Source organism: Rhodococcus sp. 15-649-2-2, from assembly GCF_002258645.1.
Taxonomy (GTDB): domain Bacteria; phylum Actinomycetota; class Actinomycetes; order Mycobacteriales; family Mycobacteriaceae; genus Rhodococcoides.
Window position 1 is genome coordinate 1 of the sequence record NZ_NPFM01000002.1, and the last position, 57,671, is coordinate 57,671.

A 57,671-nucleotide genomic window follows, 5' to 3' on the forward strand; every position below is an offset into this window, starting at 1 on the left:
ACAACACCGAAAGGACAGCCCCTGACAAACCGGAAACATCAACACGGACCGGGGACTTTCACCTGGCCACCAGCGGGGACATCAACCTGGCCATTGACAATGTGCTGTGGTTGCTGAACCGTCCCGGGTTTCTTGCCGCTCCTACGCTTGCAACATCTCCGGGTGGAGTGCCGATTCTTGACTGTAGTAGACCTCCTCGAATTCGTCCGGTGTGAGGTAGTCGAGGGTGCTGTGGAGTCGGCGTTGGTTGAACCAGTCGACCCATCCCATCGTGGCGAACTCGACATCGTCGATGGTCTTCATCGGCCCGGTCAGGAATGGGCTTCTCTTCGATACCGCCTCGGTCTTGAATAACCCAATTGTGCTCTCCGCCAACGCATTGTCGTAGGCGTCTCCGACGCTTCCGATCGATGCTGCGATCCCCTCGAGCACAAGCGTTTCCGCGAACGCAATCGACGTGTATTGACTGCCGGCGTCGCTGTGATGAATGAGGCCGGGTCCGACGCGGTGTCCACCGTGATCTCGTCGCCACAGGGCCATCTTCAGTGCCGTGGTGACCATCGCTGTGTCTTTGACCGTCGAGGCGTGCCAACCGACGATCGCTCGGGAGAAGCAGTCGATGACGAACGCGACATAGACGAACCCCGCCCACGTTCTGGTGTACGTGAAGTCGGTGACCCACTTCCGATTCGGGGCCTCGGATGTGAAGTCACGGTCGAGCAGGTCAGGGGCCCGTGTGGAGTTCTTGCCGCCCTGGATCGTGGTGCGGTGCCGTTTGCCTCGGACGACGCCGGACATACCCTCGTCGCACATGAGGCGGTCGATTGTGCAGGCAGCTGCGTTGTGGCCCTTTCTGCGCAGGTGGCGGTACATCTTGCGGCGGCCGTAGAGCTCTTCCGGTTCGCCGACCGTGTCGCGGAGCGCGGCGGTGAGGTAGGCGTCGGAGATCGTGCGGGCGGACGGTGGTGCGGTCTTCCAGTTGCGGTACGTGCGTGGGGCGACCTGTACGCCGTGCTCGGTGAGCACGTGGCAGATCGACTCGACCCTGTAGTTCTGTGCACGCATCTGATCGATGAACTGGACTATCTGTGGCGGCGAGGGTCGAGCTCCCTCGCGAAGAAAATCGATGCCGACTTCAGAATCTCGTTGGCTTCCTTGAGATCTCGGTTCTCACGTTCGAGTTCCTTGATGCGCTTTTGCTCCTCGGTCGTGGCTCCGGGAGCTTGGTTGGCATCGATCTGAGCCTGGCGTGTCCAGAGGCGCAGTGACTCCGCGCCGACGCCCAGTTTCGGTCCGATCGCCTTGCAGGCGCCGTAGACGGAGTTGTACTCGTGGAGGTGGTCGAGGACCATCTTCACCGCACGCTCACGTTGCTCGGGCGGGTAACGCTTCGACATGTGCTTCATCCTTCACAAAGAACGAAGCGGCATCAAACCCGGGACGGTTCACGCTGACTGCATCGTGGGGTCGGGACTTTTTGGGCGTGTTTAGTCCGCTGGTGTACCCAGCATTTCCACGATTGACGTTGCTCGGGCCGTATCGGCGTATCGGGTGGGGATCAGCAAGCTTGGGGCGGGCTGAATCCAATGATGTTGCGCCAGTGAGAATTGCAAAAATGGTGTTATGGTCATTGATCACCGGGCAGCTCGCCCTACAGCTCCTCAGCCCGCCCTCACCAGACTGAACCTAGGAGCCGTCTGGCGAGGGCGGAGTTTGAGCAAACTATGCACCCTCTTCTGCTTACGCAGTGGTGCGCTGTTATTCGTTCAACACCTAGACGTGCGCCTGGTGCGGTTACGGTCTACTTGCTGTTTGTGTCGGCAGTGGATCGGTCGGACGAAAAGATCCTCCCGGTCGGTCCAGTCGGCTGCAGAGATGTGCGTAGGTCGGTGTTCTTGGTCTCCGGCGTCATAGCGATGCCAGCTGCACCGAGGGTGAGGATCAACAACATCGCGTAGAACGCAGGGGCAACCGGGCTGTCGAACGAGCCGACTAGGGCAGTGGCAACGAGCGGTGTGGTACCTCCGAAGATGGCAGCGGATAGGTTGAACGAGAACCCATGACCGGTGCCGCGCACTGCAGTCGGGAATAATTCTACGGCGGTGACAAAGTAACCGGAGGCAAAGATCGCGACTCCGATGGCTAAAAGGCTCTGTCCGACGATTGCACCCAACAGCGTTCCGGATGCGGCGAGCGAGAACGCCGGGTACGCGGTCACCGCTAGCCACGACGCGCCCCCGATGAGCAGTGGCTTTCGACCGATACGATCGCCCAGGGAGCCGAAGAATACTGCGATTACTGCCAAGACCAGGATTGCCGCGGCGTTGGAAAACAGAGCCGGCTTTTCGTCGAGACCACCTGTCTTCACGACGAAAGTAAACATGTAGCCGACGAGAAGGTAGGCTCCTACAGCCTGTGGAACTTGCAGAAGTATCACCCTCAGCATCGATTTCCTAGAAGCAGCTACTTCCCGAAGTGTGCTCCGCGCGTCACCTTGATTGGCAACTGCGGCAGTGTATTCCTCCGGATCATCGAGCGTGCGGCGTATCCAGAACCCTGCAACTGCGATGAGACCACCGAAGATAAACGGCACTCTCCAGCCCCAATCCAGATAAGCCTCGCTGCCCAGGGCGGCCTGGACGCCGAGGACAAACACTGCGGCGAGCGAAGTCGGGACGTAGATGAAGCACACGGCAAAACCGATCCAACGTCCGCGTTTGCCGTCAGGTGCGGATTCCACGATGAAACTGTAGCCGCCCGACGATTCGCCTCCCATCGAAAGTCCCTGCAGGAGCCTACACAAGACGAGGAGCACGGGTGCAGCGATGCCAATTGTTTCGTACGTAGGAAGCAAACCTGTGACGACCGTTCCTCCGCCCATCAGCAGAATGGTCAACGACAATATCTTCAGGCGTCCGACCCTGTCCGCCATAAAACCAAAGAGAACGCCGCCCACTGGTCGCGCAAAGAAGGCCAGTGCATAGATTGCGAAGGTTCCGAGCAAGGCGGCGGTAGGATTCTCTCGCGAGAAGAAGTGCAGCGCTAGCGCCGGTGCGGCGAGAGCGTAGATTGAGTAGTCGAAGACCTCACAGACATTGCCGATACACCCTCCGATCAAGCGGCGACGTGGATTTATTGTGTTCATTATCGGTCCCCTCCGAGAACAGTGGATTCGGCACCGACTCGTTCGGCGTCCAAATCCAGTCTGTCGAACACGAACACACCCTTTCCTGCGTTCTGCTTGTCGAATTCTTCGTAAGCTTCGACAGCCTCGCTCAGACGCCACCGATGACTGAATAATTCGTCAATTGGCAACTTCTCGCGCGCAACGAATTCGGCGCACTGTCGCTGTTGGACGATGGACATCGTCCACGACGTCATCACTGTCACTTGGGTTCGGTAGAAATCGGTCACGCGGAATCGTGCCTCGCCTGCACCCAAACCGATCAGACAGATTTTTCCCCATGGTCGCAGGGAGGCCATTCCAGCGGAGATCGCAGAGGAGTTTCCGGAGGTTTCCAGTACGAGCGGTACTCCCGCACCGTCGGTCAAGTTCCGAATCATGTCCGACGCGTTGCTTTTTGCCGGATCGACGGTGGCTACAGCACCGAACCGCTCGGCACTAATCCGGCGGGCCGGTTCTGGGTCGACGGCGATGACACGTGCACCCCTCGCTGTCGCGAGCATCGTCGCCGACAACCCCACCGGACCCTGCCCGAAGACCACCAGTGTCGATCCCCCGATGTCGCCAAGACGTTCCAGGCCACCCCACGCCGTGCCGGTGCCACATCCGATGGCCGCACCCGCCTCGAAGCTCAGCGAGTCGTGGAGAGGCACCAAGGTCGCTGCCGGAACCACAATATACGGAGCGTGCCCACCGTGCTCCTGAGTCCCGAACGCACGAAACGGAGCTTTTGTGCACATCTGCGGCCACCCGGACCTGCAGCTGTCGCACGTCGTGCAACCGATGTAGTGGTGCACCATAACGCGGTCGCCCGGCGCAGCGAGCTGGTTTCCCACTCCAGGCCCGACACTATGGACTACACCAGCAGGCTCGTGGCCTGCAATCGCTTGACCGACCCCGTCGACCCCGTCCTGGGCGGCACGGTAAACGTGAAGATCGCTTCCGCACATGCCGGACGCTCGTACGGCGACGACTACTTCGCCCGGTCCGGGCTCTCGAACCGGAAAATTGCGGATTTCCACCCTGCGGTTGCCTGTAAAGACGATGCCTTCCATGGCTTACTTCCTTCTGTCGTTTTCGGCAGCAACGGAATTCTGAGACTCAAATTGATCTCCGGCACAGCTGGTTTCGATAAATCCTGGTTGGCTGCGGGTCGATGTCCACCGGAACTTCACCATCGAAGGTGTGCTCTACGACACTAAGATGATTCAGGTGAATAAGTCAACGATTGACTAAAAGATTTTTCGACGTAAATTCAGAGTTCATTGCCGATTTGTTGCAGGCTATAACTGTTATTGGTTTCTGCGTCTTCGGCGAATCCGGTGGCCATCCGAAACGTAAGCCAACGGCAAGAGAACGCATCGCCGATACGCTCAGGCGCGTGCCCTATGGCTGTGGACTTCGAATCCGCGTCGGCCTCTCTACGACCCTGCAGCAGACGTAGCGGACAATAGGAATCCATGACAGGTTCTCCCGCACTATCCTCAGACGTCGGCCGACACAACTTGTCTCTGGTGATGGCCGCCGCCGTCGACAACGCGCCGTGCGCGCGTATGGAGCTGCGCGAGCGGACCGGCTTGGTCAGCGGGACTGTAACCACCATGGTGGAGGACTTGATTGCACGGGGATTACTGGTCGAGTCCGGCAACGTCCAAGGACGACGGGGGCGACCGCGGAGGCTGTTGATGCCTGCGCCGGAACGTGTCCGCACAGTGGCAGTCCAGCTATTTCCGAGATCGGTTTCTGGCGAAGTCCGAGACATGGCGGGTCAAGTTCTGTGGTCCGCGCGCAAAGCCCACACCACCGAACCAGGCGATGGATCGGGTTTCGTTACGGCGCTCAAGGACATGTTCGATTCTGCGATCGAACGCGCAAACCACGCCACCAATGCGTGGATCGCGAATCCCGTGGCTGTTCTGCCGGCGATCGTTGCGCACGACTCGAACATCGTGGCCGCCCTGCCATTGGGCCTACGCGCGTTCGACGTGCGAACACCGCTCCAAGAAGCTCTAGCGCAACCCCGGCGCGTCGAAGTAATTAACGAGGGGCGCCTGAGCGCCCTGGCCGAATACGCCACGTACCCGAGCGATACTCGGCCTCGCGCGATGGCTTATATCAGCGCACAACGCGAGGGAGTGGGCGGGGCCTTGGTGATCGAAGGCAATATCTACGGCGGGTCGCATGGACTGGCTGGACTCGTCGGACATGTGGGCGTCGACATGGCGGGTCCGCAGTGCAGCTGTGGGGCCCGAGGATGCCTAGGGTTATATCTCAGCCTCCACGCGCTCCTGGAACGCGCAGGCCTCGACAGTTCGCTCTCTGTTACGGAGCTGATCGATTTGTTGGAGGCCAACAACGCCGACGCGCATGCTGCGTTGGATCGTGGAGGCGAGGCGCTCGCATCTGCAGTCGGAACAATGAGCAACTACACCGATGTCGACGTCGTCGTACTCGGCGGCATCCTCCCTGCGTTGTTTCCATGGTTGGAGCCGTACCTCAACGGCCTCATCCGCTCACGATCCGAAAGGGTGCCACACTTCAATCCCCAGATCACCCTAGCCACCTACGGACTGGAATCGCCACTGACTGGCGCCTGGCATCACGCGCGCAGAACAGTGCTGGACAACCCGACCATCGTTCCATACCTATCGTGAGACCGGTATCGAGAATCCAGGGGGTAGAGCAAGCTCGCCCGCCGTCCTAGGGTGGCCCCCTCCATCGCGGCAGCCCATTCGCGACAAACTTGAGACGGACGCTGACCGATCCCAGTCCCATCGACATGGAATCGCAGAGTCGGACCAGTTGCTGTTCTGATGACAGCCTGAGCGCCTCGTCACAGAAATACACATCTCCAATCCGTTGTACGACTTCCGTCGCACCTGAGGCACACTGCGGGCTTGTCGGTGAACAAGAAGAAGGTTCACCCGCTCTGGAACGAGGAGAATCCGCAGGTTCAGATCTGCCATCCACGCAGACGCACCGGCATCAACTCCTGCCCGCAGATCGAAGCCGATAGACCGAAACCGGCGTGCGCTATGAACTTCCAGTTCGATTCGACTGTTGATGGTAAGGCGATCAAGATCGCGTCGATGATCGCCACGCACTTCCGCAATCCGTGTTGACCATTGTGGGGCGGTCGACGCGAAACGACTGACCGGCGAGCTCGACAAGCCATCCGCGCTGTGGGGCGGTCCGCCGCTGATGCGTGGAGCGGACAACGGTACGGAGTCTATTTCGCATGTGCTGCAACAGTTCTGCCGAGATGATGTCGACATCTCCTACATCCTTCCCTGGATGCGTCGAAAAAACTACCCACCGAGTCTGGAGGCACCTGCCTCTGAGGGATCAACAACCAACTACCGAAGAGTGCCTGAATCGCAATCACTTGACGAATCTGCTCAACGCGAGGGTGGTGATCGAGGACCTCGGAGACGACCGCCACCATCGACACGGTCGCTCAGATACTCGCGACGGCGGAATACGCTGCCCAATGCACCCACCGCCACCAACCGATCGAGGGGTTGGGAGATGGACTGAAATCAACCAGCCCGGGGTTCAAGAACGCGGTGGTCCGACTATCCGGGATCTGCCAAGCCTCAAACCTGGTCGCCAGGATTCCAGCAGTTCAGGTGTCCCGGCAGTACACCCCTCGCCAGTGACTCCCAGCCGGGCGAATTGTCTGGTTTCGTGAAGGACGAGCCCGACAAATTCGAGCCTTCCAACACCCTGGAAACTTCGTCGCTGGAAACAACCACCAGCTCGAGTAGTACGGAAGAAGTTGATCACCATGAACAGGTTCAAACTGTGGGTCCTCGCCGCAATAATCACCACAATGTCACTTTTGACTGCATGCAGCCAGACAGGCGGCGAATCACAAAACGGTTCCGAGGGAACCTCCTCCGAGGGGACAATCGATACAGCTGCGCCTGCCCTTGCCGACTACAACACGGACATAATTGAGAATAACCTCTGGCAACGCACGGAGCTCGCGGCGCGCGACCGTAGTCTGATAACGGTAGCGGCGATGGTCACGAAAAATCAAAGTGGTGAGTTGCCTGACGAGATCGCGAGAGCGATGGACAACGGCTTGGAACCGGCTTCGATATCAGAGACAATTACCCATCTTGCGTTCTACAGCTCCTGGCCGAATGGTCTTGCAGCAGCTCGCGTGGCCGGACCCGTGTTCGAGCAACGCGGAGTCGAAGCCGCAGATCTGCCTGGCGGCGATGTGACCTTACTCGAGCAGGATCAAGTGGCAGAAGCGCAACGAGCCGCGGGCGTCCAGCGTGATTATGGTCAAACAGCCCCCGGCGTGGTCGAATTCACGACGGACACTCTCTTCGGGGACTTATGGCTCCGACCGGATCTCACGCCACGAGACCGTAGCGTGGTGACTGTCGCGTCACTCGTGGCGGCCGGCCAGACAGCTCAGATTCCGTTTCACCTAGGCCGCGCCTTGGACAACGGTCTCACACCAGCTCAAGCGTCGGAAACACTCACCCACCTAGCGTTCTACGCCGGGTGGCCGAATGTGTTCTCTGCGATGCCCATCTTTCGAGATGTACTGGCTGCCCGCTAAAGACGACGCGGGACCCCATTCGTCAACGGCACAGCTCTATACAATTCACCGCCGTGGGCGGATAGGGTCTCCTGTCGAATGCTCGGCCAAGCAGTGGAACGATCCGAAAGGGCCAGGCGTCGCATCAATGAGACTGGTACGTGAACCGACTTAACGTCGATACTGATTAGATGCAGCAGTGAAGTTGGGCTTCGTGTTCCCTGCACCGTCGGACACAGAATCGACGACAGATCGGGAGGTGGCGGTGGCGAGAGCAACGTCTTTGGTCTCCGGCGTGTACCGCAGGACAATCATGCCGACGACTCCCGCGACGACCACCATTGCAGCAGGAGCAGACGGACTTACCGCGTCTATCAGGCTGCCAGCAATTATCGGTGTGAAGCCTCCGAACACTACTGTACCCATTCCGTAGGACAACCCATGCCCTGAGTACCTGCTCGACGTCCGGAAGAGTTCGAGCATCGTCACGATCGACCCGGAAACGAACAGGGACGTAGCAGAGGCGAGCAGCAAGCTGCCGCCGAACGCACCCCAGAACGTGGCGGTATTGACCAAGAACATCGCAGGGAACGCAATAACCGTCATGTAAGCCGCGCCTGCCCACATCAACGGCTTTCGGCCGACACGATCTGCCACCCGCCCCAAGACTGGAACCAGAATCGCAATGGAGGCCCCTGCGAGCGTGTTGGCCAGCAAGGCCGTGTTCGGATTCATGCCAAGGTTCGAGACCATATGGGTGTAGAGGTACGTGATCCCGAGGTAGTACGCGATCAGCGTGGGCGCAAGGAGCAGGAACACCCGCAGCAGGGCGGGCCATTCCTCGACAACTGCAGTCTTGAGCGGGTTCTTGCTCGCAGCTACGCGTTCCTTCTTAGCCTTGACGAACTCCTGAGGATCACTGAGTTGCAAGCGGATCCAGAGACCACCACAAGCCAGAAGTGCACCGAGGAAGAACGGTAGACGCCAACCCCAGTCGGTGTACGCGTCGTCACCGATCGCTCCACGCAAGCCGATGATCCCGAAGCCGAGCACCAGGCTCGGCAGAATGGTCACGGCGTAGATAATGCCAATCCATGATGCTCGCTTGTCCGACGGTGCCGATTCCAGTACGAAACTCAGTGCCCCGGAATGCTCTCCGCCAGTGGAAAATCCCTGGATCAACCGGAAGATCAAGAGAAGGACGGGGGCGGCAATTCCGATACTGGCATATGTCGGCAACAATCCAATTGCTCCGGTTGCCAAGCCCATCAACAAGATAACTGATGCCATGACGCGAATACGACCGTATTTATCGCCGAGATACCCGAACACGACTCCTCCCAATGGGCGGGCAATGAAGCCGACCGCGAAGATCGCGAGCGTCCCCAGCACTGCCGCAGAGGGATTGGACTTCGGAAAGAACAGCAGTGCGAGCGTCGGTGCTGTCACTGCGTAGGTCACGAAGTCGAACCATTCCACGAAAGTTCCGACTGCTCCGCCGAAGAGACGACGTCGGGCCGTGGGTTCTTCGATCAAAGCGACTGCGGGCGTAGATTCCTGAATCATGCAAATTCCTCGGTTCAGAGAAGCGCCGGGCAACTGCCGCAGCGGGGGAATTGATTCGTGGGACCTTCGATGCGATCATCACTAGCGTTGCCGACCGTGACAGGCGACACATTCGTTGATCACGAACTGGTTGCGGCCACCTCACGGAGGGCCCTCTTGTTCATCTTCGTGGCCGACCTCGGCCACTCTTCGGCGCTCAGAAAGAGCACCTGACGTGGGACTTTGAAGCTCGCAATCTGTCCCCTGCAGTAGGCAATGATGTCGTCGGCACTTGCAGTGGCACCTTCGCGCAATTCGACGAACGCGACGGGCACCTCGTCGAGTCGGCGGTCGCGCTTCGCGACTACCTGCGCAAGTACGACATCGGGGTGCGTACACAGATATGACTCGACCTCGATGGCGGGGACGTTCTCACCACCCACCTTGATCATGTCCTTCAGCCGGCCCTCGTAGCGAAGATGCCCACTACTCAACGTGCGAAACAGATCTCCGGTGTGCAGCCAACCTTCCTCGTCGATTGCGGCGGCGGTCTGCTCCGGGTCTCGGTAGTAGCGGGTCATCATTGCGTAGCCCTTCACGTAAAGCTCACCCAGCCCGCCGAGCGGCACAATATCCAACGTCACCGGGTCTACGATCTTGACCTCTACCCCATGTACAGGCATCCCGGAGGTGATCGCCCTCAATTCGACGTCGTCTGTAGGCTTGGACAACGAAAAGTGACCTGCCATCTCGGACATTCCAGATCCGTTGATGAGCAATGCTTTCGGGAAGCGTGATTGGACGAAGCGCATCTCGTCGGCACTGCCGACCGTGATCAACGACGTCGCATCCTCCAAGTCGACTTCCCGGAAGCCCTCTGCGTCCATCAACGTATCGAACGCCGACTGGAACATCGGCCACAGCGAGGTCGGACGCCACGTGCGCACCATGTCGAGCGCCCGCCCACCGTCGAGATACACGTCGGTCAGATACGTCGATCCCATTGCTACACAGGCAATCAGGCCTTGCAGTGCCGCGATATGAAACAGCGGTGCCGGTGACCAGAACACCCTGTTCTCACGCGGCTCAGGGAATGGGACGGCCTGCGCCGTGCGTCCGATGGGCCCTCGTGTCACGGCCTCATGCGACAACACGCAACCCTTGGGTGAAGCAGTGGTTCCCGAGGTGTAAATGATCACGGCGTCGTCGCGCAGTCGCACCCGTTGTCTTCGCACCTCGATGTCGGCCTTGGTCACCGAGCGAGCAAGTTCGTCCACCGCCGATGCACCGACGATCCCGGGTCCCCCTTCACCCTTCAACATAACGATTTTTCGAAGGTGTGGTGCTTCGTGGAGCGCCAGGCCCAACGAGTCGCTCGTCGCCACTCCTGGAAAAGCTGCAGTCAGTTCCGTTCGGAAGTCCGTGCGGGGTGCGAGTGCGTCCGTGGTGAGCACGACCGAAATCTCGGAATGGGCAATGATGTAACTCAGTTCGCGACTGCGAAGACGTGGGTTGAGCGGCACGAGTACTGCGCCTGCGAGCGCCGTACCGAACGCGGTCTCGACGAATTCGCGTGAGTTGGGCGCAAGCACGCCGACCTTGTCACCGGCCCGCAGCCCGAGGGCGATGAGCAGGCGGCCGATACGGACCGCGCCGGCCGTCATCTCCCGGTACGACAGAGTCTCGTTCGGCAGTACAAACGCGGGATGATCGGGAAAACGTTCGCCGGAACGGATGAGCACATCGCCGAGGGGCATGCATTCGCTGAACACGGACTGGTTGTACATGGACCTGATCCTTGCATTCGTAGATCGTCCCAAGTCGATTCTTTTTGGAGACGGGGCTTTACGGGCCGAGTCCGAATACTAGGCCGGTCCCGCACCGTCGTCAACGCTCCCGTTAACAGTCTATTGCTTTAACGAAATGGTTTTCAACGCATGTGTTGACGAGTTGTTAACGATCATGTTGACTGAGTGAGAAATCTCGATACGGAGGAACGATGACCAATACGACGACCAAGGTGCATCACAAGACCGACTCGCACGGCGCACCTGCTTTGACAGAAGAGGAGGTTCGCGAGGCGGTCGAAGGAGCCTCGGTGCCGGTGCTGCTGATGGTCCTCTACCAGGTGACCGGAGACGAGTCCTGGATCGGACCGCGATTCGCTCCCAGTCATTTCCGCGGAGTATCACCTCGCCCGACCGGCGATATTGCCGAGGCCGATCAACGCGTCGTCCGCGACGCAGCCGTCGACGCGATCGCGTCTTTGCTAGCGCACCGACGCCCGGTGCTGGATCTGCACAACGTTCGCGACATGGAGAAGGCCGCGAGCTTTTTCCTCGGTGAACCGATCGACCGGCGATACGCAGCGATTCTGACCGAGGAACTCCGTCGGCGCTCCGCCGACAGCGGCGACCTGGACGAATTGCCGGACGTCACCCCTCCTGCGGGGGCGTGCGCCATCGTCATCGGAATGGGGATCTCCGGGCTTGCCGCCATCCACTTACTGCAGCAACTCGGTATCGAGTTCACCGTGTTCGAGCGGGGTGCCGATGCCGGCGGCGTGTGGCATCAGAACCGCTACCCCGGCGCGGGTGTCGACACACCGAGCCACCTCTACTCGTTCTCGTTCGATTACCGAGACTGGGATAGACATTTCGAGCTCCGGGACGAGCTATACGAATACTTCAACGGCGTGCTCGACTCGTTGGATGCCCGTACCGGGGTCTCGTTCGAGACCGAGGTCGTGAGCGCCGTATACGACGACAACACCGCACTATGGACCGTCACCACCCGAAACCGAGACGGTGATCTGGACACCCATGTCGCGAACATGGTCATCAGTGGGGTGGGTTCGCTGAACCAGCCGAAACTACCGTCGATCGCGGGGCGAGAGAAGTTCGAGGGGCTTCAATTCCACTCGAACAGATGGCCGGATGGCCTTGATCTCACCGGCAAACGTGTAGCGATCGTCGGGGCAGGCGCGAGCAGCCAACAGATCTCACCATCGATCGCTCCGATCGTCGAACATCTGGCCATCGTGCAACGGTCACCGCAGTGGGTTGCACCCTTCGACCAGTTCCGCGAGGAAGTGCCTGCTGCCGAACGCACACTCCTGCAACATCTCCCGCTCTACAGGGCGTGGAACTGGATCGGGCTCTTCTATCAGCACGGTGACAAGATCATCGACGCACTCAGGGTGGATCCGTCATGGCCGCACCCCGAACGGTCGGTGAACCTGAGAAACGACCGACAGCGCGAATTCCTGACGGGATACATCGAGTCCGCCTTGGAAGGACGACCCGATTTGATCGAAAAAGCCGTCCCCGATTATCCGCCCTTCGGCAAGCGAATGCTCCTCGACAATGGGTGGTATCGAACTCTCAAGCGCGAGAACGTCGATCTTTTCGCGAGCGGCGTCTCGGATGTGACGCGGTCCGGACTCACATTGTCCACGGGTGAACAGCTCGACGTCGATGTCGTCATCTGGGCAACAGGATTCGAGGCTGCACGGTTCTTGAGTTCACTCGAGGTACGCGGCGAGGGAGGGCTCGACCTCAGCAAGGCCTGGGACGACGACGACCCCCGCGCCTACCTCGGCGTTTCCATTCCGCATTTCCCCAATTTCTTCATGCTCGGTGGACCGCATTCGCTACCGGGTAGCGGAAGCTTCATGTACTTCATGGAGCTTCAAGCTCGGTACCTCCGTGACCTTCTCGCCGAAATGTTCCGCAAGAACATCACTGCTATCAGCGCTACCGAAGACTCTACGAACCGATACAACGAACTCGTCGATACGATGCACTCCAAGACGGTGTGGACCCATCCGGGATTTGCGACTTACTACCGCAATTCCAAGGGCCGAGTCATTTTCGTCATGCCCTTCCTGAACGTCGAATACTGGGAGATGGTCAGACGCCCCGACCTCGGGGACTTCGACATCCTCGAAGACGCAGCGGTTCAGCAGGCACGGTAGCGCGGTCACCGTCGCATCGGATATTTCCCGAACCCACCAGCACCACAGAAAGGCGGCAATCATGCCCGACACACTTCATCTGAAGACACCCGCAAAGGTCGACACCGCGACCACCGGTGACCCCTCGGTCGCGGACACCGTATCCACGGTCATCGCCGACATCCGCGACCGCGGTGACGCTGCGGTCCGCGCATATTCCGAGAAATTCGACAGGTGGAGCCCGGAAAGCTTCAGACTGAGCGCAGAGAGGATCGACGAGATCATCTCGACAGTTCCTGCCGAGGTCATCGCCGACATCGAGACCGTTCAGCGTAACGTCCGAGTTTTCGCTCAGCATCAGCGCGATTCCTTGCACGACTTCGAGGTCGAGACCTCGCCGGGTGTCCATCTGGGACAACGCAATCTGCCGGTGTCCGCGGCCGGAGCATATGCACCGGGCGGTAGATACCCGTTGGTCGCTTCTGCGCACATGACTACCGTGACGGCGAAGGTCGCAGGCGTTCCACACGTCACGGCGTGCACCCCACCGATCCGAGGCGAAGTCCCTGCAGCAACCGTTGCCGCGTTCCATCTCGCAGGTGCGGATGACATCTACCTACTCGGTGGCGTGCAGGCGGTTGCTGCAATGGCACTCGGCACCGAAAGCATTCGGAAAGTCGACATGCTCGCCGGCCCCGGCAACGCCTTCGTTGCCGAGGCTAAACGCCAAATGTTCGGCCAGGTGGGAATCGACTTGTTCGCCGGGCCGACCGAGGTCTTGATCGTCGCCGACTCGAATGCGGACCCGTTCATTGTCGCAGTGGACCTTCTCAGTCAGGCCGAGCACGGCCCGGATTCGCCTGCCGTTTTGATCACAGATTCCGAAGCCCTCGCTCGCAGCGTTATCGAGCACATCGACGCGATCCTGCCGGACATGCCTACACGCGACTTCGCAGGTGTTGCATGGCGGGACCACGGACAGGTGATCGTCACCGCCGACATCGAAGCCGCTTACGCCCTCGCGGACACATTTGCGTCCGAGCATGTGCAGATCTTGACCGACACGCCGCGTCGAGCACTGGAATCGATGAGCAATTACGGTGCACTCTTCCTCGGCGAGAAGACATGTGTTTCATACGGAGACAAAGTGATCGGGACCAATCACACCTTGCCCACGCGCGGTGCAGCGCGTTACACGGGAGGGCTGTGGGTAGGAAAGTACCTAAAGACCGTGACCTATCAGGAGATCACCTCGGAGTCAGCGAGCACCGAACTCGGAACCCTCTGCGGAAGAGCTGCGCGGGTGGAGTACTTCGAGGGCCACGCCCGCTCGGGTGATGTGCGTGCAGCGAAGTACGGCGGCGCACCGCTGCCGTGGGCTCCAGCCACGCTCTCGGTCCGGCCGCGGTAGACACTGTGCTCACGTTCTCACTTTCAGGAAAGACTGCTCTGGTCACCGGAGCGAACAGGGGTCTGGGAAAGGCCATCGCAGGAGCGCTCACCGAACTCGGTGCGACGGTCTACGGGACATCGAGAACCGATGCCGGTGTTCGGAAAATCGAATCCGACCTCGGCACAGAGGGTTTCGTTCTCGACCTGGAGGACGTGCGCTCGATTGCGCCCTTCGTCGAGCGTTTCGGTGCACGTCTGCGCGGCACCTCCCTCGACATTCTGGTCAACAACGCGGGGGTCAATCACCCCGCACGGGCACTTGATGTGACGATCGAGCAGTGGAATTCCATTGTCGACACCAATCTGCGAGGTACGTTCTTCCTCACCCGAGCCGTCGCACAGCAATGGGTATCGGCCGGTACCTCTGGTGCTATTGTCAATATCGGGTCTCAAGCAGGCGCAGTGGGGATCGAGGAACGTGCGGTGTACTGCGCGACCAAGGGTGGCCTCGACCAACTCACGAAAGTTCTCGCAATCGAGTGGGCCCCACACAGCATCCGAGTCAACACCGTTGCCCCCACTTTCGTACGGACCGAGTTCACCGCTGACACCCTGTCGCGACCCGGGTGGGGCGAAACTTTACTCGCTCGGATCCCGTTGGGGCGCTTCGGGGAACCCGAGGATATCGTCGGTGCCGTCGCCTTTCTGGCCGGGGACGCAGCCGGTCTTATAACCGGCCATACTCTGCTGGTCGACGGCGGTTACACCGCATGGTGAAAGGTGAGGAACGCATGAACATGACCGGGGCGTCGTTGAACAGCGAATCCGTCGTCGTCATCACTGGTGCCGCGACCGGGATTGGGCGAGCGATGACGCTATCGTTCGTCGCTCGTGGAGCTCGAGTAATTGTCGCCGACATCGACGAAGCGGCTGCCGACGGACTCGTCACCGAAGTGTCCGAGCTCGGCGGAACAGCCTTCGCCGCAAGAGTCGACGTCAGCAATGCAGATTCGGTCGACCTTCTCGCAGATTCGGTCTTCTCTCGGCACGGTCGTGTCGATGTTCTGTGCAACAACGCTGGAGTGTCGATGCGGCCCCACCGCGCATCCTGGAACGCGTCGATCAGAGACTTTGCGTGGGCGATGGAGGTGAACTATTTCGGCCTCGTGCACGGGATAGTGAGCTTCGTGCCCAGAATGCGCGAGCAGCCCGGCCACAAACACCTGGTCAACACATCGTCTGTGACTGCGCTCGACATCGCTCCTGGGCACGCGCCCTACGCGGCCTCCAAAGCCGCAGTCACCGCACTGTCCGACGCATTGCGATACGAACTCGAGGACCATGGCGACGACTTCGGCGTTACCGTGCTGTATCCAGGCCTCGTCCCTACTTCGATCGCGACCAGTGAACGCCTCCGGCCCGCCTCCGATAGATCAGCGGTTCGCAATATCGTGGCCTATGAGCCCGAACGAGCCGCGACGCTCACGTACAACCTGCCCGTAGCAGCAGAGACACTCGGCGAACTCGCCGTCGAGGCCGTGTTGTCAGGCCAGAACGCAGTGCTCACCCACGGCTACCCCGACGCCGAGATCGAGGCGCGCTTGAAAGACCTCCGAAACGGAGCGTCGGACCGGACGCTTCAGTAACTCACTCGCCACCTCAGCAAGGAAGAACCCCGATGATCTCCACCCGATTCACGCAAGAGTTCGATATCGAACATCCGATAGTGTGCGGCGGGATGACCGGAGCGGGACGAGCTGTCTTGATCGCCGCCGTCGCCAATGCCGGTGCGCTGGGATTTCTTTCGGCACTGACGCAACCGACGCCCGCTGCCTTGGACGAAGAAATTCGACGAACGAAGGCCTTGACGGAAAGGCCGTTCGGCGTAAATCTGACAATACTCCCCACGATCGCACCCGTTCCTTACGACGAGTATCGCCAGGTCATCATCGACAACGGAATCTCGATTGTCGAAACAGCCGGCTCGAGCCCGAAGGACCACCTACCGTCACTCAAGTCCGCCGGTATCAAAGTAATTCACAAGACCGTCGCCGTGCGGCACTCGATCTCCGCGCAGAAACTCGGCGTCGACGCGTTATCCGTGGACGGGTTCGAGTGTGCAGGTCACCCCGGCGAGGACGACGTATCCAGTCTTGTACTCATTCCGGCCGTCGCGGCACGCACAGACCTACCGATCATCGCTTCGGGCGGATTCGCCACCGGCGCAGGCCTCGTCGCGGCTCTCGCGCTCGGCGCGGATGCAATCAATATGGGAACCCGCTTCGTCGCGACTGCGGAAGCTCCTGTGCATCGCAACGTCAAAGATCGGATCGTGGCCAATACCGAACGCGATACCAATCTGATATTTCGTAAATTCCGTAACACCGCGCGAGTTGCCAAGAACGCAGTATCTGACGAGATCCTCGACGTCGAGAAGCGAGAAGGAACGACATTCGAGGACATCGCAGCGCTGGCGTCGGGTGCTCGGGGGCGTCAGAACGTTCTCGCTGAAGGCCGGATGGATGACGGACTGTGGTGGGTCGGACAAAGCCAGGCGTTGGTCACCGACATTCTGACCTGCGCGGATGTCGTGAAGCAGATCATCAACGACGCCGAAGAATTGATCGACCGCCGATTGACGGGCCTCGTCGCTTACTAGCGTCGAGTAGGCGATGCACGCCCTACTCGACGCCGATGAAACTCGGAGATTCGGCACCGAGCCTCAGCGCGTGATCAATAGCTGCACGTCCTGCACCCATCCTGACAGCATTTCGTAGATGCATCCGCATCCCTGGTAGGTATCTATGTGCTGTCGCTGCATCCGACGCCATGCTGATGAGTTCTTTCGTGATGTTCGGAACCAACTGTGCCCGGAACGGTAGTCCGCAATAGGTAATGAATCCCTCGAACGCTTCGGGAGACATCCGGAGCAGGGACTCCAAGAAGCCTGGAATCTCCTCCTGCATGGTAGTCCAGTACTTCGTGCCACCGATATGTTTGTCCCACAAATGTTGCCGCTGCTCGTCCAGGGGTGGCCAACCACCCTCCGGGCACACCGCCGATGCCAGGGCACGAGAACTCTCGAAGAATGCATGGACTCCGACGCTGGATTGCAGCGTAACGATCTCGTGCAGCTGGTCGAATGTCGCTCCCGCCGCAACTGCACGTTCCGCCCATCTCCTGCTTCCGAGGGTGTCGAGGGACGAGGAGGTGGCGCGCAGTGCGAATTGGATCAACGCAACTTGGATTTCGGTCAGACCGTCCCCGTCGGGAACCCCTTTCAACAGCCGTGCCGCTTGCGTGTCGACCTGTTGCTGACTGACTGTCACGACTCTCCTCGTCGGTCGAAAAACGTTGTCGAGCCGAGCTTATCGACCTCACTGAAGTGTTGGCAACACAAGTGTTGACGGCGTGATACCGGCTGCCTAGTGTGACGAGTACAGAAGCGGCGTCTCGAACCGGACACGTCTCGAATCAAGGAGCCACATGCCCGAACATCCGGCAATGCCCGACTACGTCAACATCCGGGTCGAGCACGATTCACCTGTGTCCTGGATCGTGCTGAATCGACCGGACAAGGCCAATGCACTGTCCAACGAACTGCTCGACGAGTTCTCCGACGCACTTGCGCGGCTGAAACATTCGGGCGAACCGGTGATCGCCATCCGGGGAGAGGGTAAAGGCTTCAGCGCCGGATACGACCTTGGACAAGTCGCGCCGACCACGGCCGCGGACCCCGTGGCCGACCGCACCCGTTTGCAGAGGAATATCGATCGGTATCTCGCCATCTGGGACCACCCCAAGCCGGTTATCGCAGCAATTCACGGATACTGCGTCGCCGGAGCAACGCAGCTGGCCACCTTCACCGATATCACCATCGTTACCGAGAACGCGAAGATCGCCGAAGTCACCATTCCGATCGGGGCCGGTTACGTCTCGCCCGTCTGGGCAACTCTCGTCGGACCGAAACGGGCCAAGGAATTTGCGTTCGTTCCGGGCAACAGCATCGATGGACGAACCGCAGTCGAGTGGGGCTGGGCGAATCACGCCGTCCCGGAAAGCGAACTGATAGCACGCGTGGCCTCGCTCGCACGAAGAATCGCTCAGGTGCCGCCCAGCCTGTTGACCATCAAGAAGGTTTCGATCAATCGCGCGATGGAGGCGATGGGAACCCGTAATGCGCTGGGAGCCATAGCCGATGCGGACGCATTGGCCCACATGACCCCAGAGGTAGCAGCCTTACGTGCCCGCATCGCCGAAGAAGGCCTGAAGTCGGTGATCGAATCGTTCCGCGTCGCACCGACTTCCAATCTTTCAGCACCGACCCGGGCTATTCCTTTCACAGGCAACGGTACCGTTGACGAGCTGTCAACATGACCGTAGACTGACATGAACCGTGGAACCGGATCGACACCTGAGAATGAATGGAGCGTCATGACTTCGGTCAACGAAGACAACATTATGGAAGTCGTACAGCGTCTTGTCGACGAAAGGGATATCGAACGAGTTCTTTTCCAGTATGCGTTTCATCTCGACGCAGCCGACCCCCAGTCGATGCTCCCCCTCTTCGTCGAGGACCTGTACGTTGCTTACGGCCCCTCCCACGGTGCCACCGGCGCAGAAAGCTACCTCGATGTGCTTTCGAACGATAAGACTGGAATCGCCGCATTCTTCGCAGGCACGAGTCATCACGTCAGCAACATCGTGATCGACTTCGTGAACAAGGACACTGCGACAGTGCGGTCGGTTCTCTACGCGTGGCACAAGTACTACCGAGATCGTCCGGACGGGATCGTGTACGCCCAGTACCACGACGAGTTCACCCGGACCGACGAGGGCTGGAAGATCTCACGTCGCGAACAGAAGACTGCCGGAACCGAGGATTACCACGCGAAGGCCCACGCGCTCGTCCCGACACCACGTACACAGAAGACGAGCTGACCGTGTCCGACGAACTTCTTTACGAGGTCCGGGACCACGTCGCCTACCTCACCTTGAACCGTCCGAAGGTCCTCAACGCAATCTCGGCCGAAGTCGACGAGGAGTTGGCAAATAGATGGGACGAGATCGAGGACGACCCAGATATCTGGGCTGCCGTGCTCGGAGCAACCGGCGAACGAGCATTTTGCGCAGGTGCCGACATCAGCGGCGGTACCACTGCGAGCCCATCCCGGCGTGCACTCGGAGGCGGCCTGACCGGCGTGGGAGGACCGCTTCGAGTACTGAACAAGCCCCTGATTGCGACTGTCCAAGGCTACGTCCTCGGCGGCGGGTTCGAGCTTGCCATGTGCGCCGACATCATCGTCGCCGCAGACAACACCCAATTCGGCCTTCCGGAGGTCAAAGCCGGAATTATCGGCGAATCCGGCGTTGTTCATCGGGCAATTCGCCATCTCCCGCATCGCATCGCCATGGCACTGATCTTGACCGGTGACCGTATGGGGGCGCAAGACGCCTTGACGCACGGCTTGGTCAACGAAGTGGTCCCGTTCGAGGACCTGGATGCGGCCGGGGCGAGATGGGCGGAGAAGCTCACCACCGCGTCGCCGTTGGCTCAACAGGCGGCCAAACACGCCGTCCTTTCCCGGGCCTCGTACCCGTTGGAAGTGGCACTGTCGACCAAGTTCGAACTGATCGAGGCCTACGCCGCATCGTCCGACGTCCTCGAGGGCCGGAAAGCGTTCGAGGAGAAGCGCAAGCCACAGTGGGCGGGGAAGTGACGCCGTGAGCCCCTCGCATGCACGGCGCGAGCGAGGCCGGTCAACAGTGGCCTCTCGTAGCGGAATTTATCGAACCTATACTGGCTGAACCATCCGAGAAGCGACGGTCACGAAGGCGAGGCAGGGCTGTGGCGAAGTCACCAGTCAGCGGAATTGCAAAACGGCGTAAGAGCGCGCTGACCGAAAATTCGGCCGACTATTCTGCAAAGCGAGCTGGGCTCCTCAGGGTCGCCGCAGAAGTGTTTCGCGAAAAAGGTTATGCCGCCGCATCATTGAATGACGTTGCGGCGGCATACGGCACCGACCGAGCTTCGCTCTACTACTATGTCGGCAGCAAAGAAGAACTGTTCCAGGAGTGCATCACGAGCACCGTGGTGACCAACTTGTCACGAGCTGACGAGATCGTGGCCAAGAAGCTGCGCCCGCGGGAGACGCTCGAAGCTCTCATTGCGATGCTGCTTGCATCTCAGGTGGAGCACTACCCCTACATGTACGTCTATATGCAGGAAGACTGGGGCCGGGTGTCATCGCTCGACTCGAAGTGGGCCCAGGAGATGGTGGACAACACCCACAAGATCGAGAAGTATTTCCTGGACGCCATTGCACTCGGGGTTGCAGACGGTACGTTTCGACCCGATCTGTCGAACACGTTGATAGCAAACAGTATTTTCGGCATGACCCAATGGACGCATCGGTGGTTCGTGCCCGGCAAGAGCCGGTATTCGGCAGAGGATCTCTCACGCGTGTTCGCGGCAATATTCTTCGACGGAATTATGGCGGAAGGCGCAGCCGAGGACTGACAAAGCAGCGAGTGCGCGAGAGTCCGTTCACCCGAGGTCGGGTACGTCTGCGGCCGTACCCGAAAACCTCGGTTTCCGTTTTTCCAGGAATGCGGCAACGCCTTCCTTTCCGTCACCCATCGAGGCGTGCCACATCGCCAAACTTTCCCGTCGATGCGCCTCCACGGGATGCGCCGACCCCGAACCGGAATAGACCAGTCGACGAGACAGTGCGATGGCTGAAGACGAACGCCCGACGACGAATTTTCGGGCCAGCTCGATTGCCGCAGAAAGCAATTCCTCGGGTGGATGCACCGATCTGAGGAGCCGACCCGCCAACGCCTGGTCGGCATCGAGAATATCCGCCGAGTAAATCCACTCGAGCGCTGTTTGCAGGCCGACAATCCTCGGCAGGAAGTAGGAAGACGTGGCTTCGGGAACGATGCCGAGTCGACCGAACACGAAGCCGACCTTTGCATTCGTGGACGCCATGCGGATGTCCATCGCAAGAGTCATCGTCGCGCCTATACCGACGGCTGCACCGTTGATCGCAGCAATGACGGGCTTGTCGCAGGAATGGATGGCTAGTGCGACTTTCCCGCCGGTGTCCCGAACTCCGGACTGAAACGGCTCTTCGGTCAGCCGCTCGCGCATGTCCGACACCGTCGGATTCAGCGACTCGTCCAACCCGAAGACATTTCCCTCGACAGCCAGGTCCATGCCGGCACAGAACGCTCGACCAGCACCGGTCACCACTACCGCACGCACCGTGGGGTCGATGCTCACCTGCTGGAATGCGCGTTCCAATTCTTCGGCCATCGTCACCGAGAATGCATTTAGATATTCAGGCCTCGTCAGGGTAAGAACAAGAATGCCGACGTCGTCCACGGACCAGTCGAGCGTCTGGAATTTCATCGTTCTCCTCGATTGCAAACCTTCTTGTAAAGCCAGTCCGACAGGTGCCCGACACTGCCGATGGCATTTACACCCTTACATGTCATCTGATCGCACGCCGGCTTTCACTTGCAGGGCACGCGAAAATTACTCCACGACATCGACAGCCATCGTCGCACCTGCGCATCCGTCTGTCAACAGTAGCGTTGCCAGGCGGCAATACCTCACCCTTTCTTCGAACGCTTTCGACCGCCTGGACGATAGCCGGCATCTATAAGCGTGATTCAAGATCGGTAATGGACGCAAGAACCTCAGAGCGAATTACCAGTTGTGCATCGATGTGACACATGCAACACTATCGATGTTGCTGAGTCGGCAATCAAAAAGCATTCGATGTGTCGTCCAGGCAGCCGTCACGGCACGCGTTTCTGGACTGTTTCACATACGGGGACATTCCTTGCTCTCCACGGCACCTGCCGTCTCCACCATTTTTCGTCTCCGGTGTTTCTCTCCGGACCCATTTCACGAAAGAAGCATCTGTGAAAATCAAATGGATCGCGCCTATCCTCGGCCTACTTCTGTTGACCACCGCGTGCGACTCACAGGCAGCGTCACAAGACCGGACCTCGACGCAGGACTTAACGTCCTTTCAAACGGTCGTCGACGACGCGATGGCACCGGTGACAGCATGGGCAGGCCCGACCGAAACACCGACACCACCGACCGACATCTCGATAGCAGTAGTGGTCTGTTCCGGGTCCGTGTCGGGGTGTGTGCGACAGGCAGACGGGGTGACACAAGCCGGTGAAGCCCTGGGGTGGACAGTTACTCGGTTCGACGGCAAGGGCGATCCGGTCGGACAGAACCAGGCGATGACCCAAGCTATCAATAGTGGCGTCGACGCCATCATCCTCGCCGCGACAGATCCCGTTCCGCTGAGTGGCGCAATCGAACTCGCTGCCTCTCGGGGAATTCCGGTTGGAGCCGCAGGTCTCGGCATTGCCGCGACCGATGGCGTGTTGTTCGACGTCGCTCCGGACTACACGTTGTGGGGTGACCAGCTCGGATCGTGGATTGTCACGGACTCCGGCGGTACGGCGAACTTCTTGCCGACCGTCGACCGAGAGTTTCCAAGTTCCCCGGCGATCGCCGATGCGATGGTCGCAGCAGTAGACCGCTGTGACGAGTGCGTAGTCCAAGACACGCAACAGTTTGTCGTGACCGACATCGGGAACGGCCTCGGCCAGCGAATTTCCAGCGCACTGCAGGCCGAGCCGAGCATCGACTACGTCAGCGGAGCGTTCGATTCGGCAGCAGCCGACATGGTGCCCGCAATGGGCAACTCGGGCCTCTCCGATCGTGTCACACTCGTGTCTTGCGTCGGCGCACCGCAGAACCTCGGGTTCATTCGCGACGGCAACATCCAGGCGGCCGATGTCGTTCAGGACGACGTCTTCCTCGGTTACGGTGCGGTGGATCAGATGATCCGGGTCCTGTCGGGTCAGCCCCTCTGGGAAACATCCGGGGTCACCGATGATCGTTTGCGATACAGCCAGGGCGCGCCATCGCGCCTTCTGACGATCGACAATGTCGACGAGGTCACCGACCAATACTGGGTCGCCGAGAACGGTTACGTCGACCGCTACCTCGAACTGTGGGGTGTCACGCCGTGACCACCCCCGTGCGATTGGCCGTACGAAACCTCACTGTCTCCTACGGTCAACACGAGGTAGTACACGGCATCGACTTCGATGTAGAGCGCGGTTCGATCGTGTCTCTGCTTGGCGCAAACGGGTCGGGAAAATCCACCACGGTCAAAGCACTGACCGGAGTCAATCCACTGCATGCGAAGTCGCAGGTCACGTTCAACGACAACCCCATTCGCGCCAAAGACCTCACCCCCGTCGCCGCCCGGAAAATCGGAATCCGGGTTGTTCACCAAGAGTCACCACTCATCGCAAACATGACGGTTGCCGAGATGACCGCGCTGCACACGGGGTTTCCCCTCGTGGGCGCAACGTTTGTCCAGAGGAGGGCATTGACGCGAAAGACCGAGGGCATACTCCGCGAATTCGACGTCGCGGTCCACCCGAACACGCTCTGTGCGGACTTGACGGCGGGCGAACGGGCGTTGGTTTCACTGGTGATTTCGATGGCCGGCATCTCTCCCGAACGCGCACTATTGGTACTGGACGAAACGACTGCTCCGTTGTCCACTCGCGAGGCCGCGCGACTACTCGATCGAGTCAGAGGCGTCGCCGACCGGGGATTGTCAGTATTGATGGTCACCCATCGCCTGCCCGAGGTACGCGAATACAGCGACAGAACGATTGTGCTCCGAGACGGCCATCTCGTCAGCAACATCGGTGCCGACGAATTCTCGGAGCCCGACGTGATCCACGCGATGGTCGGCGGCGCGGGCCACAGCGCTTCCTCGCACGAACACGACCGCAGTCGCGGTCGCGGTCGTCCCGCGCTGGTCGTGGAGAATCTGGCCGGAAACGTCAGCCGTGAGCTGTCCTTGGCAGTCGGCACCGGGGAAATTCTTGGTGTTACGGGGCGATCGGGCGAAGGAGCCTCCGAGCTGCTTCGTCTCATAGGCGGGGTCGAGTCCACACACGTAGGAACAACAAAGATAGACGGTAATGACGCACCGATCACCGGTGCACGGGACGCCATCAAGGCCGGGATTTTCTACCTTTCCCTCGACCGACTCAACGAAGGCGGCATCGCGCTGATGACGGTGCACGACAACGTCGTACTCCCCCGAGTGGAACGTTACGGTGCCAATCGGCGCCGAGCCGCGTCCGACGTCGACCGGATGATTCGCGAACTCGACATCCGTCCGGCCGACCCAACCGTTCCGTACGCAAGCCTGAGCGGCGGCAACCAGCAGAAGGTACTCCTCGCCAGGTGGCTCCTTCTGGAGCCGCGGATATTGCTTCTCGACGATCCCGCGGTGGGCGTCGACCCGAATACTCGCGAGATCATTTTCGACACCTTGCGCGAACTGGCCGCCCGCGGGACCACCGTCATCATCCGCTCGAGTGAGCCGGAACATCTCGTTCGTCTGTGCGACCGCGTCATCGTCGTCAACGGCGGGCGCATCGTCGAAGAACTAACTGATCTCAATCTGGAGGACATCAGCCGTGCAACCTACGCATAGTGACAACGCCGTGGCGGAGAAATCCGAGGACGCGGACGTTCACACCCCCGGCTCGTCGTCGCCGCCAACCTGGAAAGTCTCTACGCTGTTTCAGAACCACAGCATCTTGGCGCTGATCATCGGACTCACGGCGTTGTTCTCGATCCTGCTTCCCAGGACCTTCCCCACCACTGCCAATCTGCAGGGGCTCGCGTTGGGCCAGGCCGTGAGTGCGCTTCTGGCACTGTCGGTTCTGCTGGTTCTCGTCGTCGGCGAATTTGATCTGTCGGTCGGATATACTTTGGGGCTGTCGGCGGTACTCACGGCGAAGCTCGCCGGTGAGTCCGGGCTTCCGGTGCCGTTGACCGTGACGATTGCCTTGCTCGCCGGTGCATTCGTCGGATTGGCTTCTGGATTGCTGGTGGCTCGCTTGCGTGTCGTCTCGCTCATTGCGACACTGGGCGTCGGCTTGGCTGTCAGCGGTGTCACGGTGGGAGTCAGTGGGGGTATGACACTCTCGCAAAACATTCCCTCGGTTTTCCGAACCTTCGTTCAGACCGAGATCCTCGGAGTGGGTTCTGCAGTGTGGATTGTCGCGCTGATCGCACTGGTCATGTACATAGTTCTGACGAAGACACCGTTTGGGAGCAAGGTTTACGCGGTTGGCGGTTCCGAGCAGGTTGCTCGGATGGTCGGTATACGCGTTCGACTCATCAAGTGCGTGATGTTCAGTGCAGCAGGTGCATTGGCAGCCCTCGCCGGAATAATGCAGCTCGGATTGGCAGGCGCGGCGAACCCCAGCTTCGGAGCGAACCTGCTCCTACCTGCCTTCGCGGCAACCTTTTTGGGTGCCACCACCGTTCGTCCCGGATTCTTCAATGTCGCTGGAACGATGCTGGCCGTCGTCCTTCTGGCCGTCGGATTTTCCGGACTGAGCCTGCTCGGGGCACCATTCTGGTTCCAACCGGTTTTCCAAGGCGCAGCATTGGTAATCGGTGTTGTTCTGTCACAGTCGATTTCGAAGTCCGGACGTAAGTCTCGAGCCAAACAGCCTGCATAGGTCCAGACCGACACGGAACGGGTCTCCCACCGCGCGCGGCACCGGCCGTGTTCGCGTCCGGGAGACCCGTCGCGCGTATGTAGTCCAGCGTCAGGCCCGAGCGAAAGAGACCGCTATGAAAGTCGGCACCCACGATATAGTGCCCATCATCGATGGCACCGCACACGAACCGATCGGTAACGCGGTCACCCATCCCGACGGCAAAATCTGGGATTGCGTCGAGCATCCCACCGACGAGACCGGTCGCATCCGTCTGGACATCGGCTCGTTCCTGATTCGAATCAGAGACCGTGTCGTCCTGATCGACGCCGGAGGTGGAGTTCATTCCGGCGAAGACACCACAACTGGAAGCATGCTCGACAATCTTCGAGACGCTGGAGTCGAGCCGTCCGACGTGACGGACGTCTGTTTCACGCACATGCACTGGGATCACATCGGCTGGTCTACCGTCGAAGGCCGAATCACGTTCCCGAATGCGACCTTTCGCCTGCACCAGGACGATTGGACGTACTTCATGACCGGTACCACTTCGGACCCCCGGATACGCGAAATCATTGCACCCATCGAGGACCACGTCGAACCGTTCTCCGTTGAACACGAGATCATTCCCGGCCTGATCGCCAGGCCGGCACCGGGGCATACACCGGGCAGCACCATTTACATCGTTCACGACGGCAAAGAACGTGCCCTTCTCCTCGGCGACACCCTCCACACTGTCGGCGAACTCACCGAGCCCGAATGGATCGGCATGTGGGATGTCGACCCCATCGCAGCGGGAATCATGCGCAACCGCATCGCCGACGAGCTCGCCTCCACCGGCGATCCATTCGCTCCCGCACATTTTCCTGAACTCGCCTTCGGCCGCCTGGCTACTCTCGACGGACTCCGTCGATTCACCTGGGCGCAGTGAGCAGCACCGGATTATCGAGTATCAGATCTGATCGTCGACCCATCCAAGAACTCGTGCGACGGTGAGGTGTGTGGGTGAGGCCGTGATTCCGCGCTCAGCCCCAATCCACCGAGACGTCTCTGTGGTCGAGGGACGTCGAACTGACACTGGACTCCCACATTTATGGCTCTCCGCCGGCAGCTCACCGCCGCCGGTGGCCCGGGGTGCCCTGTCAGGGTATTCCACCCTGCCTGCCGATCGTCCTACGGTGGAAAGCGAAGCCGGCGTAGGCGAACGTGCTTCTCGTCGCGGTGGCGTTTGCGAACACGAGATGGCATGCCAGCAGGCTCAACCGTCCGCAGATCCTTCCCCAACGAGGCGACGCGGCGGATCACCCTTGACGAGACCTTCGGAGGATTTATGCGTACCGTCCGGTTCGGATCGACCGATATCCAGGTGTCCAACATCGTCGCTGGCATGATGCGGATTGCGGGTAGTACCGATGAGGAGATCCGGCGGCTGTACAGGACGGCTCGCGAGGCGGGGATCGACTTCTTCGACCACGCCGATCTGTATGGTTTCAACCACCCCGGCGGTGGTCCGCACCTGTGCGAGCGCCGGTTCGCCGAGGCTTTACAGCTGAGCTCGTCGGAGCGCGAGCAGATCACTTTGCAATCCAAGACCAGTATCGTCGCCGATCCGTGGGGATACGACCAGTCCTACGACCACATCGTGACCTCGGCAGAGAAATCCCTGCAAGCCTTAGGCACCGACTACCTAGATGTGTTGCTGTTGCACCGTCCCGACGCGCTGGTCGAGCCGGAGGAGGTTGCCCGTGCGTTCGATCACCTGGAATCCACCGGGAAGGTTCGCGCGTTCGGAGTTTCCAACCACACACCGCGGCAGATCGACCTCCTCGAGACTGCGGTAACGCAGCGACTCGTCGCAAACCAGGTGCAGCTGTCTTTGACGCACTCCACAATCATTGCTCAGGGCCTGTCTGCGAACATGGCCGGGCAAGCGGACTCCGTGACCCGCGACGGCGGCGGCATCGTCGACTACTGCCGGATCAAAAAAATCACCCTTCAGGCGTGGTCACCCTTTCAAAAGGGCTTTCAGGATGGTGTGTTTCTCGGCTCCGAGGACTATCCCGAGCTGAACGCCGAACTCGACCGGCTCGCAAAGAAGTACGGTGTCACCCCGATTGCGATCGCGACAGCCTGGATCACCCGCCACCCCGCCGGGATCCAGGTCGTCCTTGGAACGACCACGCCGCAACGGGTGTCCGACGCCGCGGCGGGGTCGGACATAGCACTGACTCGCGGAGAGTGGTACGGACTGATTCAGGCTGCCGGCCACAACGTGCCCTGACCACCCCGCGCGACCCCTGAGGCGGCCGAGCAGCCACGGCTACCCGGGGGCCTCTCACTCACCTACAGCGGGTCCGAAGATCTACCCCGGAAACACGAAAGGTCAATCATGCCAGTCACTTTCGACTTCACGAACAAGAACGTATTCATCACCGGGGCCGGAAGCGGCATCGGTCGAGCCACGGCGGAAGCCTTCGCAGCCGCGGGTGCCGACGTCGCCGTCACCGACACCACAAAAAAGCCTCTACATGAGACCGCTGAGCTCGTCGAAGCGCACGGCCGACGCGTGCACATCGCCATCTGCGACGTCACCGACAGCAAGAGTGTCGAGGACGCGGTGAAGTCCTCTGTCGACGCTCTCGGTCCGATCGACATCGGGGTGAACAATGCCGGCATCGAGCAACCGCCGAAGCCCCTTGCCGAGATCGGCGATGAGGAATGGGACCGTCTCATCGCGGTCGACCTGCGTGGGGTGTTCGTCTCCATGAAGCATGAAATCCTCGCCATGACAGAACGAGGCGGCTCGATCGTCAACATTTCTTCAGGTGCCGGGGTTATCGGCATCAAAGGCCAGTCCGCCTACGCGGCTGCGAAGCACGGCATCCTCGGTATGACAAAGTCGGCGGCCCTCGATTACGCGGCGCAGGGCATCCAGATCAACGCGATCTGCCCCGGCATCATCGAGACTCCAATGATGGGCCGGTTCTCTGGTGACACACCGGAGGGGCGAGCGCGGGTCATCGCTCAGGAGCCAATCGGGCGCATGGGCACCCCTGAAGAGATCGCCTCAGCCGTCCTGTGGCTCTGCTCAGATCTCGGGGGTTTCACGATCGGCCATTCCCTGGTCGTGGACGGTGGCCAGACCATCGGCATCAGCTAGCACCCGTATCCGCCGGCCGTCCCGAGTGTGACCTGGCCCGTGGTGTGGCTTGCCAGTCACGCATCGACTTCGCCCGTTCAGAAGGAGTAACCCATGAAGAACGTCGTCATCATCGGAGCGAACGGCCGGTCTGCACGAGAGATCATCTCTCGCCTGGCCCAGCAGAAAGACGTTGCCCTCACGCTGTTCCTGCGCCGGCCGCATCGCCTCGACGGCATCGCGACGGACACCATGACGCTGGTGGAAGGTGACGCACACGACCGGGACGCGCTCCGTGCGGCGATGATCGACCAGGACATCGTGATCGTCGCCCTCGGCGGCGAAGACCTTGATACCACCACGGCCGCAGTGGTCGACGCTGCGGAGGAGGCCGGCGTTCGACGAATCGTCACTATCAACGCGGGAGGCATCTACGACGAGCTGCCGGAGCCCTTCAACACCTGGGACTACCAGCGCGCCGGGGCGACCCGCCCCAGGAACCGGAAGTCCGCGGATGTCGTCGAGCAGTCATCGCTGGCCCACACCATCCTCCGCCCGGTCTGGCTGACGGACGAGACGGTGACGGATGTGGAACTCACACGGAAAGGCGAACCCTACAAGGGCACCGAGACCTCTCGCGCGAGCCTCGGGAACTTCATCGCGGGCATCGTCGCCGACCCCGATTCCCACGTCGGCGAGAATCTGGGAATTACGCAGCCGGACACCGACGGGGACAGGCCGGCGGCGTACCGCTGACTCCTCTTGCTCGGCTTCGATCATTTCGTGTCGCAAACAGCTCGCCGAGCCCGGCAATGTGGTGATCTATGGCGCTCGGCGACCTCGAGGCAATGACGCAGTGGTCGAAGACTACCCAGGACGGCGGGGTATCGACCTGGGTATAGCTGAATCACCCTGGACGCCAGTTTAATCCAATCGACGTCGGCACACACACCGGGCGCACTCAGCTTGGTGTCGTCGGAATTTCCCGGAGCGACTACCGCCGCACGAGCTGACCGGTGCCGAAATCGAGGACTTCGTTCAACGCTTCGCAATTGCAGCGGCGGTGTGCGAGACCGACCAGGTTGACGGTGCTCAGATTCACGGCGGCTTGGTCTCCACCAGCGACACAGGTGCACTCGTGTCCGGCAGTATAGGCGCGGGTGGTGGCAGAGGTAGCGGAACGAGCATGCGACGTTGTACCGCTCCAATGCATCCGGACATAGCACCGAGCACCAAAAGGATCGACGCCTGCCATTCGAGCTGTTTTTAACGGCGCAATCTGTCAACATGTGTGTTTACAGATGCGAAAGGTGCGATTCTGCTAGGTTGTCGTTGCACAGCTTGCGGGGGCTCGCATTCTCGACCAGAGGTTCTCATGATCGCCGTACTTGCCCGCTTCACGGCATCACTACGGTCGTGGGCACTAACTTCAGATCGACCTGTCGGTCGGCTAGGCCTCGACGAACTCCCCGCGGGGCGGGCGAAGCTGACACAGTACCTTGCAGGTGTCGCGACGCTCATCATCGGAATTATCGGGTTCGTCAGCGCACCATCGGAGGAGTACACAGGCCTCGGCGTCCCCGTGGTGGTCCTGATCAGCCTCACGACACTCCCAATTGCCGCGCGGTGGTTCGTCGGTTCTTGGCCCAGCCCCAAAACATTAGTTGCATTCGTCATCTACGCCGACATAACTATTACAGTCTGCCTACTCCTGAAACAGGACTTATTGACGGCAATTGGTGGGACGGTTCTGTTCGCAGTAGTCACCACGTTCGCAGTCATTGCTGTTTCGCCAATGGCTTGCTGGACTCACATAGCGTCTTCGGTAGTCGTTCTGGGCATCATCGCGGTTAGGGCTGCACTGAACGATGCAGCTAGCTGGTGGGTGGTTGTGGCGCATACGCTGACCATGCTGCTGATGTTCTCAGCACCGTTGGTTCTCATAGTGTACGTCGGCGAACTTCGGTCCCGAGCGCGCGATTCCTTGGTGGACCCCTTGACTGGCCTGAGGAATCGTCGAGGGCTGTTCGCTGCGATCGAAGCGATCATCATCACAACGTCGACAAACCGACAGATGGCGATCTGTGCAGTGGTCATAGACGTCGACGGCATGAAGGGCGTAAACGATAATTTCGGTCACCACACCGGCGACGCGGTATTACTGGATCTGGCCGAACATCTACGCGCATCGATGGTGAAGGAATGGGTGGTCGCCCGCCTCGGCGGTGACGAGTTCGCGTGCGTGACGATCGCAGATCTGGGCAAAGCCGAACGTCGAGTCGCAGACCTGGTGACAGCGCTGACCAGCGCTCAGATAATTTCTGGTGTAACTGTCAGCGTGGGGTCGGCGATCAGCGAGGTACGCACCGATAGCTCTGAACAGGAAATACTGCTTCTGCTCAGAACTGCCGACGCCGAGATGTACCGTGCGAAAAAGGCCAGGAAAAACGCGCTGCTCCACCCTAAATGCGACCCGGCTGACTAGCCAACGGTGCCCGCCTGAACGATTACTTGCCGAGTGACGAAGCGCAATGCGATTCGGTCGATCCACCCAACCCGTCTACCTTTTGGGAAGAGGGATGCCAGGCCGCATCTGTACGTCGCAACGCTGGCTTGCTCGGCAAATGGCGCGGGGTTCTTGAACCAAAATGACCTAACCGCAGGCCGTCGACGAGCTCTTCTACGTCTGCCGAGTATGACGGTTCGATCCGATGGCCAGGGTCCGCCACCCGACTCCAGCCTGGTTATTGCGAGCTTCGCTGTGATCGCGCTCGGTGAAAGTTGCCAGACCCGATCTTCGACAGTGCACACCAGTGTGTTCCGCTGAGGTGCGTTGACAAAGTCCAACCCCCTATCGCAGAGAAGTGGTGGTTGCGAACTCTCGGCCGATCTGCCCGCCGGACAAGCGCAATCAAGCTCACCAGTTCCGCAGTTTGCGCGGTGACCTCGTCAATGAAACGTCTTCGACGACGACGGGACCGGCGAGGAGGAGGGCGCGGTGAGCTAAAGGAATGGAGCTTGCTCGGCTTCGACGCCGCCGCAAGCGCCGGTGAAACGGTCGGTACTGGTCGGTCGTCGTCGGTCACCACCGGATGGCGGCGTCCCCCACGCTCGGCGTTTGCGCAGGTCAGCGGCTCGTTCGCCCAGTGGGCGCATCAAGCGATAGACGCAAAGCCGACGTGATTAGGTCGTCGGTTCGATTCCGACAGGCGGCTCCGGCGAACAGCCCCTGACCTGCGGAAACGCAGGGCAGGGGCGGTTCGGTTCTGGTGGTCGCGCGATGCGCTGGCCTCACGGCTCTGCCCGACACCGACGTCGCTCTCCTCTGCGACGGAACCCTCGCCGGCTGAGCGCTCGCGGCCGGCATCCTGTCCGTGTGCCGATAGGCCTCGCACCGCTCGGCAACGCAGCGTGGCGTTGCGTCGCGACCTGGCGACGGCTCGGCGGGGCGCGATCGTCTCGTGCGTTGGCGGACTACGGGAGCTTGGACGCGAGGACGTCGGCCGCCAGGATCTCGGGTGCTGCGCCGAGGAGGTGCTGGTTGGCCATCAGGGCTGCGACGATGGCGCCGTTGGCGTGGGCGTCGCGAGCGGCCTCGTCGGGGAATGCATCGAAGATCCAGAAGGTGTCGGCGTGGGTCCTGACCGCGAACCAGACAATCGTTCCTACTTCTTCGTTGGCGAGCGCGACAGCGCCGGCGAGCAGATCGGCGAGCGCGTCCTGCTGTCCATCGGCCGCGACGATCTTGGCGACGAAGGCATACGGAAGTGATGCGGGTGTGGACATGAGGGGTTCTCCTAGGTGTCGAGGTTTCTTGGTGAAGCGAGTTCAGCGTATGACGAGCAAGGGCATGTGAGAAGTGGCGTATACGGCAGTATTGCTATTGTTCGCGCCATGCGTATCGGACTGATCGCGATCGACGGCTGCTTCGGTTCGGCTGTCGCGTCGGTCATCGACATCGTGCGGGTGGCCGACGGAGCCCGCGGCGATGTCGACCCGCGGATCGACCCGATCGAACTCGCCATACTCGGACCGAAACGGAGAGTGACCACGACGGCATCGATGACCCTGTCGGTGGACCACCCGCTGTCGGAGTCCGCAGAGTTCGACGTGGTCGTCGTCCCTGCGCTTGGAACCCTCACGGCCGCCGCTACCAACGACGCCCTCCAGAGCCGAGATGCTCGTTCGGTCATCGCCTCGCTCGGGCGCCTCGACGACGCGACCACCCGGATCGCCGCGGCGTGCACCGGCGTGTTCGCTGTCGCCGAGACCGGACGGATGCATCATCGGCGGGCGACGACCAGCTGGTTCCTGGGGCCGGAGTTCCTGAAGCGCTATCCGACCGTCACCCTCGATCTCGACACCATGGTCGTGGTCGACGGGAACCTCGTCACCGCCGGCGCCGCGTTCGCCCACATCGACCTCGCGCTCTCACTCGTGCGATCGATCAGCCCCGACCTGGCCCAACATGTCGCCAAGCTCCTCATCATCGACGAGCGTCCGTCGCAGGCGGCCTTCGTCGCCTACGAACATCTCCGGCACGAGGACCCGATCGTCGTCGAGTTCGAACGCTTCGTGCGCGCCCGCCTGGACGAACCGTTCAACGTCGCCTCCGTCGCGCAGTCGCTCGGCACCAGCCGGCGCACCCTCGAACGACGAGTCCGTGCGGCGCTCAACCTCACTCCGCTCGGCTTCGTCCAACGGCTTCGCATCGAACGAGCTCGGCACCTCTCAGCAACCACGGACCTCACCTCCGCCGAGATCGCGCTACGGGTCGGCTACGCGAACGCCGAGACTCTGCGCTCCCTCCTGCGTAGGGAGCGACGCCGTTCCTGACCTATCGCCATGCCTGTAGCCGGTGTCCTAGTGCTCGACTGGAACCACCTCTCAGCACGTCGCGTCGACGCTCCTGCGTCGCCCCTGGACGACCCACTCGACACGCCCGCAGCACAGGCCATGTGACGTGTCCCGGCTTCCCGGACGGTCGGGGTTGGGTGGCTGTGATGTCGCTGCGTTCTCGTCGAGGGGGTCAGCAGACTCGATCAGGGTCGATTGGGATGAGACGCGAAGGCGGTCAGGTCAGGGCGGCCGAAGCCGGCCGGCGGGGTAGCGTCGGTCACGTCGAGGCCTTTCGGATGGATGGCGTAGGAACCTCCATCGTCGGGAGACCTCGACGTCTACCTGCGGACCGACGCGCCCGGCCGACCTACACCCTCATCTGGGAAGAGCCGTCAATGCCCGCTTCACAATTTGACCGAAAGCCCACCAGCTGCAGAGGTGGAAGACCCTGTCAGGGCACCCCGGCATCAGCGCTGAGCTCCTGGCCTAGGACCTGGATTTACGAACTGTCAGCAGAACTTAACCCGATGCCGCAGGGGCCACTTCGACCGAGCGTCGGCCTCCGAGGACATCGCTACGATGATCGAATTGATCGGAGATGGTAACCACAACGAGGTCGGGGAAGTCCCCCATTGTTCCCGATTCGTCAGTCCATGCGAAAACGGAATCAACGGAACCAAACTGTCCGCCATAACGAGGGAACGGCACAACACTTGGCGGCAAAGACCGAGGACAACTATTCGGCCAGACGGTTCTGCCACCGCGCCGTGCCGTCGACGTATCTAACGTCGGAAGTAGGCAAAGACACCGACGCGAACTCGGGAACAACTCGGTCCATGGCCTGAAACCAGGTCCGAGCAGGTTCGTTGCCGCCGAACAGATTTCCGGATTGGCACGTCCGAACCGGATACGAACAGAGCTGCCCTGGATTCGGGGAATCACCGTAGGTGTAAACGGCCCCAGCGAAACGGTTCGTAAATCCGAGGAATCCGGAAGACATGTTCGACTCCGTCGTTCCCGTCTTACCTGACATCGGCAGTGTCCATCCCACCGCATCCGCGGCGGCCGCCGCCGTACCTCCCGGTTGATCGTCCCTGCTCATCGCCACGGCCAGCGTGTCCGCCAAGCCTGGATCGACGACCTGCTCACACGCATCTCGAGGGATAGGAACAGGCACCCCGTCGCGGTCGTACAGAGCATCGATCGGATTCGGTGCGCACCACGCTCCACCGGAGGCCAAAGTCGCACCGACATTTGCCATTTCGAGCGGATTGATCCACACCGGTCCGAGGGTGAAGGATCCGAGATTCTGGTCCTTCTGGAAATCCGCCATGCTTTGCTCACCCCCGGACGACCCCGGCTCGTCGTACGACCGGAGACCGAGACGAACCGCCATGTCGACGGTTGGGGTGACACCGACCCGTGAAATGAGGTCTACGAAAGCAGTGTTCGGCGACTGTGCCAAAGCATCTGTCAGACTGAGACGCGGCGAAGTGGGTGCCGCGTTCTCCACACAATATGTCGAGGGCGGGCACCCCCGGGCACCTCCGTTTCCGAGGCCTTCCATCTCGACTCGTGGAGGATTGTTCAGCAACGACCGGATCCCGAGCCCCTCTTCCAGCCCGGCGGCCGCTGTGAAAATTTTGAACATCGATCCCCCGCCGTGACCCACCAAGGAATAGGGTTGTGGCTGCACAGTTTCATCCGATGCGCTGTCCAGTCCGTAAGTACGACTACTGGCCATGGCGAGAACCCGCCGATCGTCCCGACCCGGTTCGATCACGTTCATCACCGACGCCGCCCCATTCGCGCTCGGACTGGTGTTTGCCACTACCCCGGCCTTTACCGAGTCCTGGACCTCAGGATCGAGTGTTGTGCGAATAAGATACCCGCCGTTGGCTATATCCGTCCGACTGATCCCGGCATCCTCGAGGTAGTCCAACGCGTAGTCGCAGAAGAAACTGAACCGTCCCGGGTTTCTTGCCGCTCCTACGCTTGCAACATCTCCGGGTGGAGTGCCGATTCTTGACTGTAGTAGACCTCCTCGAATTCGTCCGGTGTGAGGTAGTCGAGGGTGCTGTGGAGTCGGCGTTGGTTGAACCAGTCGACCCATCCCATCGTGGCGAACTCGACATCGTCGATGGTCTTCATCGGCCCGGTCAGGAATGGGCTTCTCTTCGATACCGCCTCGGTCTTGAATAACCCAATTGTGCTCTCCGCCAACGCATTGTCGTAGGCGTCTCCGACGCTTCCGATCGATGCTGCGATCCCCTCGAGCACAAGCGTTTCCGCGAACGCAATCGACGTGTATTGACTGCCGGCGTCGCTGTGATGAATGAGGCCGGGTCCGACGCGGTGTCCACCGTGATCTCGTCGCCACAGGGCCATCTTCAGTGCCGTGGTGACCATCGCTGTGTCTTTGACCGTCGAGGCGTGCCAACCGACGATCGCTCGGGAGAAGCAGTCGATGACGAACGCGACATAGACGAACCCCGCCCACGTTCTGGTGTACGTGAAGTCGGTGACCCACTTCCGATTCGGGGCCTCGGATGTGAAGTCACGGTCGAGCAGGTCAGGGGCCCGTGTGGAGTTCTTGCCGCCCTGGATCGTGGTGCGGTGCCGTTTGCCTCGGACGACGCCGGACATACCCTCGTCGCACATGAGGCGGTCGATTGTGCAGGCAGCTGCGTTGTGGCCCTTTCTGCGCAGGTGGCGGTACATCTTGCGGCGGCCGTAGAGCTCTTCCGGTTCGCCGACCGTGTCGCGGAGCGCGGCGGTGAGGTAGGCGTCGGAGATCGTGCGGGCGGACGGTGGTGCGGTCTTCCAGTTGCGGTACGTGCGTGGGGCGACCTGTACGCCGTGCTCGGTGAGCACGTGGCAGATCGACTCGACCCTGTAGTTCTGTGCACGCATCTGATCGATGAACTGGACTATCTGTGGCGGCGAGGGTCGAGCTCCCTCGCGAAGAAAATGGATGCCGACTTCAGAATCTCGTTGGCTTCCTTGAGATCTCGGTTCTCACGTTCGAGTTCCTTGATGCGCTTTTGCTCCTCGGTCGTGGCTCCGGGAGCTTGGTTGGCATCGATCTGAGCCTGGCGTGTCCAGAGGCGCAGTGACTCCGCGCCGACGCCCAGTTTCGGTCCGATCGCCTTGCAGGCGCCGTAGACGGAGTTGTACTCGTGGAGGTGGTCGAGGACCATCTTCACCGCACGCTCACGTTGCTCGGGCGGGTAACGCTTCGACATGTGCTTCATCCTTCACAAAGAACGAAGCGGCATCAAACCCGGGACGGTTCAAACCTCGGTCACCCGCAGCTATGCATCCGCGTTCGAGTGTCCGAGGCTCAGGGAGTACTCCGAGTGGCTCGAGCTGCGCTGCCCGGAATTCATTCATGCGGTCGGGGATTGTTTCGATCATCGTGTCGAGAACCACATTTCGACGCGCAATGACTCCGGCCTCGTTCGTATACGGATTGAGTGCCGAGCTGGATTGCACCATTCCCGCAAGCATGGCCGACTGCGTGATATCGAGTGCGCTCGCCTCGACACCGAAATAGGTCCGTGCAGCGTCCTGAATGCCGAACGAAGAATTGCCGAACGGAACCAAGTTCAGATAGCGAGTCAGAATCTCGTCCTTACTCAGCCGTCGGTCCAGATCCAGCGCAGTCCGAATCTCTCTGATCTTGCGGGACGGCGTCGTCTCGATTGCCGCGCGTCGTTCGGCGTCGGTTCGGGCGAGCACATGAAGCTGATAGTTCTTGACGTATTGCTGAACGAGCGTCGACGCACCCTGCTGCACTTCGCCACTGGTCGTGTTCGTCACCGCCGCGCGAAGCGTGCCCTGCCAGTCGACACCCTGGTGCTCGCCAAACCTGCGATCCTCCACCGACACGATGGCGAGCTTCATCTCGTTGGAGATCTGGTTACTTGTCACCTCGAACCGACGCTGATCGTACAACCACGCGATGGGGTTGCCATCTGCATCGGTCATCGTCGACACTGCCGGCACCGATCCGTTCACGACCATCTCGGCAGTCGTATCAGACGAGTCGAGTGCGCGCGAGGACACGTATCCAGCACCGCCCACAAGCGGAAACATCAGTCCTGCCACAGCCAGCCCAGCGACGACACAGCAGCCGCCGAGCTTCACCAAGGTCTTTCGTCTGCTCATGTCGTTCTTCGTTCCTGTCAATCAAATGCACGAAGGTTGTTCGAGGGCGCTCTTGCCTCGAGTGGACCGGATGTCATTGTCAAAAAGCGTGTGACACGCAGTTGTTGCCGCACAGTGGTTGTGCGGGCATGTCGATCGGGTTCTAGGTTGGAACGAAGCCGGACGAAGCGACGTCTGGCCGAGAGGTTCCGGGGCGCACCGAGTCACCGGACGAACTCGACACCAAGTGTGACAGCTATCAGAGTGACACCGGCGGCGCAAGAAAGCGGAACGGAGTTTGGATTTGAGCGGACAGCGCTTCATAAATCTGAATTTTGGAACGCTACGCGGGCCGTCTGCGTTGCCGGAGGGCGTCCCCCTTATTGACCATGTAAAGCCCGTGCGTCCATGGCGGTCGGAATAACATTGCGAAGCGACTGTCTTTGCCGATAGTCCGGGTCGAAACCAACTGATTAAAGAGAAATCGGACCGGGGGCTTGCACGTCGATTGTGGCAGACGGAAGGGAATGCTTCCCGGAAGAACTTCACTGTACCCTCGTCGATGCGACAGCCGTGCCAGAAGTTCAACACAACTCCACTTTCGGATGGATATCAGCCTCCCCGTCTATAGGGTGAGCAAAACTTTCGTAGCGCGACGCTCATCCATGGCCCGGTATCCCTCAGCCGCCTGCTCCAGGGTAAGCGTCAAATCGAAAACTTTGCCCGGGTTGATCTTTCGACTCCAAATCAAGTCGATCAACTCGGGAAGGAACCGTCGAACAGGTGCCGGCCCACCATGAAGATGGACACTCGACAAGAACAGACCGAGCCCTTCGAGTGTGACTCCATGCGAAACACCGACATAGCCGACGAACCCGCCCGGCCGTGTGGCGTCGATCGCCTGCCACATGGACTCCTGTGTGCCGACTGCTTCGACAGTTCCATGCGCACCGTAACCGCCGGTAAGTTCTTTTACTTTGGCCGCGCCGTCTTTTCCGCGTTCTTCGATAATATCGGTTGCACCGAACTCTACGGCCAGTCTCTGGCGATCTGCGTGACGACTGAATGCGATGATTCGCTCGGACCCTAGTTGCTTGGCTGCCAAAATCGCGGACAGACCGACTGCGCCGTCGCCGACAACAGCTACGGTCTTCCCCGGGCCAGCTTCCGCCGCCACAGCCGCGTACCACCCCGTGCCCAAAACGTCCGAAGCAGCCAATAGGGACGGTACGAGGTCCGCGTCCGGATGAGACGGAGTCGCGACAAGGGTTCCGTCAGCCAACGGAATGCGTGCGTACTCCGCCTGCGTGCCGATCGCACCCATCATGACGTTGTGCACACAGCGTGACTGATAGCCGGCCTGACATATCTCGCAGGTGTTGTCCGAGGCGACGAAGGATCCGACGACGTAGTCGCCGACCTTCACATGTTCGACGGATGCGCCGATCTCCTCGACAACACCGACGTATTCGTGGCCCATCGGTTGAGGAGTCACGTACAACGGCTCCGAGCCACGGTAGGGCCAAAGATCCGAACCACAGATGCAAGTAGCTGTGACACGGATAACCGCGTCGGTGGGCTCGACAATCGTCGGCTTCTCGCGGTCTTCGACGCGAACATCGCCGGCTGCGTACATTGTCACACTACGCATGATGATTACTCCTCAGTTCGTTTGTAGCTGGTCACGGCGAGGCCCTGCTAAGAGAGCTGAGTCTGAGCCGTGTTCTTCGTCTGATCAAACCCGGTCGCGAAGGAATGCGGGAGGCCCTGGCAGGGCACCTCTTGGGCAACCGGCTCTTCGTGTGTCCGACCACAATGGCGGGGTGTCGCCTTTGTGGTCAAAGTCGTGTGGAACGAGCAACGTTCACTCGACTTCCATCTCGAATTGGTCACGGAAAGCGAACTGCTGATTCTCGACGCGATCGCCGGTCCCATCGTGAATGGTGGACAACCAGGTCGTCGACGACACGTTGGACGACGCAGGGTCCGGTTGCTCGGCAATGCCACTGTTGCCGGCAATCGGATGGTCGCGAAGCCTGCGCCCGCAATCTGCCTGATGTTGCGACATCCGACAGATCGAGAAGCAAAGCACGATAGGTTGAACGAAATTCTGAGAAAAGCTTCACGTCCTCGTTCGACCGCACACTTTGTGGCAAGAAGGCGCGGCAGGGAGGATGACTTTCCGGTTGCAGCGGCAGAGTCACGCAACAAGATGATCAGCTGTCCTACGCCCGCGGGTGGAATCCCCCCCCCCGATATGGGTGTACCAGCAGGGCATCCTAATTGCCCCAATTGTCACTTACTGTCGAGCCATGCCTCACGAGATCTGCTCACGGGCCGTAGACGATGCAGGCAAGAACGGGTTCGGTACGAGACCAGTGGGCGACAGAAGCCGGACCTGGTTCTGGCACCGCCCGACAGTTCGGTCGACAGCGGCTTTCGTTCGCAGTGCTCGCCTCCAACGCGATCTACCCACAGGAGCAACACAATGGTGCAAGGCGAATTATTCAGCGCAACAGTTGGTTCGAATCTTGATACGTCTCCCAGAGCAATGCACGAGGGTGCCGGACACTCCATTTCGGCTCCCCTGACCGACCCACTCCGAACTGTGCAACAAACAACGCCGACGTCTGGCTCGACCGCAACCACAAGCATCCGATGAGAACCACGTACCGCGCCGCAGCCTGCGTCGCCGCGTCCATCATCACCGTCACACTTTCGTCATGTGCATCGTCGTCCGACGACGAGTCGACACCTCAGGGGCCCGCGGGGCCCGTCGAGTTACACCTGCCGTCGACCTCCAGTGCCTCAGTCGTGACCGATGGCTTGGATGCACCCTGGGCGATAGCATTTTTCGAGAGCAGCATGCTGATCAGCGAGCGCGACACCGGACAGATCATCGAGCTCGGCGCAGACGGCAACCGCAGCACTGCGGGAACAGTTGATGTGGCCCCTGCGGGCGAAGCCGGGCTCTTGGGGCTCGCAGTCCGCGAACGTGACCTTTACACATATTCGACGGCCGCAGATGGAAATCGCATCGACCGATTTGACGTCCTCGGCGCACCCGGCTCCCTCGCCCTGGGTGAACGAACCACTGTGCTCGACGGCATCCCGGCCGCTAGCTATCACGACGGCGGCCGGTTGGCTTTCGGGCCGGACGGGATGTTGTATGCCACAACCGGGGACGCCGGACAACGTGACCGGGCCCAAGATCTCTCGTCGCTTGCCGGCAAGATCCTGAGAATCACCCCCGAAGGGGCTGTACCACCGGACAATCCCTACCCGGACTCATTCGTGTACAGCTACGGTCACCGCAACCCTCAAGGCATCGCATGGGACGCAAATGGCGTGCTGTACGCAAGCGAGTTCGGTGCCAACACGTGGGACGAACTGAACCGCATCGAGCCCGGAAGCAACTACGGCTGGCCACAGATCGAAGGCATCGGGGATACCAAGGGCTTCGTCGATCCGATCCACCAATGGGCCACGAGTGAGGCCAGTCCGAGTGGCATCGCTATCGATGGTTCCACCCTGTTCATGGCGAATCTCAGGGGCGAACGCATGATCGAGGTGGATCTCGACGACCCCGCCTCGGTAGTCGATCGACTCGTTGGAACATACGGGCGGCTGCGAGACGTCACCGTCGCCCCGGACGGCTCACTGTTGATACTGACCAACAACACCGATGGGCGCGGTAACCCAAACGCCGGCGACGACAGGCTTCTCCGCTTCAGCATCCGATGACGTGAAATGCGCGCCGATGCCGCAGCTTCGCAGCGGTTGGGAAGAGGAAGTGCGTCGGTCCGCAAACGTCGACAAAGGACAAAACATGGACAACGAAACCCGGCGCGGTCAAATACCCGGACCCGACCCTCAGATGCCCACCGTTGTGCTCTTTGTCGTGCTGATAGTTCTGCTGGGGGTGCTGACTTACCTGGACGCGTGCGGTAGTTGAAATGACCGTGTAGCTCGATAGTTCGGATGACGGCGACCGTTGGAATGTGGTGTAGTGCCAACCACTCCCGTCCCGGCCGCTATCAGTCGCGGCTCACCTAAGTTGTTCCCGAATGCAATCGATGTCACTGAATCCTGACATCGAGATCTGTGTCACTTAAGCTTCATTCGAGCGAGCAGCCGCACAACGATTTTGGCAGACCCTACCTCCCGCCAATGAGCGATAGATCGTCGAGAATACCACCCTCGTTCGGTCAAAACCCTTTAGTGCGAATAGCTTTGGCACGCCCACGATCGCGAACGCATGAGGCGTACTCGAATTTCGGGCATTTCTGCCACAACCGTGCCATACTCCATTTCCCGATCGATCCTGATGGGGTTCCCTGTCCGTGCCTTCCACGGATGCTTCGTAGCAAATAGTGTCGAAGACGGACCAGGTCAAGGCATTCCTGTCCTAGGGGGCAAGTCGGTATCGCCACCCCAGGACCCGACGCAGATCTCGCCCGCGCCTGGTCCGAACTCGACACCTATACGACCCCATCCGAGAGAATTCAGCTGTGTCTATTTCCACCAATAAACGAAAGTCCTTGCCGTTCCTCGTCTACGTCCTCGCAATGGGTACGTTCCTCATGGGCACGTCGGAATTCGTCGTTGCCGGACTCCTGCCCGATATCGCCTCCGACCTCGCAATCGGCATCTCCGAAGCCGGACTGCTGGTCACTGCGTTCGCGATTGGCATGATCGCCACCCCGTTGATCGCGGTGGCGGTACTCAAGATGCCCGAACGGACGACTCTTCTGCTCGCGCTCGCCGTCTACTCCGCCGGACACATCGTGGTTGCACTCACAGACGACCTCTCCATCGTCCTCGTGGCCCGCTTCGTGACCGCGCTCGCAACGGGCGCATTCTGGTCGATCGCTGCATCTGTCGCGTCCCGCGTTGCGGGTCCGGACGCCAGTGCGCGCGCCATCGGCCTGGTCCTCAGTGGCGGCATTCTCGCGACGGTGATCGGCGTGCCCCTTGGCTCTGTCGCCGGCCAGCTGGTGGGTTGGCGCGGTCCGTTCTGGATCCTCGCGGTACTTGCCGTCCTCGCATCAGTGCCGATTGCCCGCTTCGTTCCCGGTGGTCGTTCGTCGTCGACGGTCATCCCTCTGCGGTCACAACTCGCATCGATCGCCACCGCGCGACTCTGGGTGGTCATGACAGCATGCGTGCTGATCTCGACTGCCGTCATGTCCACCTACTCGTTCATCGCGCCCCTACTCACAGAACGCTCCGGCCTGTCCGCCGGACTTCTTCCCGTGGGTCTCGCCGTCTTCGGCGTGGGTGCCGTCACCGGCACGCTCTACAGCGGTCGGTTCGCAGACCGCGCGCCCTATGCAACCGCGCTGACCGGTGGCGTCATAGTCGTGATCGCACTCGGGTTGCTGAGCGTCTTCTCGTCGTTCGCTGCGCCATCGATCGCCCTTCTCGCACTAGCCGGGATGGCCGGTCTGGGCACGAACCCCGTGCTCATGTCGATGGCGGTCCGATTCGCAGAGGGCGCGCCGACTCTGGCCACCTCACTGTGCACATCGATGTTCAACCTCGGAACCGCGGTCGGCACATGGGTAACCGCACAGGCGATCAGCGGATACGGACCCGCCGCGATTCCTGTCGTAGGTGCACTGTTCGCGGTGCTACTCCTCGCTCCGCTGGCGACACTCGTGATCATGGACCGGGCACGTCGGGGTATCCATGGTGCGTCTGCATCGAAGCAGTCGGTGACCCGTGACGAGGTGTCGGTGTGCTGACCGATCCCGTCGTCAACGCATCGCGGTGCCACGGTCGTTTGGAACGGTGAGCACACCGTCGACGATCCCAATTGTTCAGCGACGTCGGGCGTGGTGTCGAACCACACCCGACGTCGTGTCCAGAGCGCTCGAGAGCGTTGCATGCCCGCCGCCCACGGCCGAGGCGCGACCATTGCACTGTTCACTTCACCCCGATCTTCAGCGCGCCTATCGGCAGCGAAATGCGACATCGGCAGGAGCCGACGTACCCCTCGATTCCAATCCACGGTTCACCGATGGTCGCCGACACAGAAGCACCGAAAGACGTGCAGGCCCGTCGCTTGCGCAGGCTCACCGACGAGAAGACGTAGGTCGGTGTACCTACCCGGGCGGATCGGCTCGGATCACCAAAGGAATGGACCCGGCGTTCGAGTTGCTGGTCCTCGAATCGTGGGGCCAATGTTTGAACTCGCCCGATGTCCGGGACTGCCGGTCCTCTTGCCCTCGCTGCGGAGAAGTCCTGAACGCAGTGATCGTCCGCTCCCAAAGCCGAGAACTACTCGAAAACGACGAGACCACGCGGAGTTGAACTCAGGGTGTGACCTTGGGGGTTTCAGCGCAGATCGATTCGGCCCGAGGGAAACAGCGCGGACGCCGTCGCGGTCATGGTCCGGCGAGCATGGTCCGCACCGACCGAACCTCCGCCGAACGTGTTCGCGGACTCACGAGAGGCGATTGCGACGACGTAGCGATGGTCTGGACCGACGAACCCGGTCGACAGATGGATCCAGTCACTGCCCAAGCAGCACATCCACCCCTGCTTGACCCCGAGCTCGCTCTCATCTGGCAACGCGTCGGGAAGTCCGAAACGCTGGTAGTAGCCGTCCGCGCCCAAACGCGTGAAGTTTTCCAAGTTCGAGAGAATCGCAACCGACCGGGAAGGCGAAAGACCACCAGCATCGTCGATCAGTGCGGAGTAGAAGGTCACCACATCGTTCATCGTGGTTCGAGTCCGCCACCATTCGTCGCCCGGCCGCACCGATGTGAAGGGCAACCCATAACGAGCAGCCACGCGCTCGACGATGTCGTTGCGCCCGAACCGGTTCCAGAGTTGCTCGGCCGCGGAGTCGTCCGAGGAGCGCAACATGGCGTCGATTTGCGCCATGTCACTTCCACTCAGATCGACCTCACCTCGATCGTCACGGAACAGCAGATCGTCCGCGATGAAAAGCTTCGACACCGATGCGGTTTCGATCGGCTCCTCGTTGCCGTTGGTGGCACGGCTCCCGCTGACACGGTCCATGAAAGCGATAGACACTCGCGCACCGTTCAGCGCCCCGATCTCGGTAGCCGCGCGCATCCGCACCTCGAGGCGTGCCGCGTCGAAATTTGACACTTCGGTGGCCGTCGCGGCAGGTGGTTCCACATTCTCGACAGCGCTCGGCGCAGTAACCAGATCGGTTGCAGTGCAGTGCATCGGCACCGACACAGACAATGTGAGGACGACGACTGCAGTCACAGCAGCACGGCCGACTGCAATTCGAGACCCGGCCCGAGCGATCCGCTGGCGCGGCACCTCAGCGCTCTGCACGAGAAGTCCTCATGGAAGGCGTTTGTCGTAGGGGCACGGGGTCGAGTAAACAGCGGGAACGGTGACGGCGGGAGTCCCTGCTGTGGGGTGTACTGACAGGGAACCACTCAGTGGACGAAAGACCAGGTCACCACCGGCATCGAACTTGCCACTCGGCCGTCGACACGACAGTGTGGGAAGGACAGGAATCGGTACTCACAACCCCAACACGAGGAGTTAAGACAAATGACCACGATCGCAATCATCGGTGCGGGTGAGGGTCTCGGCTCCGCTGTGGCTCGCCGCTTCGGACGCGAAGGACTCGCAGTAGCGCTGATTTCAAGGAACCAGGACAACGTCGACCGCATCGCGGCACGACTTGTCGACGAAGGGATCACCGCCCGGGGCTTCGCCGCCGATGTACGGGATGCCAAATCGCTTACTGCAGCACTAGGTTCAGCAGTCGAGCATTTGGGCCCGATCGAGGTACTGCAATACAGCCCCGTGCCGGCCAAGGAGTTCATGAAGCCAGTCTTGGAGACCAGCGCCGAGGATCTGGCCGGTCCGGTGGAGTTCTCGATCTACGGTCCTGTCACGGCCGTGACACACGTGCTGCCCGGAATGCGCACGCTCGGGCGCGGCACGGTGCTGTTCGTGAACGGGTCGAGCGCTGTTCGCCCCGGAGCCTCCGTCGCGGGCACCTCGATCGCGTTCGCCGGGGAAAGCGCCTACGCGCAACTGTTGCACGATGCCCTCGCACCCGAGGGTCTGCACGTCGGCCAGCTGATCATCCCGCGGGGAATTGGTGCAGGTGAGCCCTCGCATGAGCCGGATGCCCTCGCACAGTCTCTGTGGGAGATCCATACCGAGCGTAGGGAATTCCGGATCTTCGTCGCTCCTCTCGACTGAGCCCAGAGCCGGCGGTCGAGCGTCGACGAAGGGCACCTTGCCGGTACACCCTTTCTCAGAGACTCCCTCGATCGCCGTCCACGGTGTTCGCTGATCACATGACTACTTCAGTGAAGGCCTACGCCGCCACCGCAGCCGACCAGCCGCTGTCCCCCATCACGATCGAGCGCCGCGAGATCGGACCACACGACGTCCGTATCGACATCGAGTTCGCCGGCATCTGTCACTCCGATATTCACACCGCGCGCGGCGAGTGGGGCCCGGTGCCGTACCCGCTGGTCGTCGGTCACGAGATCGCAGGAACAGTGGCCGAGGTTGGATCCGAGGTCACCATGCACGCCGTCGGCGATCGCGTCGGAGTAGGTTGCATGGTCAACTCGTGTGGTGAATGCGCCCAATGCGTCAAAGGGTTTGAACAGTACTGTCTCGTCGGCAACATCCAGACCTACGGAGGCACCGACCGCGACGGAACGACCACCCAGGGCGGTTACTCCCAGCAGGTCGTCGTCACCGAGCACTTCGTCGTCAAGATCCCCGAGGGCATCGCACTGGACGCCGCCGCGCCGCTACTGTGCGCCGGCATCACCACCTATTCACCGCTCCGCCACTGGGGAGCAGGTCCCGGCAAGAAGGTCGCGGTGGTCGGCATGGGCGGATTGGGCCACATGGCCGTCAAGATCGCCCACGCCATGGGTGCCGAGGTGACGGTTCTGTCGCAGTCGCTGAAGAAGCAGGAGGACGGACTTCGACTGGGAGCCGACCACTACTACGCAACCAGCGACCCGGACACATTCGACAAGCTCGCGTCCACATTCGATCTGATCATCAACACCGTCAGCGCCTCGATCGATCTGAACGCACACCTGTCTCTGCTCGCCGTCGACGGCGCGATGGTCAATGTGGGCGCTCCCGCAGAACCCCTTCCGCTGCAGGTCTTCTCACTCATCCCCCACCGCAGAACGTTCGCAGGATCGGCCATCGGATCGATCGCCGAAACTCAGGAAATGCTCGACTTCTGCGCCGAGCATCATCTCGGAGCCGACATCGAAGTCATCTCCGCCGACCAGATCAACGACGCGTGGGAACGAGTGCTCGCCTCCGACGTTCGCTACCGATTCGTCATCGATACCGCGACATTCGTCTGAGTCCCAATCCGACTATGTGCCGGCCGTCGGTGCAAGCCCGAAAGGTGCTTGCGCCGACGGTCGGTGCCGTCGTCTCCGTGAAGTCGGCACTGCAGGTTCTGCGTGCCGGACGGATTCCGGTGCCGTTCAGGCGCGCGGTATCGCCATGTATTTGTACTCGAGGAACTCGTCGATCCCTACCCGTCCACCCTCGCGCCCCAAACCGGAGGCCTTGACGCCGCCGAACGGCGCAGCAGGATTGGACACGATGCCCGTGTTCAGACCTACCATGCCGACCTCGAGGGCATCCCCGACCCGGAAGCTTCGATCGACATCCTGGGTGAACAGGTACGCAGCGAGACCCCACGGGGTGTCGTTGGCGAGACGCACGGCTTCGTCCTCCGAGTCGAACGGAACTATGGCAGCCACGGGCCCGAAGATTTCTTCGGACATGAGGTCCGCGTCGGCAGGCACGTCGGCGAGAACAGTCGGCAAGTAGAAGTAGCCCGGACGGTCCGGCCTCGTACCGCCACAGATCACCTCGGCTCCTCCGCGGACGGCATCGCCGACGAGATCCTCGACTTTCGCCAGGGCTTTCGCATCGATGAGAGGGCCGACTTCCGTACCCGCGTCGACGCCGTCCCCGAGCGTGAGCGCGCCCAACCGCGCTGCCAGCCGCCTGGCGAACTCATCTGCGACCGATCGTTGCACGAGAATGCGATTGGCCGCCGTGCACGCCTCGCCCATGTTCCGCATCTTGGCCGCGAACGCGCCTTCCACGGCTCGATCCAGGTTCGCATCCTCGAACACGATCAGCGGAGCGTTGCCGCCGAGCTCCATCGACGACCGCATGACGTGCTGGGACGCCTGCTCGAGAAGCCTGACACCGACCGCCGTCGAGCCTGTGAAGCTGATCTTGCGGGCAATTCCACTGGCCATCCACGGCGACACGACAGCCGAAGCATCGGTCGTGCACACGACGTTGACGACGCCCTTGGGCAGGCCGACCCGAACAAGAATGTCCACTAGTGCGAGGGACGCGAGCGGTGCAAGATTCGCGGGTTTGAACACCACGGTGCATCCTGCCGCGATGGCCGGCCCGATCTTGCGCGTAGCCATCGCAAGGGGGAAGTTCCACGGCGTGATGAGAACGCATGGTCCGACAGGTTCACGAGAGACGATGATGCGACTCTTTCCGTCACCCGTCGTTGTGACGTCGCCGCCGATGCGAACGGCTTCCTCCGAGAACCACCGGAAGAACTCGGCTGCGTAGGCGACCTCGTCTCTCGCCTGCTCGATGGGCTTGCCCATCTCGCTGGTGATGATGTGTGCGAGGTCCTCCTGCTCGAGCAGCATCAGTTCGTACGCCCGGCGCAGGAGCTCGCTCCGCTCGCGGGGAGAGGTCCTGGTCCACTCCTTCTGGACGCGGCCCGCGGCCTCGATGGCACGACGCGCGTCCCCCGGCCCTCCGTCCGCTACCGTCGCTATGACGTGCTCATTTGCCGGATTGACGACCTCGAAACGGTCACCGGATGCCGCTTCTCCCCATTCCCCACCGATGAATACACCGGTGGGGACTGCGGCGATAGCCGCCCTTGCTCGTTGGGACGAACGGGAGTCGCCGAGTTGAGTAGTCATGGTGTTCTCAGCCTACTTTCCGGTGATGGAATGTCGTCCCGTCGCCGGCCGTCCAACTCGCGAGCATGCGGCGCATGCAGGCTCAGAAGGTATGCAGTACCGCGCGGAAGAATTCTGTGGGCTCGACAGCTTCGATGGTCACGGGCCCCTCGTTGGCCAGGAACTCGTAACCTGTTTCGGCACCGTACTTTTCGCCGCCGACAAGCACGTTGCCGTCGAGCTGGAAGAGAATCTCGATCGACGAGAATTGTCCGGCCCCGTAGGTCGCCCCTGCGTCCAGGCGGACGAACCCGAGGCGGAGGTTGCGTTCGGTGAAGTTACCGAGCCACTTGTCCCACACGCCCGAGTCACCCTGCTGGATCCAGTCGTACGCCTCTGGGTTCATGGCGATTACGTCGGTGTACCGCGGAGGAGCAAACTCGAGCTTGCGGCCGGTGGCGTGTTCGAAGATCGCCTGCGAACCGTCCGAGGTCTGCTCCACGCCATTCTCATCGGTGTAGTGGTAGAGCCCCTTCTTGAAAACACCCTTTTCGTTCAGCTCGGCGTTGGTCGCCTCACGCTGCGCCACAGAGAGATAGCCGTTGCCACTGGCTCCACCTGCTTGCAGAACCAGTGTGCGCAAACCTTCTTCACGTTCCTGCGGTCCGTAATGGACACTCTCCGGGAAGTAGCCGACCCAACCCTGTTCCAGGTAGTCGGTCTCCGAGTACGGCAGCCGACCCTCGACGACGTAACGGACCTGATCGAAGTCGTGCCGGTGACGCGGGGTTCTCCACCCACCGCTACCGGTGTAGCCGGTGTTCAGGTCGTAGTTGTTGGGCGAGCCGTCCACACCGAACAGTAGATGCTTCTGTTCGAGCTTTCCCTCACGCATTGTGCCGACGGCTTCCTCACCGGTCTCCGATGCCCTACTCACTCGCATGTTCTGCTCCTTCACCACGTGGATGTTCGATCCGAACTTCGTTGACAATATCCCACAGTTCGGGATATTGTCCAATAATAGATAGATGCGGGTCACAATCCCGCAGTCACCGAGACACAACACACCGCGACTTCGACAAGGAACGACATGACGACAGCGCTCACACACGCCCCACAGGATTCGGGAGTTCCCGCTTCGGCGCGCGACTTCAGCGTGGAAGATCGGGTGGTCATCGTGACCGGTGCGGGACAAGGCATCGGACGTGAGATCGCACGACAGTTCGCTGCAGCCGGGGCTCTGGCCGTCGTTGCAGATCTCGACGAAGCCAGGGCGAAGTCTGTCGTCGGCGAGATCGAGAACGCAGGCGGCGTGGCGTTGGCCGTGCGGGTCGATGTCGCCGACGAGCAGGCCGTCGGTGCCATGGTGGATACCGTCGTCGCGAAGTGGGGCCGTGTCGACGTACTCATCAACAACGCGTCCGTGTTCGCGACCATCGAAAAGGGACCCTTCGACGAAATTCCCGTCGCACAGTGGGAACAAGTGTTGCGGGTCAATATCACCGGGACCTACCTCTGCGTCCGGGCAGTGGCGGCTCACATGCGCAAGGCGGGCTTCGGTCGCATCGTCAACATCTCCTCCGATGCGGTGACCCGCGGCACGGTGAACTACCTGCACTACGTGACCTCGAAGTCCGCACTGATCGGTATGACCAACTCGTTGGCACGCGAGCTGGGTCCCCACGGAATCACCGTCAACTGTATTCGCCCCGGGTCGGTTGCCACCGAGGTCGAGCGAGTCATCAACCCCACGGCCGAGGTGCGCCAGCGCGCCCAGTCGCTTCAGTGCATTCCACGCGGGATGGTGCCGACCGATCTCGTCGGAATCATGTTCTTCCTGGCTACACCTGCGTCGGCATTCGTGACAGGACAGACGATTGCGTGCGATGGGGGCTACACACACAGCAGCTAGGCCACCCGACGTGACATCTACCCCGAGGAAGGCTCGACCATGAAGCAGTACCCGCACCTGTACATCGACGGTCGATGGGTCGAGCCCATCGCACCCAGACAGCTCGAACTGATCGACCCCACGCGCGAGGAACCGTTCGCCACCGTCGCACTCGGTGGCGTCGCAGACGCGGACCTCGCGGTCGAGGCCGCGAGGCGCGCATTCGATACCTTCTCCGAGACCTCTGTCGAGAGTCGCATCGCGTTGATCGACCGCATAATCGAGGTGTACGAGTCGCGCCTCGACGACTTCTCGGAGCTCATCGCACGGGAGGTCGGCATTCCGGTCTCGAACCGTGCACAGGTCGCAGGACCGGCCGATCATATGAAGGTTGCCCGCAACGTCCTGCGCGACTATCCGTTCGAGTCGAGGGTCGGCACAGCGATCGTTCGTCGCGAACCGATCGGCGTGTGCGCGTTGGTCTCGCCGTGGAACTGGCCGGTTCAGACGGGAGTCATCAAAATCATCTACGCCTTGGCGGCCGGGTGTACCGTCGTCGCCAAACCGAGCGTCGAATCCGCTGCCAGCGGCGTACTTTTGGCCGAGGTGCTCCACGAAGCCGGTGTCCCCGCCGGCGTGTTCAACCTGGTGAGTGGTACCGGTCGCGAAGTAGGTGACCGGCTGTCCCATCACCCCGACGTCGACATGATCTCGTTCACCGGATCCACCGGTGCCGGCAAGCTGGTGGGAGCTGCAGCGGCGACAAGCACTGTGAAGCGGGTATGCCTCGAACTGGGCGGCAAGTCTGCGAACATCGTCCTTCCGGACGCCGACCTCGAGAAGGCCGCACGATGGAACATCCAGCGTTGCTTCGTCAACACCGGCCAGTCGTGCCACGCCCCCAGCCGAATGCTGGTGCACGAGAGCCAGATCGAGAAAGTCATCCCGTTCCTCCTCGACGAGGCGGAACGCTTCCGCATCGGTGACCCACTGGACAGTTCGACCACCATGGGACCGGTCGTCAGCGCTGCCCAGTTCGCATCCATCCAGGATCTGATCCGGACCGCCATCGACGAGGGCGCCGTGCTGGAAACGGGCGGCGTCGACCGACCGAAGGGCATCGACCGCGGCTACTTCGTGCAACCGACGGTGTTCACCGGAGTCACACCGAAGATGACGATCGCCCGCGAGGAGGTATTCGGACCCGTTCTGGTCGTGCTTCCGTACCGCGACCAGGACGAAGCAGTGAACATTGCCAACGACTCCCCCTACGGCCTCGGTGGCTACGTGTTCGGGGGCGACCTCGTGAACGCCAAGAAGGTGGCGAACCGCATTCGCGCCGGTCGCATCAGTGTCAACGGCGCAGCAACGGACTCCCACACACCGATGGGTGGCTACAAACAATCCGGAATCGGTCGCTCGATGGGCAGGCTCGGCCTCGAGGAATATTTGGAAGTCAAGTCTGTCTACGGGTTCGACGACGAGGCGAGCGACTTGCCCGCCTTGTTCGGCTGAACACACAGATCAAACAGGAGACCACATCACATGAGCGACGAAACCCCAGTTCTACTGCACAATTTCGCCAAAGAGAAGCTCTCCAGAGGCGAACCCGTCTACTCGATGACCGTACGCCTCGTCCGGACAATCGATATCGCGTCGATCGCGTACACCGCGGGTTTCGACACCGTCTACATCGACCTCGAACACAGCAGCTTCTCACTTCAGGATGCAGGCCAGATATGTATGGCGTGCAATCATCTCGGTGTCACCCCTCTGGTCCGCGTTCCCGACCTCGATCCGGCGCTCATCGCACGCGTGATGGACTCCGGCGCAATGGGAATCGTCGTTCCGGGTGTTGCGTCTGCCGACGAGGCGCGGGCCGCTGTTCGAGCCGTCAAGCACGCGCCGCTCGGTGAGCGCTCACTTGCCGGGGCAGCCCCCCAACTGCATTATCGAACATTTCCCGCTGAACAAGTCGTGCGCGAGTTGGACCAGGCGTCGATGGTCATCGTCATGATCGAATCTCAGGCGGGTCTCGACGCGGCCGAGGACATCGCGGCCGTCGAGGGAGTCGATGTGGTGCTCGTTGGCGCCAACGATCTGAGCGTCGAACTGGGTGTCGCTGGGCAGGTGGATCATCCGAAGATTCACCAGGCGTACCTGCGCGTCATCGCTGCATGCAAGGCCGGCGGAAAGACTGTGGGAATCGGTGGTATGGGCGGTCGTCCGGACCTGATTCGTCAGTACTTGGAAATGGGTGCCGGCTATGTCTCGACCGGCAACGACATTTCGTTCCTCGCCGGTGCCGCCGCACAGAAGCGTCAGCAGTTCTCCTGACGCGAGAAAGCAGCTACATGCCCATGAAAGTATGCATTTACGGAGCCGGAGCCGTCGGGGGACACCTCGCGGGCCGTCTTGCCACAGGCCAGGGCGGACCCGAGGTCTCGGTTATCGCGCGAGGCCCCCATCTCGCAGCGGTGCGCGAACACGGCCTTCGGGTGCAAACTCACGACGGTGAACTGCACTCGCATCCGTTCGCCACCGAGCGCCCGGGCGATCTCGAGCCACAGGACATCGTGTTCGTCACGGTCAAAGCCCCTACGCTTCCGTCGATCGCCGCAGACATCGCGTCGCTGCTGCACGACGACAGCCTCGTCGTGTTCGTCTCCAACGGAATTCCCTGGTGGTACTTCCACTCCCACGGTGGACCTCTGGACGGCACCGACCTACGACGACTGGATCCCGATGGCTCCCTGTTCTCGCTCATCGGTCCCGATCGCACAGTGGGTGCCGTGGCGTACACGGCGGGAACCGTCGTTGCACCAGGCGAAATCGCTGCGGTCAATCCACGCAACAGGCTGATACTCGGCAGGCCCGATGGTCGAGTCGACAGTCGCGTGAATGCCATTGCGTCGCTCTTCGACTCGAGCGGTCTCGAAGCGACCACTACATCGACGATCCGCGACGCCGTCTGGGCCAAACTGTCGATGAATCTGGTCGGTGGCGCGCTAGGCGTACTGAGTAGCTCCGTGATGAAGGATGTCCTCGACAAACCCTCTATCGCCGCGACCGCGTTGACGATGGCGACGGAAAACAGCGCCATCGCCCGAGCGCTGGGATGCGAACCGGCCGATGCGGAGGACGTTCTACGAAAGCAATCGGCGTCGACTCATCTTCAGAGCGTTGTCCAGGATCTGCAGGCCGGCCGACCCATGGAGATCGACGCCCTGTTTCGAGTCCCTCTCGAGCTGGCCGCACTGGCTCACGTACCGACACCGACGTTGTCTTTCGTGATCGAACTGGTCACTCAACGAGCTCGTGCTTCTGGCCTCTACCGCGACCCGGCTTGAACCGTTGGACGTCACCTACCACTGTCAATTACGGAGATCGCACCCATGCGCGCAACATCCGACACGATCGTTCTGCTCACCGAGTACTACACGGCCATGCAGAAAAACGATCCTCGACAATTCGCAAAGTACTACGCAGAGAACATGACTCTGACGTTCGGGAACAGCCCAGAGATTGTCGGGCGGGAGAACGTCGTCTCGGCCTTCAGCGCCGCGCTGGACAGGGTCGAATCACTCGCACACGATCTCGTCAACGCTTGGGAAGAGGACGGCGGTGTCGTCTTCTTCGAGTCTCTCGGTCGTTGGACCCTGCGCGGCGGCGAGGTCGTCGAGATCAAGGCCGCCTCGAGGATCACCATTGTCGACGGGAAGTTCGTGGACCAGAGAATCTATGTGGACAATGCACCTGTAGACGAAGCACTGCTGCGCGAGTCGGCGACATTCGACAACGCAAGGAAGGGTCACTGATGACCGGAGAGCACCGCGAGTTTCAGTCTCGCCTGATCGTCACAGGCCTTGACGACGAAGGCCTGTCAACTATCACGAGTGATGGTCCTACGACCGACCGACTGGTAGCCGACGGCTACACCCGGAACCACCTATGGCAGGGAACCGAGGTTCCGACTCCGGTCACGGCTCCGAACGGCCCTCCAAGTGCCGCCGTGATTCCGCCCCCGCCGGCCGGATACAACTACGTCATCACCGCTTTCGCCCCAGACAACGAGTGGGACTACGAAGGCGGCTACGCGCGAATCCTGGCGGAATCGGGCGCAGGAGATGCGATCGACTCGACAGATCCCCCGGGTATGCACACGACGGACACCATCGACATCGTCACCGTCATCTCGGGTGAGGCATGTGTCTTACTCGACACCGGCGAGACGATCATGCGGCCGGGCGACACCATCATTCAGCGTGGAACCAAGCACGCGTGGCGAAACCGGACCAACGAATTCTGCGTGGTCTCCGCAGTGCACATCAGCGCGACTCGCTGACTCCCGCCGACCGAAGATTCCGGTTCCCTTGCCGCATCGGCCGCTGAACCGGAATCTGTTGTCCGTCAACATTACCGAAGCAGTCGCATCCTGGGCCGATGTCCTACACCCTGGATCCTGCTCCTTCACGAGACGCACGGCGACGGCGCGCGACAGTTCTTACCGAACTGTTGACTATTTCCCATATGGCAGGATATCTTCAATTATGTGAGTGCGGTCACTTCGGGCAGCAACTGCACGATGCGGCACTCCATCGATGCGTAGACCACCAGGCAGCGCGGCCACTACCGCCCGCCCCGTGGCCCACGCCGCGCCTTCCACACCATAGAACCTGCCGCTGCCGTGCCAACCACGGATGCACCCACACTGTTGCCGAAGACCGACCGCAAGACCGGACATCGACCGAGACATGCGAACTTCCGCGGCACAGCCCGTTCATCACGAAGGAGAATTTCTGTGTCCGACAAGTTGGACTCCACGCGGGTCTCGACCGACCAAGGTAGTCGCGAAGACCCCAGAACGTTTCTGTTCCGTCTGACGCTGATCGCCAGTATCGGCGGGTTGCTCTTCGGGCTCGACACCGGCGTGATCGCGGGTGCACTCGTGTATCTGCGCGACGACTTCAATCTCACCGCCGTCAGCGAAGGGTTGGTGGTCACCTCGCTACTGTTCCCCGGCGCGACAGCAGGTGCACTCCTGGGTGGCCCGATCGCGGATCGCTTGGGACGCAGAAAGTCATTGGTCATCGCTGGCTTCATATTCATTGTCAGCACCATCGTCTGTGCTCTCGCTCCGACAGTCGCAATTCTGGTCGCAGGACGAATTGCCTTGGGTTACGCGGTCGGAGTCGCATCCGTCGTCGTGCCGCTTTATCTCGCCGAGATGGCACCGGCGTCGCAGCGGGGCCGCATCGTCACGATGAATCAGTTGATGATCACCGTCGGACTGTTCCTTGCCTTCGTACTCAACGCGCTGCTGGCAAACCTTGTCGACAGCTCGGTGGTGTGGCGCTACATGATCGGCATCGCTGCGATCCCTGCCGTCGCCTTGTTCTTCGGCATGCTCGCGTTACCCGACACCCCGCGTTGGTACGCGAGCAAGCAGAGGTGGGACGAAGCGAAAAACGTGCTCCGACGTGCCCATGTGGCGGAACGGGTCGAAGCCGAGTACGAGCAGATTTCTTCGATCGTCGAAGACGATCAGATCAAGGGAAAAGTATCCGTCCTCGCCGTGCTTCGCAACGAACCGTGGATGAAGCGCTTGATCATGGTCGGCATCATTCTGGCGGTCGCTCAGCAGACCACAGGAATCAATGTGGTCATGTATTACGCACCGACAGTCCTGGAAACGTCCGGCCTGACCAGATCCGCCGCTCTACTCGCATCCGTCACGGTAGGTATTGCGATGATCATCTTCACGATCATCGGAATGTGGATCCTCGGCCTCATGGGACGACGCAAGATGATGATGTTCGGCTTCATCGGTGTCGCGGTGTCACACTTCGGGCTCCTGGTCACGTACATGATGCCCGAGTCCACCGTCCGTTCGTACCTGATTCTGCTGTTCATGCTCTCGGTCACGGGTTTCATGGTGACATTCCTCGGAACGACGGGCTTCCTGGTGCTGTCGGAACTATTCCCCCTGCCTATCCGTGGGTTTGCTATGGGTGCCTCGCTCGGCGGGCTCTGGATTGCGAACTCACTCATTTCGTTCCTTTTCCCGATCCTCGCGGAGCGGTTCGGGTCCGTGGTGGTGTTCGGCGGATTCATGGTGCTGAACGTTCTTGCCGCACTGTTCGCGTTTCGGTTCATCCCCGAGACCAAAGGCCGAACCCTCGAAGAAGTGGAAATCGAGATGCGAGCTCGCGGCACCGCGTCGGCAGCCGGTTCGTAACCGGACGCAGAGCAGACCTCTCTCACTCACCTAGCAGAATGCGATTACCCGAAAATGACTGAACGCAGATTCGCCGGAAAAGCTGTATTCGTGACCGGAGCCGGCAGCGGAATCGGACGCGCAACCGCCTTGGCCTTCGCGAGCGAAGGTGCGGACGTGGTTCTGGCTGACATAGATGCCGTCGGAAACGACGAAAGCGCCAGGCTCGCAGCCGAACACGGCGGTCGAGCGGTAGCGATACGCTGCGACGTTTCGTCC

General features: G+C 60.9%; 48 protein-coding genes and 2 pseudogenes (1 of these 50 running past the window's edge). 33 read left to right on the plus strand and 17 right to left on the minus strand.

Going from position 1 to position 57,671, the window contains the following annotated elements:
* Positions 1-141: 141 nt before the first annotated feature.
* From CH305_RS00795 to CH305_RS00805, 3 genes are all read right to left on the minus strand, one after another.
* A protein-coding gene (locus tag CH305_RS00795; protein ID WP_094702135.1) for an IS3 family transposase occupies positions 142-1,397 on the minus strand; the annotation gives its coding sequence in 2 pieces (ribosomal slippage) (positions 142-1,124 and positions 1,124-1,397; 1,257 coding nt in all).
* A gap of 404 nt (positions 1,398-1,801) precedes the next feature.
* The gene (locus CH305_RS00800; RefSeq protein WP_052047827.1) at positions 1,802-3,145 is read right to left on the minus strand and encodes an MFS transporter; all 1,344 of its coding nucleotides are present in this window, start codon (positions 3,143-3,145) and stop codon (positions 1,802-1,804) included.
* Complete coding sequence (locus CH305_RS00805; RefSeq protein WP_094702096.1) at positions 3,145-4,239, minus strand: zinc-binding dehydrogenase; 1,095 nt, start codon at positions 4,237-4,239, stop codon at positions 3,145-3,147. Before CH305_RS00805 ends, CH305_RS00800 begins: the two co-directional genes overlap by 1 nt.
* A 705-nt stretch (positions 4,240-4,944) precedes the next feature.
* Between CH305_RS00805 and CH305_RS00810 the strand changes: the two genes are divergently transcribed.
* Positions 4,945-5,838, plus strand: a complete 894-nt coding sequence (locus tag CH305_RS00810) for an ROK family protein (protein ID WP_179278133.1) — start codon at positions 4,945-4,947, stop codon at positions 5,836-5,838.
* A gap of 299 nt (positions 5,839-6,137) precedes the next feature.
* Here CH305_RS00810 and CH305_RS28850 read toward each other — a convergent pair whose 3' ends face one another.
* Positions 6,138-6,284, minus strand: a complete 147-nt coding sequence (locus tag CH305_RS28850) for a hypothetical protein (protein WP_176460805.1) — start codon at positions 6,282-6,284, stop codon at positions 6,138-6,140.
* A gap of 687 nt (positions 6,285-6,971) precedes the next feature.
* Here CH305_RS28850 and CH305_RS00820 point away from each other — a divergent pair.
* A complete protein-coding gene (locus CH305_RS00820) occupies positions 6,972-7,763 on the plus strand; it encodes a carboxymuconolactone decarboxylase family protein (protein WP_094702100.1) in 792 nt (263 codons plus the stop codon).
* Between the two features lie 150 nt (positions 7,764-7,913).
* Here the strand turns inward: CH305_RS00820 and CH305_RS00825 are convergent, their stop codons facing one another.
* A complete protein-coding gene (locus tag CH305_RS00825; RefSeq protein ID WP_052047464.1) occupies positions 7,914-9,308 on the minus strand; it encodes an MFS transporter in 1,395 nt (464 codons plus the stop codon).
* Between the two features lie 119 nt (positions 9,309-9,427).
* Positions 9,428-11,074 carry a class I adenylate-forming enzyme family protein gene (locus CH305_RS00830; protein WP_094702102.1) on the minus strand — a complete coding sequence of 549 codons (1,647 nt, stop codon included), beginning with the start codon at positions 11,072-11,074 and terminating at the stop codon, positions 9,428-9,430.
* A 212-nt stretch (positions 11,075-11,286) separates the two neighbouring features.
* Between CH305_RS00830 and CH305_RS00835 the strand changes: the two genes are divergently transcribed.
* The 5 genes from CH305_RS00835 (at position 11,287) to CH305_RS00855 (ending at position 17,293) form a co-directional block, all read left to right on the plus strand.
* Entirely contained in the window at positions 11,287-13,263 is a 1,977-nt protein-coding gene (locus CH305_RS00835) for an NAD(P)/FAD-dependent oxidoreductase (protein ID WP_094702104.1), read from the plus strand.
* Positions 13,264-13,324: 61 nt separating this feature from the next.
* Positions 13,325-14,653: a histidinol dehydrogenase gene (hisD, locus tag CH305_RS00840; protein ID WP_179278134.1), complete on the plus strand. Its 1,329-nt coding sequence runs from the start codon at positions 13,325-13,327 to the stop codon at positions 14,651-14,653.
* A gap of 5 nt (positions 14,654-14,658) precedes the next feature.
* Complete coding sequence (locus CH305_RS00845; protein ID WP_094702362.1) at positions 14,659-15,411, plus strand: SDR family NAD(P)-dependent oxidoreductase; 753 nt, start codon at positions 14,659-14,661, stop codon at positions 15,409-15,411.
* A gap of 14 nt (positions 15,412-15,425) precedes the next feature.
* Entirely contained in the window at positions 15,426-16,280 is an 855-nt protein-coding gene (locus CH305_RS00850) for an SDR family oxidoreductase (protein WP_179278135.1), read from the plus strand.
* 32 nt (positions 16,281-16,312) lie between these two features.
* Complete coding sequence (locus tag CH305_RS00855) at positions 16,313-17,293, plus strand: nitronate monooxygenase family protein (protein WP_094702108.1); 981 nt, start codon at positions 16,313-16,315, stop codon at positions 17,291-17,293.
* Between the two features lie 22 nt (positions 17,294-17,315).
* Here CH305_RS00855 and CH305_RS00860 read toward each other — a convergent pair whose 3' ends face one another.
* Positions 17,316-17,963 carry a carboxymuconolactone decarboxylase family protein gene (locus CH305_RS00860; RefSeq protein WP_094702110.1) on the minus strand — a complete coding sequence of 216 codons (648 nt, stop codon included), beginning with the start codon at positions 17,961-17,963 and terminating at the stop codon, positions 17,316-17,318.
* 157 nt (positions 17,964-18,120) lie between these two features.
* Here CH305_RS00860 and CH305_RS00865 point away from each other — a divergent pair, with 157 nt between their 5' ends.
* The 4 genes from CH305_RS00865 to CH305_RS00880 all read left to right on the plus strand — a co-directional run bounded on the left by CH305_RS00865 (position 18,121) and on the right by CH305_RS00880 (position 21,154).
* Positions 18,121-19,011 carry an enoyl-CoA hydratase-related protein gene (locus CH305_RS00865; protein WP_256983428.1) on the plus strand — a complete coding sequence of 297 codons (891 nt, stop codon included), beginning with the start codon at positions 18,121-18,123 and terminating at the stop codon, positions 19,009-19,011.
* Between the two features lie 57 nt (positions 19,012-19,068).
* Complete coding sequence (locus tag CH305_RS00870) at positions 19,069-19,575, plus strand: nuclear transport factor 2 family protein (protein WP_094702112.1); 507 nt, start codon at positions 19,069-19,071, stop codon at positions 19,573-19,575.
* A 2-nt stretch (positions 19,576-19,577) separates the two neighbouring features.
* Positions 19,578-20,354: an enoyl-CoA hydratase-related protein gene (locus CH305_RS00875; protein ID WP_094702114.1), complete on the plus strand. Its 777-nt coding sequence runs from the start codon at positions 19,578-19,580 to the stop codon at positions 20,352-20,354.
* A gap of 128 nt (positions 20,355-20,482) precedes the next feature.
* On the plus strand, positions 20,483-21,154 hold the full coding sequence (locus CH305_RS00880) for a TetR/AcrR family transcriptional regulator (RefSeq protein WP_179278136.1): 672 nt from the start codon (positions 20,483-20,485) through the stop codon (positions 21,152-21,154).
* Between the two features lie 27 nt (positions 21,155-21,181).
* Here the strand turns inward: CH305_RS00880 and CH305_RS00885 are convergent, their stop codons facing one another.
* Positions 21,182-22,048 (minus strand): crotonase/enoyl-CoA hydratase family protein, encoded by an 867-nt coding sequence (locus CH305_RS00885; RefSeq protein ID WP_094702118.1) that lies wholly within the window; start codon positions 22,046-22,048, stop codon positions 21,182-21,184.
* 650 nt (positions 22,049-22,698) lie between these two features.
* Here CH305_RS00885 and CH305_RS00890 point away from each other — a divergent pair.
* From CH305_RS00890 to CH305_RS00930, 8 genes are all read left to right on the plus strand, one after another.
* Positions 22,699-23,700 (plus strand): substrate-binding domain-containing protein, encoded by a 1,002-nt coding sequence (locus CH305_RS00890; RefSeq protein WP_094702120.1) that lies wholly within the window; start codon positions 22,699-22,701, stop codon positions 23,698-23,700.
* Complete coding sequence (locus CH305_RS00895) at positions 23,697-25,193, plus strand: ATP-binding cassette domain-containing protein (protein WP_143545220.1); 1,497 nt, start codon at positions 23,697-23,699, stop codon at positions 25,191-25,193. Before CH305_RS00890 ends, CH305_RS00895 begins: the two co-directional genes overlap by 4 nt.
* A 10-nt stretch (positions 25,194-25,203) precedes the next feature.
* The gene (locus tag CH305_RS00900; RefSeq protein WP_179278138.1) at positions 25,204-26,232 is read left to right on the plus strand and encodes an ABC transporter permease; all 1,029 of its coding nucleotides are present in this window, start codon (positions 25,204-25,206) and stop codon (positions 26,230-26,232) included.
* A 115-nt stretch (positions 26,233-26,347) separates the two neighbouring features.
* Positions 26,348-27,142: an MBL fold metallo-hydrolase gene (locus CH305_RS00905; protein WP_094702126.1), complete on the plus strand. Its 795-nt coding sequence runs from the start codon at positions 26,348-26,350 to the stop codon at positions 27,140-27,142.
* A gap of 399 nt (positions 27,143-27,541) precedes the next feature.
* Entirely contained in the window at positions 27,542-28,492 is a 951-nt protein-coding gene (locus tag CH305_RS00910; protein ID WP_094702129.1) for an aldo/keto reductase family oxidoreductase, read from the plus strand.
* 108 nt (positions 28,493-28,600) lie between these two features.
* On the plus strand, positions 28,601-29,371 hold the full coding sequence (locus CH305_RS00915) for an SDR family NAD(P)-dependent oxidoreductase (RefSeq protein ID WP_037189126.1): 771 nt from the start codon (positions 28,601-28,603) through the stop codon (positions 29,369-29,371).
* A gap of 93 nt (positions 29,372-29,464) precedes the next feature.
* A complete protein-coding gene (locus tag CH305_RS00920; protein ID WP_037189125.1) occupies positions 29,465-30,106 on the plus strand; it encodes an NAD(P)H-binding protein in 642 nt (213 codons plus the stop codon).
* A 619-nt stretch (positions 30,107-30,725) separates the two neighbouring features.
* On the plus strand, positions 30,726-31,835 hold the full coding sequence (locus CH305_RS00930) for a diguanylate cyclase (protein WP_037189124.1): 1,110 nt from the start codon (positions 30,726-30,728) through the stop codon (positions 31,833-31,835).
* A 989-nt stretch (positions 31,836-32,824) separates the two neighbouring features.
* Here the strand turns inward: CH305_RS00930 and CH305_RS00935 are convergent.
* Complete coding sequence (locus CH305_RS00935; RefSeq protein ID WP_037189122.1) at positions 32,825-33,136, minus strand: putative quinol monooxygenase; 312 nt, start codon at positions 33,134-33,136, stop codon at positions 32,825-32,827.
* 108 nt (positions 33,137-33,244) lie between these two features.
* Between CH305_RS00935 and CH305_RS00940 the strand changes: the two genes are divergently transcribed.
* A complete protein-coding gene (locus CH305_RS00940) occupies positions 33,245-34,186 on the plus strand; it encodes a GlxA family transcriptional regulator (RefSeq protein ID WP_037189121.1) in 942 nt (313 codons plus the stop codon).
* Positions 34,187-34,925: 739 nt separating this feature from the next.
* On the opposite strand, the pseudogene CH305_RS29310 reads toward CH305_RS00940, so the two are convergent.
* The 5 genes and pseudogenes from CH305_RS29310 to CH305_RS00970 form a co-directional block, all read right to left on the minus strand.
* A pseudogene (locus tag CH305_RS29310) lies at positions 34,926-36,161 on the minus strand (penicillin-binding transpeptidase domain-containing protein); the annotation flags it as partial.
* A 17-nt stretch (positions 36,162-36,178) separates the two neighbouring features.
* Positions 36,179-37,434, minus strand: a protein-coding gene (locus tag CH305_RS00955; RefSeq protein ID WP_094702135.1) for an IS3 family transposase whose coding sequence is annotated in 2 segments (ribosomal slippage) — positions 36,179-37,161 and positions 37,161-37,434 — 1,257 coding nt in all. Because the reading frame shifts where the segments join, the coding sequence is not laid out codon by codon here.
* Positions 37,435-37,486: 52 nt separating this feature from the next.
* Positions 37,487-38,359, minus strand: a pseudogene (locus CH305_RS00960) (transglycosylase domain-containing protein); the annotation flags it as partial.
* A 604-nt stretch (positions 38,360-38,963) separates the two neighbouring features.
* Positions 38,964-39,989 (minus strand): zinc-dependent alcohol dehydrogenase family protein, encoded by a 1,026-nt coding sequence (locus tag CH305_RS00965; RefSeq protein WP_094670545.1) that lies wholly within the window; start codon positions 39,987-39,989, stop codon positions 38,964-38,966.
* Between the two features lie 213 nt (positions 39,990-40,202).
* Positions 40,203-40,406 carry a hypothetical protein gene (locus tag CH305_RS00970; protein ID WP_037189118.1) on the minus strand — a complete coding sequence of 68 codons (204 nt, stop codon included), beginning with the start codon at positions 40,404-40,406 and terminating at the stop codon, positions 40,203-40,205.
* Between the two features lie 590 nt (positions 40,407-40,996).
* Between CH305_RS00970 and CH305_RS00975 the strand changes: the two genes are divergently transcribed.
* The 3 genes from CH305_RS00975 (at position 40,997) to CH305_RS00985 (ending at position 44,085) form a co-directional block, all read left to right on the plus strand.
* Positions 40,997-42,082: a sorbosone dehydrogenase family protein gene (locus CH305_RS00975; protein WP_094702137.1), complete on the plus strand. Its 1,086-nt coding sequence runs from the start codon at positions 40,997-40,999 to the stop codon at positions 42,080-42,082.
* 85 nt (positions 42,083-42,167) lie between these two features.
* Positions 42,168-42,293 carry a hypothetical protein gene (locus CH305_RS29315; protein WP_256983432.1) on the plus strand — a complete coding sequence of 42 codons (126 nt, stop codon included), beginning with the start codon at positions 42,168-42,170 and terminating at the stop codon, positions 42,291-42,293.
* Positions 42,294-42,849: 556 nt separating this feature from the next.
* Positions 42,850-44,085 (plus strand): MFS transporter, encoded by a 1,236-nt coding sequence (locus CH305_RS00985; protein WP_230596199.1) that lies wholly within the window; start codon positions 42,850-42,852, stop codon positions 44,083-44,085.
* Between the two features lie 592 nt (positions 44,086-44,677).
* On the opposite strand, the gene CH305_RS00990 is transcribed toward CH305_RS00985, so the two are convergent.
* Positions 44,678-45,655, minus strand: a complete 978-nt coding sequence (locus tag CH305_RS00990) for a serine hydrolase (RefSeq protein ID WP_143545222.1) — start codon at positions 45,653-45,655, stop codon at positions 44,678-44,680.
* A gap of 225 nt (positions 45,656-45,880) precedes the next feature.
* Between CH305_RS00990 and CH305_RS00995 the strand changes: the two genes are divergently transcribed.
* Together CH305_RS00995 and CH305_RS01000 are read left to right on the plus strand one after the other, a co-directional pair.
* Positions 45,881-46,543, plus strand: a complete 663-nt coding sequence (locus CH305_RS00995; RefSeq protein ID WP_094702141.1) for an SDR family NAD(P)-dependent oxidoreductase — start codon at positions 45,881-45,883, stop codon at positions 46,541-46,543.
* A gap of 98 nt (positions 46,544-46,641) precedes the next feature.
* On the plus strand, positions 46,642-47,688 hold the full coding sequence (locus tag CH305_RS01000) for an NAD(P)-dependent alcohol dehydrogenase (protein ID WP_094702143.1): 1,047 nt from the start codon (positions 46,642-46,644) through the stop codon (positions 47,686-47,688).
* Positions 47,689-47,814: 126 nt separating this feature from the next.
* Here the strand turns inward: CH305_RS01000 and CH305_RS01005 are convergent, their stop codons facing one another.
* Entirely contained in the window at positions 47,815-49,305 is a 1,491-nt protein-coding gene (locus CH305_RS01005) for an NAD-dependent succinate-semialdehyde dehydrogenase (RefSeq protein ID WP_094702145.1), read from the minus strand.
* Positions 49,306-49,387: 82 nt separating this feature from the next.
* The gene (locus CH305_RS01010) at positions 49,388-50,227 is read right to left on the minus strand and encodes a hypothetical protein (protein ID WP_037189180.1); all 840 of its coding nucleotides are present in this window, start codon (positions 50,225-50,227) and stop codon (positions 49,388-49,390) included.
* A 147-nt stretch (positions 50,228-50,374) separates the two neighbouring features.
* On the opposite strand from CH305_RS01010, the gene CH305_RS01015 reads away from it, so the two are divergent.
* From CH305_RS01015 to CH305_RS01050, 8 genes are all read left to right on the plus strand, one after another.
* Complete coding sequence (locus CH305_RS01015) at positions 50,375-51,196, plus strand: SDR family NAD(P)-dependent oxidoreductase (RefSeq protein ID WP_037189114.1); 822 nt, start codon at positions 50,375-50,377, stop codon at positions 51,194-51,196.
* Between the two features lie 39 nt (positions 51,197-51,235).
* Entirely contained in the window at positions 51,236-52,690 is a 1,455-nt protein-coding gene (locus tag CH305_RS01020) for an aldehyde dehydrogenase family protein (RefSeq protein WP_094702147.1), read from the plus strand.
* A 30-nt stretch (positions 52,691-52,720) separates the two neighbouring features.
* Entirely contained in the window at positions 52,721-53,512 is a 792-nt protein-coding gene (locus CH305_RS01025) for an HpcH/HpaI aldolase/citrate lyase family protein (protein WP_094639658.1), read from the plus strand.
* Positions 53,513-53,535: 23 nt separating this feature from the next.
* Positions 53,536-54,525, plus strand: a complete 990-nt coding sequence (locus CH305_RS01030) for a ketopantoate reductase family protein (RefSeq protein WP_179278140.1) — start codon at positions 53,536-53,538, stop codon at positions 54,523-54,525.
* Between the two features lie 45 nt (positions 54,526-54,570).
* Entirely contained in the window at positions 54,571-54,993 is a 423-nt protein-coding gene (locus CH305_RS01035; protein WP_094657877.1) for a nuclear transport factor 2 family protein, read from the plus strand.
* Between the two features lie 194 nt (positions 54,994-55,187).
* Entirely contained in the window at positions 55,188-55,520 is a 333-nt protein-coding gene (locus CH305_RS28860; RefSeq protein ID WP_141216753.1) for a cupin domain-containing protein, read from the plus strand.
* Between the two features lie 456 nt (positions 55,521-55,976).
* Entirely contained in the window at positions 55,977-57,413 is a 1,437-nt protein-coding gene (locus tag CH305_RS01045; RefSeq protein ID WP_230596198.1) for a sugar porter family MFS transporter, read from the plus strand.
* A 54-nt stretch (positions 57,414-57,467) separates the two neighbouring features.
* A protein-coding gene (locus CH305_RS01050) for a glucose 1-dehydrogenase (RefSeq protein ID WP_094702151.1) crosses the window boundary here: on the plus strand, positions 57,468-57,671 show its beginning. It continues 564 nt past the right edge of the window; the window shows 204 of its 768 coding nt (coding positions 1-204); the start codon lies at positions 57,468-57,470; the stop codon falls past the right edge of the window.

Bases quoted from the DNA above. Each gene is read 5' to 3' on its own strand.
- CH305_RS00800 (WP_052047827.1), bottom strand. From the start codon at position 3,145: ATGAACACAATAAATCCACGTCGCCGCTTGATCGGAGGGTGTATCGGC.
- CH305_RS00805 (WP_094702096.1), bottom strand. From the start codon at position 4,239: ATGGAAGGCATCGTCTTTACAGGCAACCGCAGGGTGGAAATCCGCAAT.
- CH305_RS00810 (WP_179278133.1), top strand. From the start codon at position 4,945: ATGGCGGGTCAAGTTCTGTGGTCCGCGCGCAAAGCCCACACCACCGAA.
- CH305_RS00820 (WP_094702100.1), top strand. From the start codon at position 6,972: ATGAACAGGTTCAAACTGTGGGTCCTCGCCGCAATAATCACCACAATG.
- CH305_RS00825 (WP_052047464.1), bottom strand. From the start codon at position 9,308: ATGATTCAGGAATCTACGCCCGCAGTCGCTTTGATCGAAGAACCCACG.
- CH305_RS00830 (WP_094702102.1), bottom strand. From the start codon at position 11,074: ATGTACAACCAGTCCGTGTTCAGCGAATGCATGCCCCTCGGCGATGTG.
- CH305_RS00835 (WP_094702104.1), top strand. From the start codon at position 11,287: ATGACCAATACGACGACCAAGGTGCATCACAAGACCGACTCGCACGGC.
- hisD (WP_179278134.1), top strand. From the start codon at position 13,325: ATGCCCGACACACTTCATCTGAAGACACCCGCAAAGGTCGACACCGCG.
- CH305_RS00850 (WP_179278135.1), top strand. From the start codon at position 15,426: ATGAACATGACCGGGGCGTCGTTGAACAGCGAATCCGTCGTCGTCATC.
- CH305_RS00855 (WP_094702108.1), top strand. From the start codon at position 16,313: ATGATCTCCACCCGATTCACGCAAGAGTTCGATATCGAACATCCGATA.
- CH305_RS00865 (WP_256983428.1), top strand. From the start codon at position 18,121: ATGCCCGAACATCCGGCAATGCCCGACTACGTCAACATCCGGGTCGAG.
- CH305_RS00870 (WP_094702112.1), top strand. From the start codon at position 19,069: ATGACTTCGGTCAACGAAGACAACATTATGGAAGTCGTACAGCGTCTT.
- CH305_RS00885 (WP_094702118.1), bottom strand. From the start codon at position 22,048: ATGAAATTCCAGACGCTCGACTGGTCCGTGGACGACGTCGGCATTCTT.
- CH305_RS00890 (WP_094702120.1), top strand. From the start codon at position 22,699: ATGGCACCGGTGACAGCATGGGCAGGCCCGACCGAAACACCGACACCA.
- CH305_RS00905 (WP_094702126.1), top strand. From the start codon at position 26,348: ATGAAAGTCGGCACCCACGATATAGTGCCCATCATCGATGGCACCGCA.
- CH305_RS00910 (WP_094702129.1), top strand. From the start codon at position 27,542: ATGCGTACCGTCCGGTTCGGATCGACCGATATCCAGGTGTCCAACATC.
- CH305_RS00915 (WP_037189126.1), top strand. From the start codon at position 28,601: ATGCCAGTCACTTTCGACTTCACGAACAAGAACGTATTCATCACCGGG.
- CH305_RS00920 (WP_037189125.1), top strand. From the start codon at position 29,465: ATGAAGAACGTCGTCATCATCGGAGCGAACGGCCGGTCTGCACGAGAG.
- CH305_RS00930 (WP_037189124.1), top strand. From the start codon at position 30,726: ATGATCGCCGTACTTGCCCGCTTCACGGCATCACTACGGTCGTGGGCA.
- CH305_RS00935 (WP_037189122.1), bottom strand. From the start codon at position 33,136: ATGTCCACACCCGCATCACTTCCGTATGCCTTCGTCGCCAAGATCGTC.
- CH305_RS00940 (WP_037189121.1), top strand. From the start codon at position 33,245: ATGCGTATCGGACTGATCGCGATCGACGGCTGCTTCGGTTCGGCTGTC.
- CH305_RS00965 (WP_094670545.1), bottom strand. From the start codon at position 39,989: ATGCGTAGTGTGACAATGTACGCAGCCGGCGATGTTCGCGTCGAAGAC.
- CH305_RS00970 (WP_037189118.1), bottom strand. From the start codon at position 40,406: ATGTCGCAACATCAGGCAGATTGCGGGCGCAGGCTTCGCGACCATCCG.
- CH305_RS00975 (WP_094702137.1), top strand. From the start codon at position 40,997: ATGAGAACCACGTACCGCGCCGCAGCCTGCGTCGCCGCGTCCATCATC.
- CH305_RS29315 (WP_256983432.1), top strand. From the start codon at position 42,168: ATGGACAACGAAACCCGGCGCGGTCAAATACCCGGACCCGACCCTCAG.
- CH305_RS00995 (WP_094702141.1), top strand. From the start codon at position 45,881: ATGACCACGATCGCAATCATCGGTGCGGGTGAGGGTCTCGGCTCCGCT.
- CH305_RS01000 (WP_094702143.1), top strand. From the start codon at position 46,642: ATGACTACTTCAGTGAAGGCCTACGCCGCCACCGCAGCCGACCAGCCG.
- CH305_RS01005 (WP_094702145.1), bottom strand. From the start codon at position 49,305: ATGACTACTCAACTCGGCGACTCCCGTTCGTCCCAACGAGCAAGGGCG.
- CH305_RS01010 (WP_037189180.1), bottom strand. From the start codon at position 50,227: ATGCGAGTGAGTAGGGCATCGGAGACCGGTGAGGAAGCCGTCGGCACA.
- CH305_RS01015 (WP_037189114.1), top strand. From the start codon at position 50,375: ATGACGACAGCGCTCACACACGCCCCACAGGATTCGGGAGTTCCCGCT.
- CH305_RS01020 (WP_094702147.1), top strand. From the start codon at position 51,236: ATGAAGCAGTACCCGCACCTGTACATCGACGGTCGATGGGTCGAGCCC.
- CH305_RS01025 (WP_094639658.1), top strand. From the start codon at position 52,721: ATGAGCGACGAAACCCCAGTTCTACTGCACAATTTCGCCAAAGAGAAG.
- CH305_RS01030 (WP_179278140.1), top strand. From the start codon at position 53,536: ATGAAAGTATGCATTTACGGAGCCGGAGCCGTCGGGGGACACCTCGCG.
- CH305_RS01035 (WP_094657877.1), top strand. From the start codon at position 54,571: ATGCGCGCAACATCCGACACGATCGTTCTGCTCACCGAGTACTACACG.